Consider the following 44,110-nt stretch of genomic DNA (forward strand, 5'->3'; position numbering starts at 1 on the left):
TTCGCGGATCAGGGCCGCGCGTGTTTGAGCGAAGCGAGTTTGCGCGGACCCCGCGAAAAGCGAGCACCGCAGGCTTCCCGGAGCGAAGCGCAGGGATGCGGCCAGTGGGGTCGCCTTTTCTTTGGTTACTTTCTTTTGGCGAAGCAAAAGAAAGTGACTCGCCTGCCGGGGCGACATCCCGGCCCCGGCGCAGGAACGAGCGCAACCCCAACACCAGCACCCAAAGCCGCCGTCCCAGTCCTCCCCCGGAAGCGGGGGGAGCAAGGCCGCAGCCAGGCCATGAGCCTTCTCGAAGTCCAGCAGGCCGAAGCGACGAGCCTGAGGGGGCTTGCCCAATGACCGAGCAGGACCCCCTCACGCGGGCCGGCACCGGCCAGTCCGCGCCGGACGAAGGCGCGACCGTCGTCGGCGGCGCCCCCACGGTGCCGCACGGCCAGGCCCCGACGCTCGCGCCCACCGCGCGCGACGCCTCGGGCGACAGCGAGCACGCCGGCCTGCTCCCCATCGGCAGCCGGCTCGCCGAGTTCGAGGTGACGCGCATCGTCGGCCAGGGCGGCTTCGGCGTGGTCTACGAGGCCTGGGACCCGACGCTGGAGCGCGTCGTCGCGATCAAGGAGTACCTGCCCAGCGCGCTCTCCACCCGCCAGGCCGACGGCACCGTCGCCCCGCTCTCGGAGCGGCACCGCGAGACCTTCGACCTGGGCATGCGCAGCTTCATCAACGAGGCGCGCCTGCTGGCCCAGTTCGACCACCCCTCGTTGCTGAAGGTCTACCGCTTCTGGCAGGAGCGCGGCACCACCTACATGGTGATGCCCTTCTACCGCGGCGACACCCTGCGGCAGGCACTGCACGCGATGCCGGGCGGCGCCCCGGAAGGCTGGCTGCTGCACATCATGGACGGCGTGACGCAGGCGCTGGCCGTGATGCACGCGGCCCACTGCTACCACCGCGACATCGCGCCCGACAACATCATCCTGCTCGAGGGCTCGGGCCGGCCGGTGGTGCTGGACTTCGGCGCCGCGCGGCGGGTGATCACCGACAAGACGCAGGCCATCACCGTCATCCTCAAGCCCGGCTACGCGCCGATCGAGCAGTACGCCGAGATGCCGGACATGGCGCAGGGCGCGTGGACCGACGTCTACGCGCTGGCGGCCGTGATGCACGTGGCGGTGAGCGGCCGTGCGCCGCCGCCCTCGGTGGCGCGGCTGCTGGCCGACAGCTACGTCCCGCTCTCGGGCAACGAGGCGCTGCGCCAGCGCTACAGCCCCGGGCTGCTCGCGGCCATCGACGCCGGCCTGGGTGTGCGGCCCGAGTCGCGCCCGCAGTCCATGGCCGCGCTGCGCGAGGCGCTGGGCCTGGACGGCGGGGCGACCGTGATCCGGCCGCCCTCCGCGCGCGCGCCTGCCCCGGCGCGCGGGCCGGCAACGCCGCCTGCCCTCGCGCCCGCGGCGCCTTCGGCACCCGTGGCACTTGCGGCAACTGCGGCAACTGCGGTAACTGCGAAGGGCAGGGCTGCGGGCCTGGCAGGCGTGGCCGCGGTGGCCGTGCTGGCCGCGGCCGGCGGATGGTGGTGGTGGCAAGGCCGAGATGGCGCCCCCGGTGGCGCGCAGGCGCCGGTGAGCGCCGCGCCGCCGCCCGCCGAGCTCGCGCAGGCGCCGGCGCCGCCGCCGCCGCCGCCCGTCAAGCCGCGCACCCCGGCCGAGTCGCTTCAATCGCTCGCCGAGGGCGCCGCGCCCGGCTTCGAGGTGACGGCGAGCCCCCGCAAGAGCGAAGTCGCGGTCGGCAAGGACAAGCTCGGTTTCGAGCTGCGCAGCAAGCGCGAGGGCTTCGTCTACGTCTACCTGCTGTCCAGCGGCGGCGAACTGTTCCTGCTCTTCCCCAACCTGCTGGACAAGCACAACAAGATCGCTGCCGGCCAAGGCATCACGCTGCCGCGCGCCTCCTGGCCGATGGATGCGGGCGGGCCGCCCGGCATCAACCAGTTCGCGGTGCTGGTCAGCCAGAACGAGCGTGACTTCAGCGGCTCCGGCATCCAGAGCGAGGGCGTGTTTCCGCAGTTCCCGCTGCCGGTGCTGGCGGCCCTCGAAGCCGCACGCGGCAGCGGCCCGCCGCCTCTGCTGGGCAAGCCCGTGTGCGCGCCCGACACGCCTTGCAAGGACGCCTATGGCACGGCCTTCTTCAAGATCACCGAGAAGTAAACGTCTTCAGGCCTCGGGCGCTTGCGCCCCGTGCCTTCGGATCAGGAGTTCTCCATGACACAAGCCCCCATCGCCTTTCTCTCGACCCTTGGTGGCGCGCCCGCACGCTGGGGTGGTGCCGCCTTCGGCGCGGCATTGCTGGCGGCCTGCGGCGCGATGCCGGGCCCCGGCCCCGGCACCGGCACCGGCGCGGCACCGGCGGCCCAGCCGCCGGCAGCTTCTGCCGCTGCACCGGCGCCTGCAGCAGCTGCGCCGTCTGCGCCGAGCGTGCCGACGCAAAGCGCGCGGCCGGCCGCTGTCCCCGGCGGCGCCAGCGTGGCGGGCCAGGCGCGCACCTTCTCCACCCAGCTCGCCACCTACACCGCGGTCGGCTACGAGGCGGTCCCCGGCTGGGGCCGCGACGACTTCGCCCAGAGCTGGCCGGCCTTTCTCGGGAGCTGCAAGGTGCTGACCGGCCGTGGTGCCGAGTGGCGCCAGATCTGCCAGCGCGCCGCGTCGGTGGACGCGAAGAGCAACCCGGCCATCCGCGGCTTCTTCGAGCGCGAGTTCTCCGCCTACCAGATCCGCGACGACGACCGCCGGCCCGATGGCGTGGTCACCGGCTACTTCGAGCCGGAGATCGCCGGCAGCCGCAACTACGCGCCGCCGTACATCTATCCGGTCTACGGCCAGCCCGAGGACATGCTCTTCGCCGATGCGCGCAAGCTGCCGCCCGGCAGCGGCACCGTGGCCGTGCGCGTGGAGGGCCGCAGCGTGGTGGTGCAGCAGGGGCTTTCGACGCGCGACATGGGCGCGCCGGGCCTTTACGCGCTGGACCTCTCCGCCGTCACCCGCGACACGCTGGACCGCAAGGTGCGCCTGCGCATCGAAGGCCGGCGCCTGCTGCCCTACTACACGCGCGAGGAGATCGAGACCAAGGGCGCCCCCAACGCCCGCGTGCTGGCTTTCGTGAACAACGCCAGCGCGCTCTACGAGATGCAGATCCAGGGATCGGGCCGCATCCGCCTGGCCAGTGGCGAGGTCATCCGCGTCGCCTATGCCGAGCAGAACGGCCAGCCCTTCCGGCCCACGATCGCGCAATCGTCCTCGGGCAAGGCGCTCAGCCGGGTGAAGACGCGCGGCCTCGGCGTCGAGCTCGAGCTGGACGACGGCGATGACGAGGTCGACGACGGCACGGTGATCCGCACCCGCGGCTTCACGCTCGCGCTGCCCGCGGCCAGCGGCGCCGTCGTGGTGCCGGGGCGGCGCGCGGCCGGCCCCGTGCTCGGCTCGGGCATCAAGGACCCGAGCTACGTCTTCTTCAAGGAGGCCGGCGGCACGGCGGGCGGACCGGTGGGCGCCTTCGGCGTGCCCTTGCAGCCCGGCCGATCGATCGCGGTCGACCCGCGCGCCACCCCGCTGGGCTACCCCGTCTTCGTTTCCACCCGCACGCCCGACAGCGGCGCGCCGATGCAGCGCCTGACCATCGCGCAGGACACCGGCGGCGCGATCCGCGGCGCGGTGCGCGCCGACTACTTCTTCGGCAACGGCCAGCAGGCCGCGACCCAGGCCCGTCGCATGAAGGAGCGTGGCCAACTCTGGGTCCTGCTGCCGCGCGGCCTCGCCGTGGCGGCGGCTTCCACCTCATCGATCCGCACGCGCGGCGCGGCCGTCGGCGCCGACCTGCCGCAATGCCTGGTGCCTCAGGAAGACGCGTGCGTGGATGACTGAGTTCCGTCATCACCGCAGCGCAAGACCCCCTTGCCATGTGCGTGCGCGTGCCTGTGCCTGTGCGCGTGCGAGTGCGTGCAGGGTGCGCGAAGACCCGCGGCGCGCGCGCCCGCGCGCCCCACACAAGGACGCGCCATGGCGCGTTGAAGTTGAAATCCCCTCTGGCCGTAGCCGAGGAGCGCAGCTTTTCGCGGATCAGGGCCGCGCGTGTTTGAGCGAAGCGAGTTTGCGCGGACCCCGCGAAAAGCGAGCACCGCAGGCTTCCCGGAGCGAAGCGCAGGGATGCGGCCAGTGGGGTCGCCTTTTCTTTGGTTACTTTCTTTTGGCGAAGCAAAAGAAAGTGACTCGCCTGCCGGGGCGACATCCCGGCTCCGGCCTCGAACCCACAGCAACCCACAGACCGAGCCCCCAATCTCTCGCCCCATCCGAAGAAGGAAAGAGAGCGAGCCAGCCCCATTCACCCATCCATCCCCAAGGAGAACCAGATGTCCTGGACCATCGACGGCACCCTCGACCCTGACGAGGCCCTGCGCCTGCTGGACCACATGTCCGGCGCCAGCAACAACGACTTCGCGATGCTCATCGAGAACAAGGGCAGCGTCGTCGAGGGCGAGTCCGCGCGCCAGTACGAGGACGGCAAGCAGCGAATGGACATCGCCGGCTATGCCTACCTGGCCGAGGTCGTCACCCCGCCCGGCGCCAGCAAGGGCAAGGTGCGCAACCACAGCCTGATCGTGGTGCGCAACTGCGACGCGGCGACGGCCTCCATCGCCAGCCTGATGAAGAACCAGGACAGCGACATCAAGGTCGAGCTGTCGGTCTTCAAGGCCGGCGGCGATTCGTCGAAGGACATGCAGCCCACGCTCGAGATCGTGCTGGAGGGCGCGCGCATCGACACCCATTCCATCCTGACCGGCGGCTCCCCGCGCCGCCCCTGCGAGATCCTGTTCTTCCGCTACCGCAAGATCGAGATCCGCTCCGCGTCGCAGAAGGGAACGGGCCAGCGCGGCGCGGTTCGCAGCTGCGTGATGAACGCCGATTGAATCCCCGGCCCACGAAAGGCACCGCATGACGCAATCCGCCGAACTTCTTCAAACCGCCGACCCCGCCGGCGCCCTCAAGGCCCTGAGCGAGGAGGTACGCGCCAGGCCGGCCGACGCCAGGCTGCGCGTGTTCATGGCGCAGCTGCTGTGCGTGCTCGGCCAGTGGGAACGCGCGCTCAACCAGCTCAACGTCGCGGCCGAGCTCGATGCGCTCGCCGTGCCGATGAAGCAGGTCTACGGCGAGGCCATCCGTTGCGAAGGCCTGCGCGCGGACGTGTTCGCCGGCACGCGCACGCCGATGGTCTTCGGCCAGCCCGACGAATGGCTCGCGCTGTTGATCGAGTCGCTGCTGCGCCAGGGCGCCGGCGATGCGGCACTGGCCGAAGACCTGCGCGAGCGCGCCTTCGAGGCCGCGCCCGCCACGCCGGGCACGCTCGACGGCAAGCCTTTCGAGTGGCTCGCCGACGCCGACATGCGGCTGGGCCCGGTGCTCGAGGCCTTCGTGAACGGCCGCTACTACTGGATTCCCTTCGCACGCCTCGCGCACATCAAGTTCGACCCGCCCGAGGACCTGCGCGACTGCGTGTGGCTGCCGGCCCACCTGCAGTTCGAGAACGGCGGCGAGACCCTGGCCCTGGTGCCCACGCGCTACGAGGGCACGCATGCATGCGGCGAAGGCGTGCTGCAACTCGCGCGCAAGACCGAGTGGCGCGAACTGCGGCCCGAGGTGTGGGCCGGCCGGGGCCAGCGCATGTTCGGCAGCGACGACGGCGAGGAGCACGCCATGCTGGACGTGCGCGAGATCCTGTTCTCGGCAGCGCCGCAGCAGGCGCCCGCCCATGTCTGAGCAGATCGCCCAGGAGCGCCTGCAGCCTTCGCTGCTCGATCGCTTGGTGGACCTCGCGCCCACCGAGCAGCGCGAGAGCGACGACAAGCGCACCCTGACCCGCCAAGCCCTGCGCCAGGCGATGCTGCGCGATCTCTCGTGGCTGCTCAACGCGACCGGCCACGGCCTGCCCTTCGACGACAAGCGCCATCCGAACGCGGCGCGCTCGGTGCTCAACTACGGATTGCCTATGCTGTCCGGCCAGTTCACGTCCTCCATCCAGCGTGTCAGCATGGAACAGGCTCTGAAGAACGCCATCCTGCAGTTCGAGCCGCGCATCCTCCCTCGCACACTCGAAGTGGAACTCGTCATGGAAGGCTCGGCACTCGACTCCCACAACCGCATCGGCCTCCAGATACGCGGCCTGCTCTGGGCCCAGCCGGTGCCGCTGGAGTTCCTGATGCGCAGCCGGATCGACCTGGAAGAGGGACGCATCGAGATCGAGGACGTGGCGCTTCCGCAGCGTTAGGGCCGGTCAAGCCATGAATCACCCCGGCGTGAGGTCTTGGATGCTGTCTTGCTCCCTCTACGGCTTGCGGGAGAGGGTTGGGGTGAGGGCCTTGGGTGCTCGATTTGGCCTTGCGCTTGTTCCGAGGCCGGAGCCGGGATGTCGCCCCGGCGGGCGAGTTACTTTCTTTGTCTCGCCAAAGAAAGTAACCAAAGAAAGGCGACCCCACTGGGCGTGTCCCTGCGCTTCGCTACGGGCAACCTGCGGTGCTCGCTTCAGGCGGGGTCCGCGCAAACTCGCTTCGCTCAAACACGCGCGGCCCTTGATCCGCCTAAAGCTGCGCTCCTCGGCACGCGCAGAGGGGAGGTGGGTCGGGCCATCGCTGCGCTCGGCGGCCAACGGCCTTGCTTCGCAAGGCCTGGAACATGTGCAGGCCCATCTCGACGGCATGTATCTGTGCAGCGTGAGCGAGGACCCGCAGCGCGGGTGCTCGCGCATCCCACAAAAGGACGCGCCATGGCGCGTTGAAGTCGAGATCCCCTCTGGCCGTAGCCGAGGAGCGCAGCTTTTCGCGGATCAGGGCCGCGCGTGTTTGAGCGAAGCGAGTTTGCGCGGACCCCGCGAAAAGCGAGCACCGCAGGCTTCCCGCAGCGAAGCGCAGGGTCGCGGCCAATGGGGTCGCCTTTTCTTTGGTTACTTTCTTTTGGCGAAGCAAAAGAAAGTGACTCGCCTGCCGGGGCGACATCCCGGCTCCAGCCTCGGAACAAGCGCAACCCTAGAACAAAGACCCAGGGCCATCGCCCTCCAGAAAGCCTCCCCGAGTTCTGCATGGACCCGCGCCTGCTGACCCTGTACGAACAGGAACTGCGCTACTTCCGCGAGAGCGCCGGGGAGTTCGCGCGCGCCTTCCCGAAGATCGCGCACCGCCTGGGCATCGAGGGCCAGGACGTCGCCGACCCCTATGTCGAACGGCTGATCGAGGCCACCGCCTTCCTGGCCGCGCGCGTCGGCCTCAAGCTCGATGCCGAATACCCGCGCTTCACCGGCCACCTGCTGGACATCGTCTATCCGCAGTTCATGGCGCCGACGCCCTCGATGATCGTCGTGTCCCTGGCGGTCGACCCTGACGATGCCAACCTGGCCAGCGGCCCCACGCTGCCGCGCGGCAGCGGCCTGCGCGCGCGCCACGCCGTGGGACAGAACACGCATTGCGAGTTCCGCACCGCGCGCGCGTTGCGCGTCTGGCCGGTCGAGGTGCAGCGCGCCCAGTACTTCACCTATGCGCCCGATCTGCCGCTGGCCCAGCATCCGCAGGCGCGCGAGATCCGCGGCGGCCTGCGCATCGCGCTGCGCGCCACCGCGGGCCTGAAGTTCGACCAGGTCGCGCTCGACGAGCTGCTGATCCACTTCGGCGGCGCCGAGGACGTGGCCTGGCAACTGCACGAGTGCGTGCTCGGCAACCCCCTCGGCGTGCTGGTGCAGCCCTTGTCGGCGGGCGGCGTGTCGGCCGGCGCCGCGGCCGGCGCGGTACGCCAGCTGCCTGCGAGCGCAGTCCAGCCCGTCGGCTTCGAGGACGACGAAGCGCTGCTGCCCGTCACCGCCACCGGCTTCTCGGGCCACCGGCTGGTGCAGGAGTACTTCGCTTTCCCGCAGCGCTTCCAGTTCGCGCGCATCGTCGGGCTGGAACGCGTGCTGTCGGCGATGCCGGTGAGCGAGATCGAGCTGGTGCTGCTGTTCTCGCGCGGCGACGCGGCGCTCGAAAAACTCGTCAGCGCGGACAACGTGCAGCTGCACTGCGTGCCGGCGATCAATCTCTTCGCCAAGCGGCTCGACCGCGTGACGGTGAACGAAGGCGTGAGCCAGTTCCACCTGGTGCCCGAGCGCACGCGGCCGCAGGACTTCGAGGTCCACACCGTCACCGAGGTGATCGGCCACGGCAGCCCGGGCGGCGTCGACGCCGCGCCGGAGCAGCCCTTCCTCCCCTTCTACGCCGCCTTCCACGGCAGCCGCCACAGCCATCCCGCCTACTTCACGACCACGCGCGAGCCGCGCATGCCTTCCGCCCGGCAGCGCACCGAAGGCCACCGCAGCAGCCACATCGGCTCCGAGGTCTACATGCAGATCGTCGACCCGCAGCAGGCGCCCTATGCGGGATCGCTGCGCCAGCTTGCCGTGAGCGCGCTGGTCACCAACCGCGACCTGCCGCTCCTGATGCCGCTGGGCCGCGAGAACGACTTCGACTGCATCGACGCCTTCCCGGCGCAACGCGTGCGCATGGTGCGCGGCCCGTCGCGGCCGGTCTCGCCGGTGGTGAATCACGGCCTGGGCTGGCGCGTGATCGACCACCTGGCGCTCAACTACCTCTCGCTCGCCGACAGCTCCGCGCAGCAGGGTGCGGCCGCGCTGCGCGAGATGCTCATGCTCTACGCGGTGCACGGCGACGAGGTGCGGCAGGCCCAGGTGCGCGGGCTGCTCTCCGTGCGATCGAAGCCGGTGGCACGGCGCCTGCCGCTGGCCGGCCCGATCGCCTTCGGCCGCGGGCTCGAGGTCACGCTCGAAGTCGACCGCAATGCCTTCCATGGCCACAGCGCCTTTCTCTTCGGCGCCGTCATGGCGCGCTACCTGGCGCGGCACGTGGAGGTCAACCACTTCGTCGAGACCGTGCTCACCGCGCCGGGCCGCGGCGAGATCATGCGATGGAGGCCGCTGTGCGGAGCACGCCCGATCCTGTGAGCGCTGCCCGGCCGCCCGAAGGCGCGAAGGCCCCCTCGGGAGGCAGCGCAGTACACGAAGTGACAAGCGTGGGGGCTCTATTGAGCGGCGCCCGGCCGCCCGAAGGCGCGAAGGCCCCCTCGGGGGGCAGCGCAGTACACGAAGTGACAAGCGTGGGGGCTCTATCGAGCGCTGCCCGGCCGCCCGAAGGCGCGAAGGCCCCCTCGGGGGGCAGCGCAGTACACGAAGTGACAAGCGTGGGGGCTCTATCGACCGCCGCCGCCGCCCGCGCGCGGCCGCCCGGCAGCATCGGGCTGCACCTGCAGGCCTGCGGCGACCAGCCCTGGGCCTACGACTACTTCGCGCTCATGCGCCGGCTCGAAAGCATCGCGGCCGACGCGCCGCGCTGGGGCCGCGCGCTGCTGCCAGGTGCCGAGCCCCTGCGCGTGGGCCAGGAGCCCTCGCTGTCCTTCGCGCCCGCCAGCCTCAGCCGCTTCGAGCCCGCGAGTGCCCATTCGCCGCCGCGGCTGCGCCAGCACTTCTTCGGCTACCTGGGCCCCAACGGGCCGCTGCCGGTGCACCTGAGCGACTTCATCCGCGAACGCACCATCAACCATGGCGACCCGACCTGGCTCGCCTTCCTCGACACCTTCTCGCACCGCTTCTCGCTCTTCTTCTACCGGGCGTGGGCGCAGGCACGGCCGGCGGTGGGCCTGGACCGGCCGCAGGAGGACGGCTTCCGCCGCCAGGTCGGCGCGCTGGTCGGCATCGGCACGCCTGCGCGGCAGCAGCGCGACGAGGTGCACGACGACGCGCGGCTGCATTTCGCGGGCCGCCTGCTGCGGCAGGTGCACAACGCCGAGGGCGTGGAGGCCGTGCTGGCCTGCTACTTCGGCGTGCCGGTGCGGCTCGAGCCCTGGGTCGGCCACTGGATGCCACTGCCCGAAGAGGAGCTCACCCGTCTCGGCCGCGGCGAAGCCTCGCGCTCGCTGGGCCTGGGCGCGATGCTGGGGCGGCGCGCGTGGGACCGCCAGCATCGCGTGCGCCTCCACCTGGGGCCGCTGGGCTTCGAGCAGTACCGGATGTTCCTGCCCACCGGCGACGGTCGCCCCGCGCTGCGGCGCTGGATGCAGCAACTGCTCGGCGACGAGCTGTACTGGGACGCCGAGCTGATCCTGCAGAAGGAAGAGCTCCCGCCCGCACGCCTCGGCGCGCTGAAGGGCAATGCGCCGCGGCTGGGCTGGGTCTCGTGGCTGGGCCGCGAGCGCCGCGCGCGCGACGCGGCCGATGTCCGTATCGAGGGCGATGCGCCGATGCATCGCACTGCACTTTCATAAGAACCGAGGGGCTGTCCGTCATGCACACGAGGAGATTCCATGGGGCCCCACCCTCACATTCGTTCGCTGCCCCCGGAGGGGCGCATGCCTCCCCGGAGGCGGCTTTCCAGGAGGCATCATGAGTGAAATCAACCGCACCGCCCTGTTCGGCAAGCTCAATGCGCTCGCCTACAAGGCGATCGAGGGCGCCACCGTGTTCTGCAAGATGCGCGGGAACCCCTACGTGGAGCTGGAGCACTGGTTCGCCCAGCTGCTGCAGGCGCAGGACTCCGACCTGCACCGCGTGATCCAGCACTACGGCCTGGACATCTCGGTGATCGCCAAGGACATGACGGCCGCGCTCGACCGCCTGCCGCGCGGCGCCACCGCCATCAGCGACTTCTCGCCGCACATCGAAAACGCGATCGAGCGCGCCTGGACCTATGCCACCCTGCAGTTCGGCGAGGCGCAGGTGCGCACCGGCTACCTGCTGGTCGGCATGCTCAAGACGCCCAGCCTGCGCAATCCGCTGATGGGCCTGTCGAAGCAGTTCGAGAAGGTCAAGGTCGAGGACCTGGCCGACAACTTCGCGAAGATCTGCGACCCCTCGCCCGAATCGAAGATGCGCGCGCAGGACGGCACCGGCATGGGCAGCGGTGCCCCCGGCGAAGACGCCGGCGCGATGGCGCCCGCCGCCATGGGCAAGGGCGATGCGCTCAAGAAGTTTGCTGTCGACCTCACGGAGAAGGCGAAGAAAGGGGAGATGGATCCGGTGACCGGGCGGGACGAGGAAATCCGCCAGATCGTCGACATCCTGATGCGGCGCCGCCAGAACAACCCGCTGCTCACGGGCGAAGCGGGCGTCGGCAAGACCGCGGTGGTGGAGGGCTTCGCGCAGCGGCTGGCGCGCGGCGACGTGCCTCCTCAGCTCAAGGAGGTGAAGCTGCTCACGCTGGACATCGGCCTCCTGCAGGCCGGCGCCAGCATGAAGGGCGAGTTCGAGCAGCGGCTGCGGCAGGTGATCGACGAGGTGCAGGCTTCGCCCACGCCGATCATCCTGTTCATCGACGAGATCCACACGCTGGTGGGCGCGGGCGGCGCCGCCGGCACCGGCGATGCGGCCAACCTGCTGAAGCCCGCGCTGGCGCGCGGCAACCTGCGCACCATCGGCGCCACGACCTGGGCCGAGTACAAGAAGTACATCGAGAAAGACCCGGCGCTGACGCGTCGCTTCCAGGTGGTGCAGGTGCCCGAGCCCGACGAGACCAAGGCCATCCTGATGCTGCGCGGCGTGGCCAGCGTGCTGGAGAAGCACCACCGCGTGCAGCTGATGGACGAGGCCATCGAGGCGGCGGTCAAGCTGTCGCACCGCTACATCCCCGCGCGCCAGCTGCCCGACAAGGCGGTGAGCCTGCTCGACACCGCCTGTGCGCGGGTGGCGGTCTCGCAGCATGCGATGCCGCCGGAAGTGGAGGATTGCCAGCGGCGCATCGAGGCGCTGACGGTGGAGCAGGAGATCATCGGCCGCGAGGAAGCGATCGGCATCGACGTCGGCAAGCGCTCGGCGCAGGTGCAGTCGCTGCTGGCCGAATCGAAGGCGCAGCTCGAGGCGCTCGATGCGCGCTGGAAGGAAGAGAAGGCGCTGGTCGATCGTCTGCTCGAACTGCGCGCCAAGCTGCGCGCCGGCAACAAGCCCGTGGATGCAGCACTCCCCGCCGAAGCCGGGGAGGGCGCAGGGAGCGGCACGGCGGCGGCGAAGGAGACGCCGCCCCAACGCTCGCCCGCGGCGGAAGGGAGTGCGGAGAGGACCGCCTTGCTGGCGGAACTGCATGAGCTGCAAGGCCGGATCAGCAAGATCCAGGGCGAGTCGCCGCTGATCCTGCCCTCGGTGGATGCGCAGGCCGTGTCCTCCGTGGTCGCCGACTGGACCGGCATCCCCGTCGGCCGCATGCAGCGCAACGAGATCGAGACCGTGCTCAACCTGCCCCGGCTGCTCGGCCAGCGCGTGATCGGCCAGGACCACGCGATGGAGATGATCGCCAAGCGCATCCAGACCTCGCGCGCGGGCCTGGACAACCCGACCAAGCCGATCGGCGTCTTCATGCTGGCCGGCACCTCGGGCGTGGGCAAGACCGAGACCGCGATCGCGCTGGCCGAGGCCCTGTACGGCGGCGAGCAGAACATGATCGTCATCAACATGAGCGAGTACCAGGAGGCGCACACCGTCAGCTCGCTCAAGGGCGCGCCGCCCGGCTACGTGGGCTACGGCGAGGGCGGCGTGCTCACCGAGGCCGTGCGCCGCCGGCCCTACAGCGTGGTGCTGCTGGACGAGGTGGAGAAAGCACACCCCGACGTGCACGAGCTCTTCTTCCAGGTCTTCGACAAGGGCTTCATGGAAGATGGCGAAGGGCGCAGCATCGACTTCAAGAACACCCTGATCCTGCTCACTACCAACGCCGGCACCGACCTGATCGCAAGCCTGTGCAAGGACCCGGAGCTGATGCCCGACCCCGAAGGCATGGCCAAGGCGCTGCGCGATCCGCTGCTCAAGATCTTCCCGCCTGCGCTGCTCGGGCGGCTGGTCACCATCCCGTACTACCCCTTGAGCGACGACATGCTCGGCAAGATCGTCGAGCTGCAGTTGAAGCGCATCAAGAAGCGTGTCGAGGCGCGCTACCAGATCCCGTTCGACTACACGGACGAGGTGGTGAAGCTGGTGGTGAGCCGCTGCACCGAGAGCGAATCGGGCGGCCGCATGATCGACGCGATCCTCACCAACACCATGCTGCCGGACATCAGCCGCGAGTTCCTGCATCGAATGATGGAAGGCAAGCCGATCGTCGCGGCGCGGGTCGGCGTGCACGACGGCCAGTTCAACTACGCGTTCGAGTGAGCCCGTGCCGGCCACCACTGCACAAGGAGTCGCAACATGACTGGATTCACCAAGCCCAGCACGCTGGTGCGCAAGGCCGAGGTCGGCGTGCGCAAGGCCATCGGCGCGCACGTGCCGGCGGACCCGCGCCGAGGGTTCACCGACCACATGGAGGTGCTGTCGTCGCAATTGATGATCGGGTACAAGAAGTACCCCTCGGCCACCCACTATCCGAGCGATGCCATGAAGGCGGCCGCGGTAGCGGGGACGAACCTGGCCGCACGCATCATGCGTAGCGTGAACGATGAGTTTGCCGCCATCCTGATGCTGCGCCGCAAGGAGTCCGCCTTGATGCAGCAGGTGCTGGCCGCGCACTTTCACCTGATTGCAGGCGACGACGCCGGCGGCACGCTCAAGGACAACGTCGTGAACAAGAAATTCTCGGCGCGCGCAGTCTTCGAGAAGGACCGCCGTTGGGTGCTGGAGAAGATTCGCCAGAACATGCTGAGCCTGAGCTTTCACCTCAACACGGGGGTGTATCTGATCGACATCGATGCAAGCCGTCGCGACATCGAAAGCGGAGGAGTTGTCAATCCTGCGGCGGCCAATTTGACTACCGAGGCTTTCGTGAGCCCCACCAAGACAAAGTACGACGCGAACACCTGGCGCACGACAGACGCCAAGTACTACTCCAACACGATCAGCGGGTTTCGCAATGGCGAGATTCACGTCTCACTCGAGAGGCTCAAGGATTATTCGGCGCTGAGCTATGCGCGAATCGTCATTCACGAGGCAACGCACAAGTACTTCAATACGGATGACGAAGCCTACGCGCACGAGAACACCTACGCAGCCCTCAGCCTCGCAGAAACACTCAACAATGCCGACAGCTATGCGTGGGCGGCGGTGTCGCTGTACTGCGGTGCGGTAAAGATGGTCAGCCCCGCCAGCTACAACCCGGATTGGGCGCAATGCAGCTGAACGAAGCACCGTTGGCGGACGAACACGTCGACCGCCTGGAGCCGCCCCAAGGCTACGAGCGCGCGAAGGAGGTGAGCCTCGACGATGCCCTGAAGCTCGCCATCGCCATGCACCGCGCCAACGGGCTCGACGATGCCGAGAGCGTCTATGGTCGCATCCTCGCGCTGGCGCCCGACCATGCCGCCGCACTGCACTTCATGGGCGTGCTGCAGCACCAGCGCGGGCGCAGCGAAGAGGCGCTCGGGCTGATCCGCCGCTCGATCGCCCTGAACGGCGCCGTGCCCGACTGGCACAACAACCTCGGCAACGTGCTGCTGGAGAGCGGGCAGGTCGACGCTGCGGCCGATGCCTACGAGCGCGCTTGTGCGCTGGCGCCCGACCGGCCGGACGTGCAGAACAACCTGGGTGTCCTGCGCCGGGAGCAGCGGCGTCCGGCCGAAGCGGAGACCTTCTACCGGCGAGCGATCGCGCTCGACCCCACGTATGCCGATGCGTTCACCAACCTCGGCCGGCTGCTCAATGGCCTCGGACGCCACGAGGAGGCGCTCGCCGCCTGCTGCGAGGCGCTGGTGGTCAATCCGAAGTTCGTCAAGGCGCGCCACGCGCTCGGCATGGCCTACCAGATGCTGGGGCGGCTGGACGATGCAGCGCAGGTGTACCGCGACTGGCTCGCCGAAGACCCCGGCCATCCCGAGGCTTTGCACCACCTCGCGGCCTGCACCGGCGACGCGGTGCCCGATCGAGCGCCCGACGCCTATGTGGAGACCCTCTTCGACGACTTCGCCAACAGCTTCGATGCCAAGCTCGCGATGCTCGACTATCGTGCCCCGTCGCTGATCGCCCAGGCGGTGGCGCAGCGCGTGGGCGAAGCCCGGCGCGCGCTGGCCGTGCTCGATGCCGGATGCGGTACCGGTTTGTGCGGTCCCTTGCTGGCGCCGTATGCGCGACGGCTGGAAGGCGTCGACCTGTCCGAGCGGATGCTGGCCAAGGCGCAGGCGCGCCAGGTGTACGACGCGTTGACCAAGGCGGAGCTCACCGCCTTCCTCGAGGCCGCGGCCCCGGGCTCTTGCGACCTCGTCGTTTCGGCCGACACGCTGTGCTATTTCGGCGACCTGCGTTGCGTCGTACTTGCGGCCGCGAAAGCGCTGCGGCCGCAGGGATGGCTGATCTTCACCGTGGAAGCCTCGGCCGGCCCTGCCGGCGCAGCCTTTCAGCTCAACCCGAACGGCCGCTACAGCCATCGCGAAAGCTATCTGCGAGCGGTGCTCGCGGAAGCAGGCCTGGCCGTCGATGGCCTGGAGCCGGTGCACCTGCGCATGGAAAACCTCAAGCCTGTGGAGGGGTGGCTGGTGTCCTGCAGGAAGCCGGCCTCCGGGGAAGGCATGAGCCATGGCCGCTGACATCCAGTTCACCCTCAAGAGCGATTCGCCGGTCAACGGCGAGCTGATGTTCTGGAGCGTGGTGGGCCACGAGGGCCTCTCGCGGCCGTCGGTGTACGAGCTGTCGGTGCTGTCGAAGAACCAGCAGATCGACGCCAAGGACATCCTGGGCCGTGCCTTCGACCTGACGATCGAGTTCCTGGACGCCGACGGCGGCAAGCACGAGCGCCATTGCGAAGGCCATGCGGTGCGCTTCATGCGCACCTCGCAGGTGGGGCGCCATTTCGAGTACCGCATCCAGCTGCGCTCCTGGTTCTGGCTGCTGACCAAGCGCCAGAACTCCTGGATCCAGCAGGACAAGCCGGTGCTCGACGTGCTCGATGCGGTGTTCGAAGACAGCCCGGTCAAGCGCTTCAAGAAGGTCAAGAGCGACAACGTCCTCGGCACGCACAACGCGCGCCGCTATTGCGTGCAGTACCAGGAAAGCGACTACGCCTTTCTCTCGCGCCTGCTGGAGGACGAGGGCATCTACTACTGGTTCGATGCGCACGACGCGCCGGGCACCATGCACCTGGCCGACAGCAGCGACGTGGCGCACGCGAAGCTTCCGGTCACCGGCACACTGCACTGGGTCGACGATGCCGCGAGCGAAGGGCGCTTCAACGAGATCACGCGCTGGATCAGCGCGCGGCGCTTCGACACCGGCAAGCATTCGGCGCGCGACAGCGACTTCAAGGCCATCAAGAAGAAGCTGGGCGCCGACATGGACGCCTCAGACACGCACGAGCTCGCCGGCCTCGAGGTCTTCGAATATCCGGGCGGCTACTTCTCGAGCGACGATGCCGACAAGACGGCCAAGATCCGCGGCGAGGAGCTGGTGGCACGGCGCGACCGGCAATGGGCGCTGACCTCCTGGCCCGACGTGGCCGCCGGCCGCAGCTTCAGCTACGAGGGCGACCCCGACGGCATGCGCGACGGCGACTACGTGATCGGCGCCTGCACCTTCATCGTGACGCATCCCGGCTACGAGGCGCTGGAGTTTCGCGAGAAGCCGCGCACGGTCGGCCAGCTGCTGCAGGAGGCGTTGGCCGACGACGCCGTCAACGCCGACACGCTCGGCGTGCTGCACGAGCTGCTGGACGACACGCCGCAGATGCGCACCGGCGAACGCGGCATCTGCACCTTCCTGCTGACCGTGTTCCCGCTCGATGCGCCCTTCAAGCCGCCGCGGCTCACGCCGCGCGTGACCATGCCCGGGCCGCAATCGGCGATCGTGGTCGGCCCCAAGGGCGAGGAGCTGCACGTGGACGAGCACGGCCGCGTGAAGGTGCACTTCCACTGGGACCGCAGCGAGAAGCGCAACGAGAAGTCGACCTGCTGGGTGCGCGTTTCGCAGCCCTGGGCCGGCAAGGGATGGGGCGGCTACTTCATCCCGCGCATCGGGCAGGAGGTGATCGTCGATTTCCTCAATGGCGATGCCGACCGGCCCATCGTCGTCGGGCGCGTCTACAACGACGAGCAGACCATCCCGTACAAGTCGCCCACGCAGAGCGGCTTCAAGACGCGCTCGACGCCGGGCGGCAACGCGGGCAACTACAACGAGATCATGTTCGAGGACAAGAAGGGCGAGGAGAAGCTGTCGATCCACGCCGAGCTGGACATGAGCAAGAGCGTCGAACGCGACGACGGCACCAGCGTGGGACAGGACCAGTCCATCACCGTCAAGCGCGACCAGACCAGCCTGGTGGACCGCGACCGCAAGAGCACGGTGACGCGCAACGACACCAACATGGTGGTGGTGGACCAGAAGAACACCGTCAAGGGCAACCAGAACAACCAGGTGGTGGGCAACCGGACGAGCTTCGTCGACGCGAACGATGCGCTCACCGTGGGCGGCAAGAGCGTCCTCGACGTGGTGGGCGCGCGCACCACCACTTACCGCGCCGGCGAATCGCATACCGTGGTGGGCAACCAGACGGTGTCGGTGACGGGCAAGCTCAGCTACAAGGCCGCCTCGATGAGCTTCGAGACGGCGCACATCGACTGGATGGTCACGGGTTCCAGCTCCAAGAACATCACGGTACCGACCGGCCCGCTGAACCTGATGGCCAACAAGATCAGGCTGATGAGCAACACCGGGATCGAGTTGATGTCGGTGGGCAACATCGACCAGACGGCGATCGGCTCCAACACCACCATCCTCGGGCCCAACACGAGCGGCTACATCGGCACCAACAGCGAGGCCAACCTCGGCATCAACCGCTCGACCTTCATGGGCCTGAACATCGAGAACGCACTGGCGCTGGCCATGAGCAACAACGGCGGCGTGTTCATCGAGAACACGCTGGGAGTGAAGCTCGTCAACTGCGTGGCGCCGGAGATCAAGTCGATCTCCACGGCCGACGTCAACCTCACGCCGCTCAAGACCATTTCGCCCGGCGGAGGCGGCGGCCCCGCCACGGGCGCCGCGGTGGCGGGTGCACTGGGCGCGGTGGCCGGCGCCGGGAGCGCCTTCGTCGATATCGCCGCGACGCTCAAGCAGTACGCCGACGCGGCGCAGGCCCTGACCGAGGCCGCGGCCGAGGCGCAGGCGGCCGGCATGAGCGGCCTGGCGGGTCGGCTGAGCGCGATGGCGATGCTCACCAACATGCGGCGCAACCAGGGCATCCTGGGCGCGGTGCCGGTGGTGGGCACGGGCTTGCAGGTGTTCCTGGAGCTGTTCACCGGCGCCGATGCGATCGGCGCGGGTCAGCTGGCCAGCGATGGCGCCTCGACCAATGCGGACGGCACGCCCATCGCGCAGCCCTCGACGCCACCGAGTACCGGCGGCGGCTCGGGTGGTAGCGGCGGTGGTAGTGGCGGTGGCGGTGGTGGCGGCGGAGGCTGAAAGCAGCGCGCTCATGCAAGTCCTCAAGCCGCAGGCGCTCGGACTGTCGACGCGCCCCATCGAATTCCGCAAGCGCTTCGGCCTGTGCATCAGCGCCTACCTTCACTTGCCCTTCGACCAGGGCGAAGGTGGCACGCTGTGGGCCGAGCAGTCCATGTGGGCCTTCCTGGCCAAGGAGATGGCGCAGCCGATGATCGACGAGGGCGTGTCCAAGCTGACGCCCGAATTCCTGGTGCACGGCCATGCGCATCCGCCGCCCGACCAGCCCGCCCACCAGAACGCCTGCGCCGTGCGGGCCCGCGTGGGCGGGCGCGAGAAGACCGTGCTGGCCTTCGGCGACCGCAGCTGGAATGGCGCGCATCCCGGCGCGCCCGCCCCCTTTGCTTCGATGCCGCTGGACTGGGCGCGTGCCTATGGCGGCCCCGACTTCCCGTCGAACCCCGCCGGCCGCGGCCGCCTGGCACAGGATGGCGTGGTGGCGCTGCCCAACCTCGAACTGCCGGGCGACAGGCTGCGGCAACCCGGCCAGGCCATTGCGCCGGCGGGCTTCGGTGCGCTCGACCCGATGCATCCGCAACGCGTTGCCTACCGCGGCACTTACGACGCGAACTACATGGAGCAGCACGCGCCCGGCTTCGCGCCCGACACCGACTGGCGCTATTTCAACCTGGCCCCGTCCGACCAGTGGATGGACACGCCGCTGGCGGGCGACGAAACCTTCTCCTTCCAGCACATGCACCCGACGCGGCCGCTGCTCGAAGGGCGCCTGCCCGGGCTGCGCGCGCGCGTCTTCGTCGGCGATGCCATGCCCGAGGGCGAGCCCAGGATTCGCGAGGTGCCGCTGCGCCTGACCACGCTGTGGTTCTTTCCGCATGCGGAGCGCTGCATCGCCATCTTCCAGGGCCTCGCCGAGGTCGGCACCGACGACGCCTCCGATGTGGCGAGCCTGCTCGGCGCCGTCGAGCGACTCGGCCAGGCCCGCGACGATGCGCACTACCTGGCAGCGGCTGCGCGCCGCGCCGACCCTTCGCTGGGCGCCATCTATTCGCTGATCGACAGCGACCTGCTGCCCGAAGGCATCGTCACCGCAGACCCGGCCGTGGAGGACGCCAAGGCCCCCTTCGCCATGGCGGGCCTGCAGGCCAAGGCGCAGTACCGGCGCGCCGAGCTCGATGTGGAGATGGCGCGCGAGAAGGTGCGCGCCATGGGCCGTGACCCGGACGCGCTGGGCATCCGCATGCGGCCGCTGGAGCCGCCGCCCACCGGCGACGCCTTGCCGGCCTACCTGGAGGCCAAGCTCAAGGAGGCGCAGCAGCAGCAATGGGCTGCGGTGGACGACGCGCTCAGCCTGCTCGAGAAAGGCTTGGCGATGGCGGCCGCCAAGGGCGTGCCGCTGTCCGAGCTGAGCCATCGCGGGCCGCCGGCCTTCGATGCACAGGCGCAGCTGGCGCAGATCCAGGCCGCCTCCAAAGACCTGAAGCCGCCGCTCGAGCTGCCGCCGCTCATGCGCAAGCTCCACGTGCTCGCGGAAACGCATCGCGCCGGCTACCTGCAGGGCGCGCACCTGCAACCACCGGCCCATCGCATGCCGGCGGCCGAGGCCGCAGGCTTGCGCCATGAGGTGGCGCGGGCGGTGGCGGCCGGCATCCGGTGCTTCTTCGGCGCCGACTTCACCGGCGCGGACTTCTCCGGGCTGGACCTGCGTGGCGTGGACCTGCGCGAAGCCTGGCTGGAAAGCGTGGACTTCCGCGGCGCCAATCTGTCGGGCGCCAAGTTCCAGCGTGCCGTGCTCGCCCACGCGGTGCTGGATGGCGCGACCGCCATCGGCACCGATTTCCGCAAGGCCAATCTCGGTCGCGCCCGGCTCGCCGGCGCGGTGTTCGATGGCGCCGATTTCTCGGAGGCGGTGCTCATGCGCTGCGGCTTCGCCGGCACGCAGGCGCGCCGCGCCCGTTTCACCCAGGCCCTTTTGCTCGAAAGCACGTGGGGCGAGGGCGACTGGAGCGAAGCCGATCTGGAAGGCCAGACCTTCTACAAGCTCGACCTGCAAGGCATGCGCTGGCCGGGCGCGCGCCTCTCGTCCTGCAACTTCATCGAATGCGATCTGACCGGCCTGGACATGCGGGCCGCGGTGCTGGAAGGCAGCACCTTCGTCGGTTGCCGGATGGAGGGCGTCATGCTGCACGGTGCGAAGGCGGCCGGCGCGGTGGCGGTCAAGGGCTGCGGGCTGGCGCGCGCGGACTTCAGCGACGCCGACCTGCAGCGGTTCAACTTCGGCGGCAGCGACCTGGGTGGCGCGCGGCTGGTGCGCGCGCTGCTGGCCGGCGCCAACCTGTCCGGGGCCCGACTGCGAGGTGCCGACCTGCGGCTGGCCGACGCCCAGGGCGCGCTGCTGCACCGCGCCGACTGTGCCGGAGCCAATCTCTCGGGCGTGAACCTGCGCGACGCCGTCCTGCAGCATGCCGATCTGCGCGGCACCGACCTGCGGCGCGCCAACCTGTTCGGTGCCGACCTGGCCCGCGTGCGCCTGGACGCGGCCACGCGGCTCGATGGCGCGCTGCTCACCCGTGCACGCACCTGGCCGCGCCTCACCCGCGAGCAGCAGGAGGCCGTGCCATGACGCCGTTGCTGCTCACGCTGGCCGTCTCCATGGGCGAGACCCTCGAAGGCCAGGACTTGAGCAAGGGCAGCTACGCGCGCCTGGGGCTGGGCGGCGGCGTGTTCACGCGCGTGAACCTGTCCGAGGCCGACTTGCGCGGCACCGATCTGCGCGAAGCGGTGTTCGATCAGTGCGACCTGCGCGGCGTGCTGGCCACCGGCGCGCAGATGCGCCGCGCCGTCTTCAACCGCTGCCTGCTCGATCATGCCGACCTGCGCCGCTGCGACCTGCACGGCGCGGTGTTCGCCGAGTGCGATCTCGCCCACGCGCAGCTGGCCGACGCGATGCTGGCCATGGCCACTCTTTCGAAGTGCAAGCTCGATCACGCGGTGCTGCGCGCCGCCTGCCTGGATTCGGCGCTGCTCAGCCAGTCTTCGCTGCTCGACGTATGCCTGGACGGCACGAGCTGGCAATACACCACCACCAGCGAATGCGAGCTCACGCAGCTGAGCTGGGCGGGCGCGCGCATGCTGCGCAACAGCTTCTTCCGCACGTCGCTGAAGAACAAGTCCTTCGACGGCCTGCAGTTGGAAGGCTGCCAGTTCTCCTTTGCCGATCTGGCGGGCGCGGATTTCAGCGGCGTGGGGCTGCGCCAGTGCAACTTCCAGGGCGCGCAGCTCGACGGTGCGCGCTTCGTGCAGGCGAACGCGCCGGCCTCGCTCTTTTGCGACGCGGCCGGCGCGGGCGTGGACTTCAGTGGCGCCGATCTGCGACAGGCGCTGTTCACCGGCGCGCGTCTGCCGCGGTCGCGCTTCAATGGCTGCCAGCTGCACCAGGCGCATTTCGCCGGCGCGGTGCTCGGCGGCGCGCAGCTGCAGAACGCCGAACTCGGCCACGCCGACTTCCGGCACGCCGACCTGAGCGGTGCGGATCTGCGCGGTGCCCGAATGACGCGCACCGTGCTGCACGGCAGCCGCACCGACGAGGCCCTGATGAGCGACCGCGCCAGCGCGCTCGAGACCGACCCCGACCTGCAGGCCGCCGAGCGCTGGCAGCCCTTGGCCGCATGACACCGGGCCGCATTGATTTTTTCGCGAGGCTATCCCCATGAGCGAACCCCTATCCCCTGCCGTTCCCGTACGCAAGCGCCGCCGTCCGCCGCGCCCCGAGGCGGCCTCGGAGCAGCCTCTCGCCGGCCAATGGTTCATCGGCACCGTGAGCGCGGACGAAAGCGGCGCGCTGGTCGTGCAAAGCGGCAGCCTGCGCCTGCCGGCCACGCGCGCCGCGAGCTGCCTGCTGGCGCCGGCCGCCGGCGACAGCGTCGCATGCCTCCGGGCGCCGCCGCGAGACACCTGGGTGCTCGCCGTGCTCCAGCGCGACGAGGGCACGCCGCAGGTGCTGCGTTGCGATGGCGACATGCGGCTCGAGGTCAGAGACGGCACCCTCGCGCTGGATGCGGCCCGCATCGAGCTGCGCACCGAGGTGCTGGACGCCAGCGCGCGCCGCAGCACGCTGGCCACCGACAGCGCCGACGTGGTGGCCCGGCAATTGAGCCTCGTGGCCTCGCGCATCAAGATGGTGGGCGCGCTGCTGTCGAGCGTGGTCGACAGGGTGGAGCACTTCGGCAAGAGCTACCTGCGCCACACCGACGGCATGGACAAGGTGAGCGCCACCCACGTGGAAGTGCAGGCTCAGCAGCTGATGCGCCTGGAGGGCGAGCATGCGCTGATCAACGGGCGCGAGCTGGTCAAGGCGCGCGGCGCGCAGATCCACTTCGGTTGAGATGAAACCCACCCCGTGGAGTCGCTGATATGTTTGCCAATTGCCAGCTGATGGGCACCGACATGGGCTTCCCCGACGTCTGCATGACGCCGGCCGCGCCTTCACCCATCCCCGTGCCTTATCCCAACATCGCGATGGGACCAATGGCCATCCCCAACTGCCCCACGATCCTCGTGATGGGCGGGCCTGCGCACAACCTGGGCACCACCATTCCGATGACCAACGGCGACAACGCCGGCGTGCTGCTGGGCGTGGCGTCGGGGACGGTCATGGGCCCGAGCCGTCACCTCACCGGTGCCTTCACCGTCCTGCTGCAGGGCATGCCGGCGACGCGGCTGACCAGCAGCTCCTTGCAGAACAGCACCAACTGCCCGGGCGTGCGCACCGTGCCGAGCCAGACCTTGCTGCTGCTGCTGGCGCCATGACGCTAGGGTTTGCGCACGTCCCATTCGCGCGCGATGTCGTCGCTGCTCCTGGCCGCACGGAAGTAGCGCGCGGGGCTGCGCTTCCAGTCGGCGCGCAGCACGCGCTCGGCGAACTGCTGGATCTCGCCCAGCGACGCGTCCACCGGACGCTCGCGCTCGCGCCCGTCCGTCATCACCTCCCGCACTTGGCCGCCCGTAAAGCGCACGCGCATCACCAGCGGCTTGGCCACGGGGTAGTAGCAGCGCTGGCCGCTGTAGACCCCCGTGATCTGCTCGCCCGTGGCCAGCACGATGTCGTATTCGAGAAGGTTCGACTTGGAATTGCTGCCCGGCCCGTAGCGGCAGCGCGCCACCACCTCGGAGATCTCCTGCAGCCATCGGCGCGCCTGCTCGCCCGCCTGCGGCAGCAGGCCCGGCAGCACGGCCGGGTCCATGGCGGCGAGCTCGCGCGCGATCGCGCTGTCGATCAGTTCCGCCAGCTTCGGATTCGGCAAGTCGCCGGGCTGCTCGGGCACGCGCCCGGTGCAGGCAGAAAGATAGGCAGCGAGGGACGCCAGGATCATGATGTGGACCTTGAAACTCGGCACGGGAGATCGAAGCATGGCAGCCATTAGACGATCGATCCGGTCGTATCCTCAAGCCCCGGAAGGAGCCGCTTCGTGATCCGCATCGCCGTCATTTCCCACCAGGGTGCGCCCGCGCCGCGCGCCCTGGCTGCCCAGTTCGGCGCCGACGGCGGCACCATCGGGCGCGCGGCCACCAACGCGCTGGTGCTCGAAGACCCGGACCGCACCGTCTCGCGCGTGCATGCGCAGGTGCTGTGCCGCGATGGCCGCTTCTTCATCGTCGATCGCGGCAGCAACCCGATGCTGTGCAATGGACACCCGCTGGGTGCGGGCCACGAGGCCGCGCTGTCGCAGGGCGACCGGCTGGTGATCGGCGGCTTCGAGCTGGTGGTGGAGCTGCTCACCTCGCAGGGGCGTGCACCGGCCGCCGCGTCACCGCTCCAGGCGCAGGCGCTCGCAGCACAGCCCGCCGATGACGACCCCTTCGCCGACCTGCTGGCCGGGCTCGGACCCGCCGCGCCCGCGGATGCGCCGGCGGCGGTGCGTGCATCGGCGGCACCGGCCGGGCCCTTTCCCGATCCGCTCGGCGCCGGGCGGACGCCCTCGGCCTCGGCGGACGACCCCTTCGCGGACCTCCTTGCGCCCGCCACGCCCTCCACGCCTTCCTCGGGCGGCGCGGCGGCCACGCCCGCACGCGGTCTGCCGCTGGACGACTTCTCGGACCTCGGCCTGTCGTCCACCGCGCCCAAGGGGAGCGGCATCGACGAGCTCTTCGGCCTCGGCGGCACCGGCGGCGGCGATCCGCTCGCACGCTCGCCGCTCGCCGGCCCTGTGCGCCAACCCAACACCGCTTCGTCGGCCGATCCGCTCGCGGCGCTGCAGGGCATGGCGGCACCGGCGGCGCAGGCGCGCAGCGACCATCTTCCGGTCGGACAGTTCGCGTACACGCCGCCGCGCGAGGTGGTGCCGGCAGCCCCGCCGCGCTTCGACGACATGACCGGCGAGGCCATCCGTGCCGCACCCGCGGCGCCCGTGCCGCAAGCTGCGCCCGCGCAGCCGACACCTCCCGCCGCAACGCCCGCGGCCACGCCCGACGCGCTGCTGGCCGCTTTCCTGCGCGGCCTCGGCAGCACGCACCAGGCGCCGCCGCAGCTGACGCCGGAGCTCATGGAGCGCATCGGCGTGCTGTTGCGCTCGGCCACCGAGGGCACGCTGCAACTCCTGCTCACGCGCCAGGAGTTCAAGCGCGAGCTGCGTGCCGAGGTCACGATGATCGCGGCGCAGGCGAACAACCCGCTCAAGTTCTCGCCCTCGGCCGAAGTCGCGCTGGCGCATCTGCTGGGCCCCGGCATGCGCGGCTTCATGCCGGCGGAGGCCGCGATGCGCGATGCCTTCGACGACCTGCGCGCGCACCAGTTCGGCGTCATGGTCGGCATGCGCGCGGCCCTGGCCCAGGTCATCGAGCGCTTCGCGCCGGCCGAGCTGGAGAAGAAGATCACGGCCAGGTCGGCGCTCGACAGCCTGTTCGCCGCCAACCGAAAGGCCAAGCTGTGGGACCAGTTCATCGCGCTCTACGGCGGCATCGCGAGCGAGGCGGAGGACGATTTCCACGCCCTGTTCGGCAAGGCCTTCCTCGAGGCCTACGAAGCGCAGATGGCGCGCCTGAAGTCCGATAAACGCTGATCGGGAAAAACCAAGAACAAAGGAGAGGGCCGTGGAGATAGAGATCGTCACCCTGTCGAGGCAAGGCAGCCGGCGCTACAACGAGGACGTCTTCGGGCAATGGAACGATGGCCGTTTCGTCGCCTGCCTGGTGGCCGACGGCGCGGGCGGGCATGGCGGCGGTGACGTCGCGGCCGCCATCACCCGCGGCAGCGTGCTGGACGGCTTCGCCGCCTCTCCCGGCCTCGACGCGGCGCTGCTGCGGGCGCTGGTCGTGCGTGCCAACCTCGACATCGTGGCGCGCCAGGCCGAAGGCGGCAAGCTGGCACAGATGCGCTCGACCGTGGTGCTCGCCGCCATCGACCTGCACGAGCAGCGGATCGCCCTGGCGCACAGCGGCGACAGCCGGGCCTACCTGTTTCGTGCCGGCGCGCTGGTGACGCGCACCACGGACCACAGCTTGGTGCAGCAGATGGTGACGGGCGGCATGCTCGACGAGGAAGGCGCGCGCAGTCATCCGCAGCGCAACATGCTGCTGTCGGCGCTGGGCTCGGTGGAGGAACCGCCGGAGATCACGGTCTCCGCGCCCATGCCCCTGGCCGAGGGCGACGTGCTGCTGCTGTGCAGCGACGGCGTCTGGGAGGCGCTGGGCGACGAGGTGCTGCGGGAGACGCTGCAGACCTCGCCGACGCCGAGCCGCTGGGTCGAGCAGCTCGACGCCCGGATCAGGGCCCTGGCCAAGCCGGGCCAGGACAACTACACCGCCCTCGCGCTGTGGGCGCATGCGGACGACGAGACGACCCAGCCGATGCCATAAGCGGCGAGACTCAACCGTAGGCCGCGTTCTCCGCGATGTTCCACGCCGCAGTCTTCACGCCTTCGCCGCCGCCCTTCTTGGTCTGCGGGTCGTACTCGAACTTCACCTTGGCGAAGTTGAGCGTGACGTTCTCGGTCAGGCGATCCTCGCCGCCGCTGCCGCCGGTGCTGATGCTGGTGACGATCAGGTCTTCCATCGTGATCTTGATGTACTCCAGCGGATCGTCGCCGGCCTTGCGCACCACCAGCACGGCCTTGTCGTAGTGCGTGCCCTTGCAGCAGGCGAGCAGCAGGGCGTGGGAGGCCGAGTCGACGTACTTGGTGAAGGACAGGTCCTGGACACTCACCTTGCCTGCCCCGCCGCCGGTGCCGATGTGCGTGGTCCCGCTCTGCGACGCACCCCAGCTCCAGGCCAGGACGTCGATGTCTTTCTTGTGCTTGCCATCGGAGGATTCGCCGTCGACGGGGCCGATCTTGATGAACATGTCTACTGCCATGATGCGCACCTTTCAGTTGGGACGTGGATGAATGCTTGGGGAATGCGGGCGCTGCGCCGGCCAGAACTTATTTCCCGCCCTTGGCGGATGGGAGCCTCGACACCAGCCGAAGCGACACGGTGAGGCCCTCCAGCTGGTAGTGCGGGCGCAGGAAGAACTTGGAGCTGTAGTAGCCCGGATTGCCTTCCACTTCCTCGACCACCACCTCGGCCGCGGCCAGCGGCTTGCGCGCCTTGGTTTCCTCCGACGAGGTGGACGGGTCGCCGTCGACGTAGTTGGTGATCCACTTGTTGAGCCAGCGCTCCATGTCGGCCTTTTCCTTGAAGCTGCCGACCTTGTCGCGCACGATGCACTTCAGGTAGTGCGCGAAGCGGTTGCAGGCGAAGAGATAGGGCAGGCGCGCCGCGAGGTTGGCATTGGCGGTGGCGTCCGGGTCGTCGTACTCGGCCGGCTTGTGCAGCGACTGGGCGCCGATGAAGGCCGCGAAGTCGGAGTTCTTGCGATGGATGAGCGACAGCAGCCCGGCCTTCGACAGCTCGGCCTCGCGCCGGTCGCTGATGGCGATCTCGGTCGGGCACTTCTGATCGACGCCGCCATCGTCGCTCGGGAAGGTGTGCAGGGGCAGGTTCTCCACCGCGCCGCCGGACTCGATGCCGCGGATGCGCGAACCCCAGCCATAGAGCTTGTACGAGCGGTTGATGTTGGTGGCCATCGCGTAGGCGGCGTTGGCCCACGCGTACTTGCTGTGGTCGGCGCCGGAGACGTCTTCCTCGAAGTCGAACTCCTCCACCGGGTTGGTCTTGGCGCCGTAGGGCGTGCGCGCGAGGAAGCGCGGCATGCACAGCCCGATGTACTTGGCGTCGTCGGATTCGCGCAGGCTGCGCCAGCCGGCGTACTCGGGCGTGGAGAAGATCTTGGTCAGGTCGCGCGGATTCGCGAGCTCCTGCCACGACTCCATCTGCATCAGGTTCGAGCTGGCGCCCGTGATGAAGGGCGCGTGGGCCGAGGCCGCGATCTTGGCCATCTCGCCCAGCAGTTCCACGTCGGGCGGGCTCTGGTCGAAGTGGTAGTCGCCGACGATCGCCCCGAAGGGCTCGCCGCCGAACTGCCCGTACTCCTGCTCGTAGATCTTCTTGAACATCGGGCTCTGGTCCCAGGCCGCGCCCTTGAACTTCTTGAGGGTCTTGTGCAGCTCCTTCTTCGAGATGTCCATCACCCGGATCTTGAGCTGCTCGTCGGTCTCGGTGTTGTTCACCATGTAGTGCAGGCCACGCCAGGCGCTTTCGAGCTGCTGGAACTCCTCGTTGTGCAGGATCTTGTTGACCTGCTCGGTGAGCTTGCGGTCGATGGCGGCGATCATGGCCTGGATGGACTGCGTGACGTCCTTGCCGATGATCTGCGTGTTGGCCAGCGCCTGCTGCGCCAGCGTGAGGACGGCCGCTTCGACCGCGGTCTTGGCTTCGTCGCTGCGGGGCTTGAACTCCTTCTGCAGCAGCGACGCGAAGTCGCTCCCCTCGTAGGCGACGTCCTTCAGTGCGCTCTGCTGGTCGAGTGCTTCGGTGGCCATGGTGCGTTCTCCTCGTGTTCGAATGGGGTGGGCTTCAGGCGGCCGGCGCGCCGGTGCCTTCTTCCGGCTTCTTGCTGGCGGCCAGCGTCTTGAGCAGCTCCGGGTTGTCGAGCACCTTCGCCAGAAGTTCTTCGGCCCCGCCCTTGCCGTCCATGTAGGTCACCAGGTTCGACAGCTGGTTGCGCGCCTCGAGCAGCTTGTTGAGCGCATCGACCTTGCGGGCCACCGCGGCGGGCGAGAAGTCGTCCATGTTCTCGAAGGTGATGTCGACCTTGAGCTCGCCCTCGCCGGTCAGCGTGTTGGGCACCGAGAAGGCGGCGCGCGGCTTCATGGCCTTCATGCGGGTATCGAAGTTGTCGACGTCGAACTCCAGGAACTTGCGGTCGCCCACCGGCGCCAGTGGATCGGCCGGCTTGCCCGAGAGGTCGGCCAGCACGCCCATCACGAAGGGCAGCTGGACCTTCTTCTCCGCGCCGTACAGCTCGACGTCGTACTCGATCTGCACGCGCGGCGCCCGGTTGCGGGCGATGAACTTCTGGCTGCTCTTGGACATGGAGGTGCTCCTTGCGAGGGGTAGGTAGGAAGGGCCGCGCGCGACGCAGGCCCTATTCGGTGACCTGCTTGCCGGTCACGGTCTCGATGGTGTCCAGCGCGTTGGGCGCCAGATCGGCCATGATTTCGAAGAAGCTCACGCCGATGAGCTTCTTGGCGCGGGCGATCAGCAGCGGCGCGGGGTTGCCCGGCTCGGCCTGTTCGAGGTAATGAATGACGCGGTCGAGGGTTTGCAGCGCATCCTGCCGGTTGCGGATCTCGCCGGGCGCGGCGGCGCGTGCGCTGCCGGTGGCGGGCGAAGGCGCACCCTCGGACGCTTCGGACGCGGACTCGTCGGTCGATGGCGGCGGCGCCACCGCGGCGGCGGCCTTGCCGAGCACGTTGGCGATGGCACGCAGCGGCGACAGGTCGATCGAATCCGCGCGGCCGGTGCGCTCCACGATCAGCGACTGGAGATTCGCGACCAGCGCGGGCGCTTCCATCAGCGTCTGCAGCAGCTCGGGCGCCTCCGCATGGATGCTCTCGAGCCCGCCCTGGACTTGCGCCGCGCTGTAGCCAGCCTCGGCCCCGGCAGGCGCGAGCGCATTGTGGGCGATGGCGATGTCGCGAACGCGGATCGGGCCGATCCCGCGCGCCGTGCCGATGCCTGCGTCGTACAGGTCGCGCAGCAGCATGCCCTCGTCGGTGAGCGGCGCCAGTGCGTTGAGGCGCATGGTGGGATCGTTGTCGTCGTCGGCATCGAGCTTTGGATGTATGCCATCCCAGTAGCGATCGAGCAGTCCGGTGAGCAGGCGCAGGCCCATTGCGAAGCCGGCCACGCCCTGCGTGCGTGTGCTGGCACGCAGCAGCAGCATGGCCGCGCGTGCATCCTTCGTCCGCGCCAGCAGGGCTTGGGCCGCCTGGGCGACGGTGCGCCACTCCGGATCGACCGCGGGAATGACCGTGTCGCCGAACTGCTGCTCGGGCTTGCCTTGCGCCGCCGCTTCCAGCGCGGTGAACGCCGGGTCGTACTCCAGATCGTCGCCGCAGGGCGAGGTCTCGTTGACGGGAGCCTGCAGTGCTTCGACGAGTTCGGGTGTCAGCATGTTGCCTGTTCGAATTGACTGTCGATAATCAAAGATGCCCCTGCCCTGGTCAATGCAACGAAGGAAATAGCATGCAAGAGCCCGGACCACGCCGTTCGCCCTATGGACGTCTCTCGAATGCGAGGGCTCGGCGGCGGCTTGCCGGGCTCGGCATCCTGCTGTGGCTCGTCGGCGCCGCGGGCTGTTCGAGCCCCCCGCCGCCGAAGCCGATCACGACGCCGGTGGCGATGACGCTGGTGGCCGGCGCCGATGCCAATCCCGATGCGCGCGGCCGCGCCTCGCCGCTCACGGTGCGCGTCTATGCGCTCAAGACCAGCGGCGCCTTCGAGTCGGCGGACTTCTTCTCGCTCTTCGAGAAGGACCAAGCCACGCTGGGCGCGGAGATGGCGCAGCGCGAGGAGATGCTGCTGCGCCCCGGCGACAGCAAGAAGCTCGAGATGACGCTGGCCGCGGACATCAAGGCCATCGGCGTGATCGCGGCCTATCGCGACCTGGACCGCGCGCGCTGGCGCGAGGTGCGCGTGGTCGAGCCGGGCAAGGCGCTGGTGCTGACCACGACCTTCGGCGCGCGCCAGATTCGCATCGAAGACAAGTAGCCGGCCCACTGGCCCACTGGCCCACTGCCGAGCGGGTCATCGGGCCAGGGGCTGGTCGGCCGGCAGGAAGCGCTGAAACAGATCCGCGACGAACGCGCACTGGTTGCTGTCGCCGGGTGCCGCCACGAGATAAAGGCCGCGCCAGCGGGCCGCCGCATGGCCGCCGCGCGCAGGTTCGAAGAGCTGCTGCGCAAAGGTGCGCAGGCCGGGTTGCAGGGCGCGCACCTGCTCGACGAAGGCATGGATCGCCTGGCGTCGCGACGGCTCCGGCTGGCTGCGCAGAAGGCCCATGCGCAGGGCATGCAGGCGCAGCGCCAGCGGCTCGAACAGCGCATCCGACCGGGTGACCGCGGTCGAGGTGTAGGGCAGGCGATGGCCCAGCGCCTGGGCGCGCACCGCGGATGGCAGGGCCTCGTGCAGCACCGCATAGCCGGGCAGCCGCTCGAGGCCGGTCACCAGCAGATAGACCGGCAGCTGCAGCCGCAGAAGCTCGGCCGCCTCGTCGACGCGCCGGCGCAGGCGTGCCGCATCGGCCGGCAGGCGCTGCGCATCGCCGAGCAGGGTGGCCGCGCTCACGCAGACCACGATGCCGTTGAGCGGCAGGCGCTCGCGCTGATGGGCCAGCGCCAGCAGGGACTGGTACCAGCGGTTGCGCTCGTGCGCCGTCGCGGGCTCGTGCACCGCGGCGGGACAGGTCTCGATGGCGAGCATCGCTGGCAGGAAGTGCCAGTGCCAGAAGTCGTCGCCTTCGTCCTCGGGCTCCTCCTCGACGCCCGCGCGCCGGGCCGCGACGAGCAGGGCCGGCAGGCCGGCGTCCGCGTCGCCGATGAACAGCAGCCAAGGCAGGTCGTAGAGCGGCTGATGCAGCGTGCGCAGCGAGGGCGAACGCTGCAACTGCTCGCGCGCACGCGCGACCGCGGCGCGGGGCTCGGCCAAGGCGGCGGCCTCGCTGGGCCGTGCGGCTTCCGAAGGCACGGCGAGCGCCTCGATGCGCCGGCGCAGCAGGCGCCGCCGCGCGCGGTACCGCGCCCCCAGCATGAACCACCACAGCATGAGCAGCGCTGCGAGGCACAGCGACAGCAGGGCGCCGTAGTGGGCGGGCAGCGGGTACAAGGCGTTCATGCGTTCATGCGTTCATGCGTTCATGCGTTCATGCGTTCATGCGCGCAAGCCTCAGCGCGAGACGGTTTCGAGGAACACGAAGTCGGCGATCGGCGGGCCCGCCGCGTCGCTGGAGGCCAGCGATTCGCGCAGCCGCTGCAGGTAGGCCGAGGCCAGTTCGAAGGGCGGCATGTCGGCGGCGACGCTCAGCGGCGTGGTCGACGACAGGGCGGTGATCAGCACCGTCCCGAAGGGCGGGCTTACCAGCCAGCTCGAAGGAATGTCGCGGCCCAGTTCGATGGCCTCGCCCGCACGCAGGGGCTGCGAGCCGCGATTCGCATGGAGGTGCATGACGGCGCCATCGGCCGTGTAGTAGTCGACCCGCAGATAGCCCTCGTGGTCCGCGTTGGCGACGCGCACCACCACCAGGTCGCCTTCGCGCAGGCGGCCCTCGTGCGCGGTGAGCGCGGCCACCTTCAGCCGCTGCCGCTTCTCCTGGTTGCGCGCCTGGTAGGGCTTGAGAATGGCCACCACTTCGCAATGGGGCCAGATGCGCAGCTGCAGTGCGAAGCTCGCCGCGCCGATGCCGGGCATGGCGCGCACCTCGCGCTCCACGCGGGCGATGTCCTCCGCGGCCGGGACGAAGCCGCTGACGCGCGCCGTGCCGTCGTCGCCCATCGCGACGGCAAGGTCTGCACAGGCAAAGGCCTGCAGCCGCTGCTCGACGCGTTGCGCCAGCGTGGGCGCGGGCTCGCGCGCGCCCAGCATCGACCACAGCAGGTAGGCCAGCGGAATGAGCAGCGCCACCGCGCCCGCCGCGCGCAGCAGCGCGCGCTCGCGTCGCTCCGGTACGCGCGGGCCGGGCGGGTCGGGCATGCCGTAGGGTTGCGGCGTGATGTGATCCTCGGCCAGTGCGTCGAGCGGCAGCGGACGCACGGGCAGTTGCCGGCCGTGCAGGTCCTTGAGCTTGCCGAGTTCTCCGCCGTCGCCGCGCTCGAAGTAGTACTGGCCCTTGAAGCCGTGGACCAGCGCATGCCAGTAGATCTCGCGCACCTCGCCGTCGTCCGGCTGCAGGCCCGACAGATGATGGAAGAACTCGCTGTGCGCATTGTTCGAATTGAAGAGCTGCACCTGCAGCGGCGCGGCGCCAGCCGTCCTTGCCGGGTGGCGCGCGATCACCTCGTCGAGCCAGGCGACGATCGCGAAGGAAGCCGATTCGATGTGGGCCTCGGTGCTGCCCGCCGCGTGGGCCGCGACACGGGCGTGATCCAGCAGCTCGAGCGCACGCCGCTGCGCGGCTTCGGGCGAGGGCGCGGCACGGCCTGCTGCGACGGCCGCATCGAGCTCGAGGCCGAAGGTGAACAGGGGACTGAAGCAGTCGAACAGGCGAGCCATGAAGCGCTCGCGCTATTCTTCGGTGGCAACGGGAGCCTTGGGTTTGCGCCTGTCTCGCTGGCACATGCCGATGTCCCTGTTGAAGCGGTGGATCTTGGATTCATTCTTTCAATGCGCCCGGACAGCAGCCATACCGCTTGGGGACTATGTCGTTCGTGGAGCGGAGGAGCCTTGCCGTGTGGGGTGATCCGCTTTATCTTTCGTGCTACTTTCGAGTTGACTGCGTGCACCACGCTTAATCTTTTAAGGCCTGCCATGAAAATCCTGATCGCCGATGACCACAGGCTCGTCATCGAGGCGGTCAAGGCCAAGCTGTCGGAGATCGAGCCGGGCATCGAGTTCGTTCTGGCGATGAGCGTCGACGAACTGCTCGCCGGCGCCTCCGACGACATCGATTTGGCCGTGATCGATCTCAACATGCCCGGTGCCGAGGGCCAGGCCCACGTGGACGAGATCCGGCGCCGCCATCCGGCCGTGCCGGTCATCGTGCTCTCGGGTTACGAGGACCCGGCCATCATGCGCAGTGCGCTGGAGCGCGGCGTGCTGGGCTTCATTCCGAAGGCCTACTCGCCCGAAGTCATGCTTTCGGCCGTGCGGCTGGTGCTGGCGGGCGGCGTCTACGTTCCGCCGATGCTGCTGTCGGCGGTCCCGCCGGGCGTGGTCGCCGGCGTGCCGCCCGGTGCCGGCGAGGCCGCGCAGCGTGCGTCTTCCGCCGCCACCGCGCAAACCCTCGACCACCTGCGCACGGTGCTCACCGAGCGGCAGGTCGAGGTGCTGCAGCTGCTGTCGCAAGGCAAGCCCAACAAGCTCATCGGGCGCGCGCTCGGCATCAGCGAGGGCACGGTCAAGATCCATCTCGCAGCCATCTTCCGCGCGCTCAACGTGCGCAACCGCACGGAGGCGGTGGTGGCAGCGCAATCGCTGACCGAGGCCTGAGCCTCGCCCTCCTTCGCAGCCGCGATACGGCCGACGGGCGCTGCCTCAGAAGCGCAAGCTCAGCAGATGCGGCAAGCGCGGCATCGCGACGGGTCTTCCTGTGCGCATGGCCTCGCGGTAGCTGTGCAGAAGGCGCCGCTGGTCCTGGGTGACTTCGTCGGCCGGCCAGTGCTCCACGTAGCGCGCCTGGTGCTCCGCGGCCGTGGCCCAGTCTCCGCGCTCGAAGTGGTAACGGGCGAGCACCATGATGCCGTTCGGATGTTCCGCGGTCCACGCGGGCACCTCGTCGAGCCAACCCGGTACCTCCTGCAGCGCGCGATCTTCGCAGGCGAGCCAGGCAGCCGCCAGGCATGCGTTGGAGCGGACGATGCCGGCAGTGGACACCGCCATCGTCTCGCGAAGCAAGCGCCAGGCCTGTGCCCGATCACCGCGCGCATGGGCCAGCGCGGCCTTGAAGAAGTGGGCCGAACCGTGCAGGCAAGTGCCCTCGTAGAAGCGCCGATGGGCTTCGATCTCGGCGATCAGCTCGCGCGCCAGGTCGTAGCGCGCGCCGGCGATGGCCATGCCGGTGTTCGTCGCGATCGCGAAGCTGAGCCAGAAGTCGCGCGCCTCGCGCCCGAGCTTGCGCACCCGCTCCATGCGCTGCAGCGCATCGGCGACCCGGTCGCTGCGCCAGCACAGCCATGCGTCGCTCAGCTGCGATAGAAGGCGGCCGGCGCCGGACTGCTGGATCGGCGCCGATTCCAGCGCGGCCTGGGCCGCCTTTGCGGCGGATGGGTTTCCCGCGTCGCTGTGCACCCTCAGTTGCAGCGCGAGTGCGAGCGCATGGCGTATCGGCGCGCCGGCCAGCTTCGCGCACTCCGCGGCTTCGTCGATGGCCCTGGCCGCATCGCGCATGCGCCCGGCATCGCGGTGGACGATCGCGATTCGGTGCAGGGTGCGCGCCAGGTCGGCATGCTGCGGATGCGGCGTGCGGCTGAGCTGCGCCGAGCGCTGCAAGATCTCGAGCGCGCGCGCGGCGCCGCCGCGCAGGTGCGCAATGACGCCTTCCTGGCGCAAGCATTGCGCGGTCAGGCGGTCTCCGTCGCCGCCTTGCACTGTGGCGAGGACGCGCTGGCCGATGCTTTGCGCGAGTTCGAACTCGCGGTCCGAGATCGCCAGCTCGCAGCGCTCCAGCAGCACCGACGCCTTGAGGGCATCGTCGCCATTCGATTCGAGCAGCGTCAGCGCCTGATGGATGAGCGTGCGGGCGAGCGCGTTGTTTTCGAGTGCGCGGTAGTAGGCGGCGAGTGCGCGCAGCACGCGCGCCTGTGTGCCGACATCGGCCGACGCGGCTGCGCGTGCCAGCAATGCCTGTGCCTTCGACGGGGTGTCCGGGTGCTCGAGCGCTGCCAGGCTTTCGACATGCGCGATGCCCATGTCGAACGCATGCGGCTGCGATGCGACGCACACCTGCAGATAGTCCTGCGCCGTCTGGTAGCGCTGCTCCCTGGCCGCGCCCTTGGCGCGCGCGAAGGCCTCGTGGGTGAAGGCGTCGATGGCGATGCGCGCCGGCGCCTCGATGAGGAGTTCGGAGGCCAGTTTCCGGCCGAGCGCGATGGTCAGCTGCGTCAGATCGCCGCCATGCAACGAGCCGGCATCTTCGCGCCGCCTCTCGCTGAGCAGCTGGTAGCGCAGCTCGAAGTCGCTCTCGCGCGAATGCACCTGGACGGCGATCACGGCTCGGGCACCGATGGCGCGAATGTGCTCGATGGCGCGAGCGGCAGGAGGGCCGTCGGCGGCGCTCCCCTTGAGCGCGGTGACCACATCGACAAGCGGTAGCACGGCGATGCCGTGCTGCGCTTGGAGCTCGCGGTTGAGCAAGGCCGCCAGGCCGAATTCGACCCAGACCAGTTCGTCCCGGCCCGTGTGATTGCGGAAAGGGAGTGCGGCGACCGTCAGCGCCTGATCGGCGCTGTAACGCTCTCGCGGAGCTGCCTGGGTCGCTGGAGCGAGCGGGTGGAGGGCGACGAATCCGCGCGCCGGGAAAAGCAAGGGCGAATGCGGTGCCCCGATCATCGTGGACAGTGACATGGAACCACAACCAGAAAGAAGCCACTTCGTTCGCCGCTGAAGGCCGGCGGGGGGCCAGTGGAGGAGCCCTTGTCCCGTTCGGGTCTGGCAGGTTAGGCCTGCAAGCGGGGCGAGATTCGCCCGACGCGACAATTGATCAGGTTGTTATGAATCATGACGGTTGCGCCGTCGATGCAACCGTCACCCGCGCCTTGCGGGTCGTGCCGCCCCGATCGCTGTCGGGGCCTTCACTTCAAAACAACTTGGGAAATTTTTGTTTCCCAAGGGCCGAATCCTGATCAATTGTCACGAGCCCTCCACGTGATGGCCGAGGCTCGGCACTATCGCAATCCTTAAGTGTTACTTCATGCGTGGCAGCGACAAGGGAAGTTCCCGTGTTACAGCTTCTCGCGAGCGCCCACGCCATCACTGGAGCTCAATGACATGTCAGCCGGAAATGAATTGCGCCGCCGCGTCGCCGTACTCGACCCGATGCTTCGCTCGCGGGAACACATGCGTCGCGCCATCCGGGCGCTGGGCCATGCCCCCCTCGTCTTCAACGATCTCGAGGAACTGATCCCGCTGCGCGGCAAGCTGCTGCGCTGCTCGGCCCTCTGCGTCGGCCTGCCGCCGAATCCGCTGGAGCAACAGGCCTGGATCCGCGCCGCCAGAAACCTCATCGGCCCCGAGGTGCCCCTGCTCTTCATCGCCCGAGAAAACCCCCTGAAGGCCGCCGAGACATTGCGCTGCACGGCGGGGGACCTTGTGCTGGCAGCACCTTCGTCTTTTGCCGATGTCTACAAAGGCATGAAGGCCTTCCTCGCTCAGCATGCGCTCGCCGTTGACGATTCGGGCCTGGAGTGGGGCGGCTATCGCTTCGTGCCTGCCAAGGAATCCGTGGTGCTCGACGGCTTCGAGGTCTGCATGCGACCGCTGGACTTCGAACTCGCGCTGGAGTTCTTCCACAACATCGACCGCGTACTGTCGCGCGACTGGCTGCGCACCATGGCGTCGGGCCTGGCGCCGGAAACGGGTGGCCGATGGCTGGATGCCAGCGTGGGGCGCCTGCGCAGCCAACTCGGACTCATCGCCTTTCACGGCTGCGAATGGAAGCTCAGCACCATTCGCTATGCCGGCTTCAAGCTCAGCAGGAGTCCCGGCAAGAAGACTTCCAGTCTGGTTTCCATGTCGGCGCGGGATCTGGCGCGTGAGGCATCGCCGGCCCTCGGGGCCTGAAGCGCCGCGATCGCTCAAAGCTCGAAGGATCCATCTTCCGGGGAAAGGGGCAGGCCGATGAGAAAGGTCGTCCCCGCATTCGGTGCACTGATGACCTCCAGCCAGCCGCCGTGGCGCGCGATCACGGTGTGCACGATGGTCAAGCCGATGCCCCAGCCGTGCCCCGACGGGGCCTCGGTGTCTCCCCCGCTCCATCGGCGCCGGTTGCTCGGGGTCATCAACTCGGCAATCTGCTCCGGGGTCATGCCTGCTCCCGCGTCCTGCACCGAAATCACGACCTCGCCATAGGGCGCTTCCGACTCGGTGTTCGTCTCGATGCACACATGGATGACGCCGTTGAGCTCGCTGTAGCGGATCGCGTTGTGCAGCAAGTTCACCAGCGCCCGCGTCAGCAGCGATGCATCGGCCTGGAGCGTGCCATCCGCCTTGCCGATCCGCGGCGTCACCGTCAGTCCGCGCGCATGGGCTGCGGCCCAGATGGCATCGATGGCATCGAGCACCACCGACCCGGCGAAGACCGGCGCGAAGCGGTAGACCTTGGCTTCCGCCTCCAGCATGTCCATGAAGCTCTCGGCCAGCTGGATCGTGCGCCGCGCTTCCCGGCCGACGCCGTCGACCACTTGCTGGATGTCGACATTGGCCGTGCGGTCCAGGAACATTGTCAGCAGGTTGAGGATGCTGACCTGCGGCCCGCGCACGTCGTGCGAGAGAAATCTGAACCATTGCTCGCGTTCGCGCTGCGCCCGCCTTTCGGTGGTGATGTCGTTCAGCACCACCACCCAGGCGCGCGATGCCGCCGCGCCTGAGCCCACCTCGCCCAGCGAAGCCGCCCGAAGCGTGAACACGCTGCTTTGCTCGGTCGTGTATTCGAGCCCCATCGCCTGTTCCCAGATCGTCGTCGCCTGCACGCCCTGCATGCCCTCGATCTCGGCTTTTTGCATATCGGCAAGCAGCCGCATCAGGTCGACCCCCTTGAGGTGGTCCGCACCGCCGGCGGCCGGCCGCAGCACCGCGCCCGCCGACGACAGCACCAGTGGCGTCGCGAGAAGACGCTGGGCGGCCGCGTTGCTCTGGCTGACGGTGCCGTCTTCGCGGCAGATCAGCACCGGCACGGGCAGGCTCCACATGCCTTCGGTCAGCAGCGCCTGCAGCCGGGTCAGGCGCTCGATGGCCAGGTCCAGCGCGCTCGTGCGGCGTTCCACCGAATCCAGAGGCGCCGGCTGCGTGCTCACGGGCAGCGGCGGCTCGAACGCGCCGGCCGGCACCGCATTCAGCACCGCCGCGCGCTCGCGGAAGAACACCAGCAGCGCATTCAGCCGACGCCAGCTCCACAGCACATAGGAGGTGATCACGCCACACAGCGGCGAGGCGAGCGGCAAGGCGAAACGCCAGTACACCAGCGCCAAGTAGTCCAGCCCGATGCACGCGAGCGACACCGCGAAGGTCCACATCACTGCATGGCTCGCGCCGACGAGGAACAGCATCAGCACCAGCCAGATGGGCACGGAGATCCACAGCACCCGCCGCCAGTCGGTCGGGATATCGATCGTGCGGCCGGCGACGAGCGCATCCACCGCGTTGGCGTGGATCTCGACGCCAGGAAGGCTGGTCAGCGCGCCGATCCCGGCCACCGGCATCGTGTCGCCGAGGCCGGCATTGGCCAGCGCACCCACCATCACCAGCTTGCCGCGCACGAGCTCGTCGTTGAAATCGCCGCGCAGCATGTCCAGGTATGACACCGTCGGATAGCTTCCCGCGGCGCCGGCGAAATCGACGCCGAAACGACCACCTCGGACCCAGTTCTCGGTACTTCGAAGCCCCAGGACTTCGGCCGGCACCGGCGTGACCGTCTGCATGGCGATCTCCAATCCGACATAGGGCCAGACCTTTTCCGGCCGACCTTCGTAGCGCCACAGGCCCCGCACCAGGCCATCGGCATCCGGCGTGGCATTCGCGTGGCCCAGGCCCCGGGCCTCTCGCGCCAGGAGCGGGATCGGGAGGCTGAACGCCGGCTCAGCCTCGGGATGGCCGATCCGCGGAGCCACGTAGTCGAGCGGCAGGTAGACCGGCAGCTTCTTCATTGCTGCCGCCAAGGCCTCGTCCTGCGTGGGATCGGCAGAAGGCGTGTCGAAGAACAGGTCCAGCAGCACGCCGCGTGGGGCATGCGCAGCCAGGCGCTCGAGCAACTGCGCATGCATCGACCGTGGCAGCGGCCATGGACCCAGGACATCCAGCGTTCGCTTGTCGATGCCGACGATCAGGATGTCTTGCGACGGGGGCTGTGCGCTGTCGAGCAGCATCCTGTCGTAGATGGCCGCGTTGGCCTCCACAAGTCCGGGCTTGCCGTCCAGCCAGACAATGGCAGACGGCAGCAGCAGCAACATCAGCATCCACTCGACCAGGTAGCGACGGCGCAGTCGCTGCATGTGCCCACCCGTCTCGACTCCCGGATTCAAGGGGGAGTTGTTTCGAAGCTGCCGCCCCATTCGGTGGGCAACGACGACTCTCCCTCGGCTTGTTCGCGACATCGCCAGTAGTAGCGTGCAGGGCCATCTAAGGGGCCGACCGTCACGCCACTCGTAAACGTGCCCGATTCCACCACCACCGGCGATGCGAAGTCGGGCGTCTTCGCGAGTGCGAAAGTATGGCTTCGGCCCGCACGGGTTGTCCAGCGAATCTCCCACCGGCCGTTGCCCAGCGCGTGCACCTCGCTGGCCATTGGCGCCTGCGCAGGTGCCATGAACGTCACACCTTCGCTTGCCTGGCCTTCGATTCCTTGCGCGTCCAGCGCCGACACGCGCGTGTGATAGAAGCCGGTGGCCAGCGAGTCCGCCAGCACGAAGCGCGGTGTCTGCGCGCGCGACTCGGCGGCCGGCCGCAGGAAGCCCGGGTCGGTCGCCAGTTGCAGGTGGTACGCCGCTGCGCCCGCCACCGGCTGGGCCGCGACGGTGTTCCGGTCGGTCTCCGTGCGCTGCGCCGGAGGCGGCAGCAGGCTGCGAACCTCGGGGCCGGCGCCCGCAACGCTGAGCGGCATGCCTTGCAGAGCCGACACATCGGTGCTGCGGCCGCCGCTCAGCTCGGTCGCCTGCACCTTGCCTTCGAGCACTTCGAGCGTTTGCTCCGCGCCTTCCGACCGGACGCGGAAATGCGTGCCCTTCACACCCAGCGCGTAGCTGCGGGTGCGGATCTCGAACTCCCGCTCCTTCTGCTTCTCCACATAGGATTCGGCCCGGCCGCTGAGCAGCTCCAGCTGCGTTCGCTGCCCATGCGCCTCGATCAAGCGGGCCGAGCTGCTCGAGGGCAGCACTATCCGGCTACCGTCGGCGAAACCCACTGTGACGAAGCCGTCGCGCCCGGTCGTCAGCAGATCGCCCTTGGCGAGCGTCGTTCCTGCGGCAAGCGATTGTTCCAGGCCGCTGGCACGCTGGAGCAGCACGCTGCCCGAGACATGCAGCACAGCGGCGAGGCCGCCCAGGTTCAGCACCTGTCCGACACGCAGCCGCTCGGGCACGGGCACCGCGTTGATGCGCTGGAGTTCCGGCCAACGGTGCGCCGTGTCCATGTACTTGCGCGCCAGCCCCCACAACGTGTCGCCTGGCCGGACCAGGTAGCTCGATGTAGGCGCCGGTGACGCTATTGCCGGCTCCGCATGCGCGTGCAGCACGGGCAGCCCCGCGAGGCAGAGGAGGGCTGTGATGAGCCAGCGGCGTCGGGTCGTCCTAGGCGCCGGCTTTGTCATCGGTGTCGTTGGATGGGTCGCCGGAAAGGGTGGCGTTGTTCGCGTCGCCGATGACGCGCTCCAGGCGGTACCCGCGTCCGTAGACGGTCTGCAGACGCAGCCCGCTGGCGCTGTGCAGCCCGAGCTTGCTGCGCAGCCGGTAGATGTGGCTGTCGAGTGCGCGCGACGGCATCTCTTCACCGTGCACGCCCAGTTTTTCGAGCAGGTAGGCGCGCGAAACCGCGTGCCCCAAGTGGCGGAACAGCGCCAGCGCCAGCCGGTACTCCCGATCGGTCAAAGGGATGCGCGAAAGCGTGCCGTCCTTGGCCTTGAAGTGCACGCAGAGGTTGGGCTGATCGAAGCGCCAGGCGCCGAAGCGCTCCTGCTCGGCGGCGGCGGTGAGGCTGGGCTGGCGCGTCAACAGGCGCCGAATGCGGGCGCACAGCTCCATCGTGCGAAAGGGCTTCACCACGTAATCGTCTGCGCCGATGCCGAGAGCGCCGGCCACATCGCGCTCTGCGCTGCGTGAGCTCAGCATGATCACGGGCACGTCGCTTTTCTGGAAACTGCGCAGCCAATGCAGCAGTTCGACACCGTCCAGATCGGGCACGTTCCAGTCGAGCACCAGCAGGTCGAAGGTCTCTTGCCGCAGCGACTTTCGCAGAGTCTCGCCCTTGTCGAAGGGCACGCAGGTGATGGATTCGTCGCCCGTGTCCAGCCCCCGCTTCAACGCGTGGACCAGGTAGCCCAATTGGGTCGGATCGTCGTCGAGTACTGCGATGCGCATGGGTTCTTTCGTCTCGTGGCTCAGCAGGAAGAGGGTCGCATTCTTCCTCTTTTTTCTGGAACAAATCTCGTAAATTGTTGCGCGCCGGTGCGCCCGAGATCCCGCCTTCCTCGCACGGCGATCGAGGATTTGCCGCTTCGGCATGGGGGCGCCGAAAGTATCAATCTGGCAAATTGTGACGTCAAACACACGGTGTTCGCATGCCTCGGCATCATCCACGCCTTTCCGGGGTTGGGTGGGCACGCATGCAGTGGCAATGAGGCGCGCTGCCCGCATCAGCGAAGGGGTTGTCGTCCTCTTCTGCTCATTGCTACAAGAAGGATGTGAAGCAGCATGAACAAGTCATACCGCACCGTGTGGAACGAAGCGCTCGGTGCCTGGGTCGCGGCCTCGGAGATCACCAAGGCGAGGGGGAAGAGGAGTCGTTCGGGGGCCGTGATGGCTGCTGCGGCCGTCCTGGTGGCGCTGGGCAGTATGGATAATGCGGCGGCGGAGAGTCTGACCCTCGGGTCGACGGCATCGGCCACCGGTCCGAACGGTATCGCCGTGGGCACGCAAGTCGTGGCCGGCGGTGCCAACTCGATCAGCATCGGCGTCAGCGAGACAGTCAGTGGCACTAACTCAGGTGCCCTAGGCGGTAACAGCAGTGTCAGCGGATCTGGCTCCTATTCGATAGGCAATGGCAACCAGATCAACAGCACGGGGGCTGCGCCGACAAGCGTTGTCTTCGCATTGGGCAACAACGTGGTTGTTGGCGCGGGCGCTAGCGGCGCGCTCGTGCTGGGCAGCAATGTGACTGTGAATGCGGGCGTCACCAACGTCCTGTCGCTGGGCAACAGTTCGAGCGTGACCGTCAACAGCGGCGTGGCCCTTGGCCAGGGCGCCATCGTCAACTCCGCCAATGGTGTGGCGCTGGGTGCGGGATCGATTGCCAATAGCGGGTCGCTGGGCAATCCGGCGTTCCTGGTGGGCGGGACACCGACGGGCGAAGTCAATATCGGCGGTCGCCGCGTCACCGGCCTCGCGGGCGGCGTGGATGTTACGGATGCGGTCAACATCCAGCAGTTGGTAACGGCAACGAGGAATGTCATTGGGGGTATGTCCGGTGGGGCCAATATGGCCCTTTCGCCGAGCGCGGCCGACTGCGCATTCAATGGCGTCGCGAGCACGGGTAGCGCCGCGGGTGTGGCGATTGGGTGTGGCGCCACGGCGACTTGGGGCCTATCGGCCATGGCGATCGGCATCGGCGCGTACGCAGGCGATCCGCTCGGTACCGGGAACGGTGACCAGACTGCCATCGGTTTTCGGGCATCTGCCAAAGGCATCGACTCGATGGCAATAGGGGCGGAAGTCCATGCTAACTCTAACAATGCCTTGGCGATCGGCAACTCTGGTGACGGCGTTGACGATTTGTCGAGCGGCGGCATATCCATCGGAAACGGCGCGAGATTGACAACATCGCCGTTCTCAATGGCGGTGGGTCGAGGCGCAACCGTCTCAAACTCGTCCCAGGCCGAGGCTATCGGTACTGGCTCGGCTGTCGCGGACTCAACCAACGGTGCGGCGTTCGGTTATTTTGCGAAGATCACGGGCGGACCCCAAGGTACGGCGATCGGCGGACTGACAACGGTCACTGCAGACTCCGGCACAGCGGTCGGGTATCAGGCGAATGTTGCAGGAGTTAACGGTATCGCAGTCGGCCGATCGGCATCTGCCTCTGGGCAAAACGGCGTGGCGGTTGGAGGAGGGGCTTCGGCCAGCAATATTGCGGCAATCGCGATCGGCGGCGATAGTGTGGGCGGGCAGCTCGCGAAGGCCAGCGGCAAGAATTCCATCGCCATGGGCACCGGCGCGGAGGCGAGTGCGGAGGGCGCCATCAGCATCGGCACGGGCAACAAGGTCAGCGGCAAAAACTCGGGTGCCTTCGGCGACCCGAGCATCATCGACGGCGCCGACTCCTACTCGGTGGGTAACAACAACAGCATCGATGCGACCTCCAGCGATGTCTTCGTGCTGGGCAACAACGTGGCGGTGGGCCCGAACCTGACGGGTTCGGTCGTGCTGGGCAGCGGCTCGGCAGCGGCTGCGGCCAATGCGACCACCGGCGACACCATCGGCGGCAAGGCGTACACCTACGCCGGCACCACGCCCACCAGCACGGTGAGTGTGGGCGCTGCCGGCGCGGAGCGCCAGATCACCAATGTGGCCGCGGGCCGAGTGAGCGCCAGCAGCACCGATGCCGTCAACGGCAGCCAGCTGTTTGCGACCAACCAGGCGATCGACGGACTCACCACCAACGCGGTGCA

General features: G+C 68.8%; 32 protein-coding genes. 21 read left to right on the forward strand and 11 right to left on the reverse strand.

Translation table 11 applies throughout. The annotated features are described in order from the left end of the window. The first annotated feature begins 335 nt into the window (after window positions 1-335). From J2739_RS26840 to J2739_RS26910, 15 genes are all read left to right on the forward strand, one after another. On the forward strand, window positions 336-2,198 hold the full coding sequence (locus J2739_RS26840; RefSeq protein WP_309907423.1) for a serine/threonine-protein kinase: 1,863 nt from the start codon (window positions 336-338) through the stop codon (window positions 2,196-2,198). A gap of 54 nt (window positions 2,199-2,252) precedes the next feature. Further along, window positions 2,253-3,908: a murein transglycosylase A gene (gene mltA / locus J2739_RS26845; RefSeq protein WP_405053969.1), complete on the forward strand. Its 1,656-nt coding sequence runs from the start codon at window positions 2,253-2,255 to the stop codon at window positions 3,906-3,908. Window positions 3,909-4,393: 485 nt separating this feature from the next. Further along, window positions 4,394-4,951 carry a type VI secretion system tube protein Hcp gene (locus J2739_RS26850; protein WP_309907425.1) on the forward strand — a complete coding sequence of 186 codons (558 nt, stop codon included), beginning with the start codon at window positions 4,394-4,396 and terminating at the stop codon, window positions 4,949-4,951. A gap of 25 nt (window positions 4,952-4,976) precedes the next feature. Continuing rightward, window positions 4,977-5,798 (forward strand): type VI secretion system accessory protein TagJ, encoded by an 822-nt coding sequence (locus tag J2739_RS26855; protein ID WP_309907427.1) that lies wholly within the window; start codon window positions 4,977-4,979, stop codon window positions 5,796-5,798. After that, entirely contained in the window at window positions 5,791-6,306 is a 516-nt protein-coding gene (gene tssE / locus J2739_RS26860) for a type VI secretion system baseplate subunit TssE (protein WP_309907429.1), read from the forward strand. Before J2739_RS26855 ends, tssE begins: the two co-directional genes overlap by 8 nt. A gap of 807 nt (window positions 6,307-7,113) precedes the next feature. Further along, a complete protein-coding gene (tssF, locus tag J2739_RS26865; protein ID WP_309907430.1) occupies window positions 7,114-9,018 on the forward strand; it encodes a type VI secretion system baseplate subunit TssF in 1,905 nt (634 codons plus the stop codon). A 236-nt stretch (window positions 9,019-9,254) separates the two neighbouring features. After that, window positions 9,255-10,334, forward strand: a complete 1,080-nt coding sequence (gene tssG, locus J2739_RS26870; RefSeq protein WP_309907432.1) for a type VI secretion system baseplate subunit TssG — start codon at window positions 9,255-9,257, stop codon at window positions 10,332-10,334. Between the two features lie 118 nt (window positions 10,335-10,452). After that, the gene (tssH, locus tag J2739_RS26875) at window positions 10,453-13,206 is read left to right on the forward strand and encodes a type VI secretion system ATPase TssH (RefSeq protein ID WP_309907434.1); all 2,754 of its coding nucleotides are present in this window, start codon (window positions 10,453-10,455) and stop codon (window positions 13,204-13,206) included. A 66-nt stretch (window positions 13,207-13,272) separates the two neighbouring features. Then, window positions 13,273-14,166, forward strand: coding sequence for a M35 family metalloendopeptidase (locus J2739_RS26880; protein ID WP_309907436.1), 894 nt, complete (start codon window positions 13,273-13,275; stop codon window positions 14,164-14,166). Then, a complete protein-coding gene (locus J2739_RS26885) occupies window positions 14,157-15,566 on the forward strand; it encodes a tetratricopeptide repeat protein (protein WP_309907438.1) in 1,410 nt (469 codons plus the stop codon). Before J2739_RS26880 ends, J2739_RS26885 begins: the two co-directional genes overlap by 10 nt. Beyond that, complete coding sequence (locus J2739_RS26890) at window positions 15,556-18,432, forward strand: type VI secretion system Vgr family protein (RefSeq protein ID WP_309907439.1); 2,877 nt, start codon at window positions 15,556-15,558, stop codon at window positions 18,430-18,432. Before J2739_RS26885 ends, J2739_RS26890 begins: the two co-directional genes overlap by 11 nt. A 13-nt stretch (window positions 18,433-18,445) precedes the next feature. Next, the gene (locus tag J2739_RS26895; protein WP_309907442.1) at window positions 18,446-21,052 is read left to right on the forward strand and encodes a DUF2169 domain-containing protein; all 2,607 of its coding nucleotides are present in this window, start codon (window positions 18,446-18,448) and stop codon (window positions 21,050-21,052) included. Further along, on the forward strand, window positions 21,049-22,101 hold the full coding sequence (locus J2739_RS26900) for a pentapeptide repeat-containing protein (RefSeq protein ID WP_309907444.1): 1,053 nt from the start codon (window positions 21,049-21,051) through the stop codon (window positions 22,099-22,101). The genes J2739_RS26895 and J2739_RS26900 overlap by 4 nt, the downstream gene beginning before the upstream one ends. A 37-nt stretch (window positions 22,102-22,138) precedes the next feature. Beyond that, a complete protein-coding gene (locus tag J2739_RS26905) occupies window positions 22,139-22,813 on the forward strand; it encodes a DUF3540 domain-containing protein (protein WP_309907446.1) in 675 nt (224 codons plus the stop codon). 29 nt (window positions 22,814-22,842) lie between these two features. Next, window positions 22,843-23,238, forward strand: coding sequence for a DUF4150 domain-containing protein (locus J2739_RS26910; protein WP_309907448.1), 396 nt, complete (start codon window positions 22,843-22,845; stop codon window positions 23,236-23,238). Window positions 23,239-23,240: 2 nt separating this feature from the next. Here J2739_RS26910 and J2739_RS26915 read toward each other — a convergent pair whose 3' ends face one another. Next, on the reverse strand, window positions 23,241-23,840 hold the full coding sequence (locus J2739_RS26915; protein ID WP_309907450.1) for a hypothetical protein: 600 nt from the start codon (window positions 23,838-23,840) through the stop codon (window positions 23,241-23,243). 57 nt (window positions 23,841-23,897) lie between these two features. Between J2739_RS26915 and tagH the strand changes: the two genes are divergently transcribed. Continuing rightward, window positions 23,898-25,487 carry a type VI secretion system-associated FHA domain protein TagH gene (gene tagH / locus J2739_RS26920; protein WP_309907452.1) on the forward strand — a complete coding sequence of 530 codons (1,590 nt, stop codon included), beginning with the start codon at window positions 23,898-23,900 and terminating at the stop codon, window positions 25,485-25,487. Between the two features lie 31 nt (window positions 25,488-25,518). Further along, entirely contained in the window at window positions 25,519-26,283 is a 765-nt protein-coding gene (locus J2739_RS26925) for a PP2C family protein-serine/threonine phosphatase (RefSeq protein ID WP_309907454.1), read from the forward strand. Between the two features lie 10 nt (window positions 26,284-26,293). On the opposite strand, the gene J2739_RS26930 is transcribed toward J2739_RS26925, so the two are convergent. The 4 genes from J2739_RS26930 to tssA all read right to left on the reverse strand — a co-directional run bounded on the left by J2739_RS26930 (window position 26,294) and on the right by tssA (window position 29,983). Then, a complete protein-coding gene (locus J2739_RS26930) occupies window positions 26,294-26,779 on the reverse strand; it encodes an Hcp family type VI secretion system effector (RefSeq protein ID WP_309907456.1) in 486 nt (161 codons plus the stop codon). Between the two features lie 67 nt (window positions 26,780-26,846). Further along, window positions 26,847-28,346: a type VI secretion system contractile sheath large subunit gene (gene tssC, locus J2739_RS26935; protein ID WP_309907458.1), complete on the reverse strand. Its 1,500-nt coding sequence runs from the start codon at window positions 28,344-28,346 to the stop codon at window positions 26,847-26,849. Window positions 28,347-28,380: 34 nt separating this feature from the next. Continuing rightward, window positions 28,381-28,899 carry a type VI secretion system contractile sheath small subunit gene (gene tssB, locus J2739_RS26940; RefSeq protein ID WP_309907460.1) on the reverse strand — a complete coding sequence of 173 codons (519 nt, stop codon included), beginning with the start codon at window positions 28,897-28,899 and terminating at the stop codon, window positions 28,381-28,383. 52 nt (window positions 28,900-28,951) lie between these two features. After that, on the reverse strand, window positions 28,952-29,983 hold the full coding sequence (gene tssA, locus J2739_RS26945; protein ID WP_309907462.1) for a type VI secretion system protein TssA: 1,032 nt from the start codon (window positions 29,981-29,983) through the stop codon (window positions 28,952-28,954). Between the two features lie 71 nt (window positions 29,984-30,054). Here tssA and tssJ point away from each other — a divergent pair, with 71 nt between their 5' ends. After that, window positions 30,055-30,579 carry a type VI secretion system lipoprotein TssJ gene (tssJ, locus tag J2739_RS26950; protein WP_309907464.1) on the forward strand — a complete coding sequence of 175 codons (525 nt, stop codon included), beginning with the start codon at window positions 30,055-30,057 and terminating at the stop codon, window positions 30,577-30,579. 36 nt (window positions 30,580-30,615) lie between these two features. Here the strand turns inward: tssJ and J2739_RS26955 are convergent, their stop codons facing one another. Together J2739_RS26955 and J2739_RS26960 are read right to left on the reverse strand one after the other, a co-directional pair. Then, complete coding sequence (locus J2739_RS26955; protein WP_309907467.1) at window positions 30,616-31,701, reverse strand: type VI secretion system protein; 1,086 nt, start codon at window positions 31,699-31,701, stop codon at window positions 30,616-30,618. Between the two features lie 51 nt (window positions 31,702-31,752). Beyond that, window positions 31,753-33,075: a DotU family type IV/VI secretion system protein gene (locus J2739_RS26960; protein ID WP_309907469.1), complete on the reverse strand. Its 1,323-nt coding sequence runs from the start codon at window positions 33,073-33,075 to the stop codon at window positions 31,753-31,755. Window positions 33,076-33,330: 255 nt separating this feature from the next. Here J2739_RS26960 and J2739_RS26965 point away from each other — a divergent pair, with 255 nt between their 5' ends. Then, window positions 33,331-34,011 carry a LuxR C-terminal-related transcriptional regulator gene (locus tag J2739_RS26965; protein WP_309907471.1) on the forward strand — a complete coding sequence of 227 codons (681 nt, stop codon included), beginning with the start codon at window positions 33,331-33,333 and terminating at the stop codon, window positions 34,009-34,011. 45 nt (window positions 34,012-34,056) lie between these two features. On the opposite strand, the gene J2739_RS26970 is transcribed toward J2739_RS26965, so the two are convergent. After that, entirely contained in the window at window positions 34,057-36,084 is a 2,028-nt protein-coding gene (locus J2739_RS26970) for a hypothetical protein (RefSeq protein ID WP_309907473.1), read from the reverse strand. A 423-nt stretch (window positions 36,085-36,507) separates the two neighbouring features. On the opposite strand from J2739_RS26970, the gene J2739_RS26975 reads away from it, so the two are divergent. Continuing rightward, the gene (locus J2739_RS26975; RefSeq protein ID WP_309907475.1) at window positions 36,508-37,299 is read left to right on the forward strand and encodes a hypothetical protein; all 792 of its coding nucleotides are present in this window, start codon (window positions 36,508-36,510) and stop codon (window positions 37,297-37,299) included. Window positions 37,300-37,313: 14 nt separating this feature from the next. Here the strand turns inward: J2739_RS26975 and J2739_RS26980 are convergent, their stop codons facing one another. The 3 genes from J2739_RS26980 to J2739_RS26990 are packed head-to-tail and all read right to left on the reverse strand — an operon-like array spanning window position 37,314 to window position 42,023. Continuing rightward, window positions 37,314-39,725 carry a CHASE2 domain-containing protein gene (locus J2739_RS26980; protein ID WP_309907477.1) on the reverse strand — a complete coding sequence of 804 codons (2,412 nt, stop codon included), beginning with the start codon at window positions 39,723-39,725 and terminating at the stop codon, window positions 37,314-37,316. A gap of 26 nt (window positions 39,726-39,751) precedes the next feature. Continuing rightward, window positions 39,752-41,038: a FecR family protein gene (locus tag J2739_RS26985; protein ID WP_309907479.1), complete on the reverse strand. Its 1,287-nt coding sequence runs from the start codon at window positions 41,036-41,038 to the stop codon at window positions 39,752-39,754. Beyond that, entirely contained in the window at window positions 41,019-42,023 is a 1,005-nt protein-coding gene (locus tag J2739_RS26990; RefSeq protein WP_309907481.1) for a response regulator transcription factor, read from the reverse strand. The genes J2739_RS26985 and J2739_RS26990 overlap by 20 nt, the downstream gene beginning before the upstream one ends. Window positions 42,024-42,137: 114 nt before the next feature. Between J2739_RS26990 and J2739_RS26995 the strand changes: the two genes are divergently transcribed. After that, the coding region (locus J2739_RS26995; protein WP_309907483.1) for an ESPR-type extended signal peptide-containing protein at window positions 42,138-44,110 on the forward strand (1,973 nt) is incomplete at its 3' end.

The organism is Variovorax soli (assembly GCF_031454625.1).
In the GTDB taxonomy this organism is placed as follows: Bacteria; Pseudomonadota; Gammaproteobacteria; order Burkholderiales; family Burkholderiaceae_C; genus Variovorax; species Variovorax soli_A.

Coding starts and splice junctions, on each gene's coding strand:
- J2739_RS26840 (WP_309907423.1), top strand. CDS start 336: ATGACCGAGCAGGACCCCCTCACGCGGGCCGGCACCGGCCAGTCCGCG.
- mltA (WP_405053969.1), top strand. CDS start 2,253: ATGACACAAGCCCCCATCGCCTTTCTCTCGACCCTTGGTGGCGCGCCC.
- J2739_RS26850 (WP_309907425.1), top strand. CDS start 4,394: ATGTCCTGGACCATCGACGGCACCCTCGACCCTGACGAGGCCCTGCGC.
- J2739_RS26855 (WP_309907427.1), top strand. CDS start 4,977: ATGACGCAATCCGCCGAACTTCTTCAAACCGCCGACCCCGCCGGCGCC.
- tssE (WP_309907429.1), top strand. CDS start 5,791: ATGTCTGAGCAGATCGCCCAGGAGCGCCTGCAGCCTTCGCTGCTCGAT.
- tssF (WP_309907430.1), top strand. CDS start 7,114: ATGGACCCGCGCCTGCTGACCCTGTACGAACAGGAACTGCGCTACTTC.
- tssH (WP_309907434.1), top strand. CDS start 10,453: ATGAGTGAAATCAACCGCACCGCCCTGTTCGGCAAGCTCAATGCGCTC.
- J2739_RS26885 (WP_309907438.1), top strand. CDS start 14,157: ATGCAGCTGAACGAAGCACCGTTGGCGGACGAACACGTCGACCGCCTG.
- J2739_RS26890 (WP_309907439.1), top strand. CDS start 15,556: ATGGCCGCTGACATCCAGTTCACCCTCAAGAGCGATTCGCCGGTCAAC.
- J2739_RS26895 (WP_309907442.1), top strand. CDS start 18,446: ATGCAAGTCCTCAAGCCGCAGGCGCTCGGACTGTCGACGCGCCCCATC.
- J2739_RS26900 (WP_309907444.1), top strand. CDS start 21,049: ATGACGCCGTTGCTGCTCACGCTGGCCGTCTCCATGGGCGAGACCCTC.
- J2739_RS26905 (WP_309907446.1), top strand. CDS start 22,139: ATGAGCGAACCCCTATCCCCTGCCGTTCCCGTACGCAAGCGCCGCCGT.
- J2739_RS26910 (WP_309907448.1), top strand. CDS start 22,843: ATGTTTGCCAATTGCCAGCTGATGGGCACCGACATGGGCTTCCCCGAC.
- J2739_RS26915 (WP_309907450.1), bottom strand. CDS start 23,840: ATGCTTCGATCTCCCGTGCCGAGTTTCAAGGTCCACATCATGATCCTG.
- J2739_RS26930 (WP_309907456.1), bottom strand. CDS start 26,779: ATGGCAGTAGACATGTTCATCAAGATCGGCCCCGTCGACGGCGAATCC.
- tssC (WP_309907458.1), bottom strand. CDS start 28,346: ATGGCCACCGAAGCACTCGACCAGCAGAGCGCACTGAAGGACGTCGCC.
- tssB (WP_309907460.1), bottom strand. CDS start 28,899: ATGTCCAAGAGCAGCCAGAAGTTCATCGCCCGCAACCGGGCGCCGCGC.
- tssA (WP_309907462.1), bottom strand. CDS start 29,983: ATGCTGACACCCGAACTCGTCGAAGCACTGCAGGCTCCCGTCAACGAG.
- tssJ (WP_309907464.1), top strand. CDS start 30,055: ATGCAAGAGCCCGGACCACGCCGTTCGCCCTATGGACGTCTCTCGAAT.
- J2739_RS26955 (WP_309907467.1), bottom strand. CDS start 31,701: ATGAACGCCTTGTACCCGCTGCCCGCCCACTACGGCGCCCTGCTGTCG.
- J2739_RS26960 (WP_309907469.1), bottom strand. CDS start 33,075: ATGGCTCGCCTGTTCGACTGCTTCAGTCCCCTGTTCACCTTCGGCCTC.
- J2739_RS26965 (WP_309907471.1), top strand. CDS start 33,331: ATGAAAATCCTGATCGCCGATGACCACAGGCTCGTCATCGAGGCGGTC.
- J2739_RS26970 (WP_309907473.1), bottom strand. CDS start 36,084: ATGTCACTGTCCACGATGATCGGGGCACCGCATTCGCCCTTGCTTTTC.
- J2739_RS26975 (WP_309907475.1), top strand. CDS start 36,508: ATGTCAGCCGGAAATGAATTGCGCCGCCGCGTCGCCGTACTCGACCCG.
- J2739_RS26980 (WP_309907477.1), bottom strand. CDS start 39,725: ATGCAGCGACTGCGCCGTCGCTACCTGGTCGAGTGGATGCTGATGTTG.
- J2739_RS26985 (WP_309907479.1), bottom strand. CDS start 41,038: ATGACAAAGCCGGCGCCTAGGACGACCCGACGCCGCTGGCTCATCACA.